Consider the following 57342-nt stretch of genomic DNA (forward strand, 5'->3'; position numbering starts at 1 on the left):
GGTGGGTGTTCGGACGTAAAGCGAAGCAGTCCGAACACCCACCCCGGAGGCCCCGCCACCGGCACCCACCACAAACCCGGGCCCCACCCCAACACACCCCACCCGCCGACAGGCGGAAAAACAGGTCACGGCGGGGCACCCGACAACGTACGGCTAGCACCGAGGGGCGACCGGCAACACCGCCGACACCCGAAAACCGCCGGACTCCGTCGGACCCGCCACGAACACACCGCCGAGCGCCGTTACCCGCTCCCGCATGCCCACCAGGCCGTTGCCACCGCTCGGCAGGCCCGCGTCGGCCGCGCCGCCCTCGCAGGGGCCGTTCTCCACCTGGACCGCGACCTCACCGTCCCGGTGCGCCAGCCGCACCCGCGCGCGTGCCCCCGGCGCATGCTTGTGCACATTCGTGAGCGCCTCCTGCACCACGCGGTAGACGGTCCGCTCCACCCTCGGCGCATACCGCCGCCCGGCAGAAGCAGCCGGCTCCCCCTCGGCCACCCCGTCCACCGTCAGCTCGACGACCATCCCGGCCGCCCGGGACTGGCCCACCAGATCCGACAGCTCCGCCAGGTACGGCCCCTCGGCATCCGCATCCCCGGCAACCGGCGCCGGCACCGAGGCCCCGCCGGCCGGACCAGCGTCCTCCGCGGAATCCTCGGCAGCCCCGCCCACGGGCGGCTCCGCGGACCGCGCCTGCACCGTCGCCTTCGCCCCCGCCCGGGACGCCACCGCCGCCAGCCGCTCCGGCGCACCCGACGCCGCGGCACCCCGCACCGCCGTACCGTCGGCCGTCCGCAACACCCCCAGCATCTCCCGCAGCTCCGTCAGCGCCTGCCGCCCCATGTCACCGACCAGCCCCGCGTTCTTCGACGCCTTCTCCGGGTCCTTCAGCGCCACCGCCTGCAGCGCCGCCGCATGCACCACCATCAGACTCACCCGGTGCGCGACCACATCGTGCATCTCCCGCGCGATCCGCGTCCGCTCCTCATTACGGGCCCACTCCGCCCGCTCCTCGGCCCGGTCCGCCAGCAACGACAGCTCGCGCTCCAGACCGTCCGCCCGCTCCCGCAGACTCTCCACGAGCCGCCGACGGGCCCCCACGTACAGCCCCCACAACACCGGCGGCGCCGTCAGCACCAGCCCCAGCGCGAGCGACATCGCCGGGATGAGCCACATCGGCGGCTGGAAGTCCTCCTGCGCCGTCTCCTGCCGCAGGCTGAGGAACGTCGTCACCAGCGTCCCCAGCACCGTCATCCCCGCCAGCAATCCCGTGATACGGCGCGGCACATCCGACGCGGCGAGCGTGTACAGCCCCACCGTGCTCAGCAGCCCGCCCATCTCCGCCGGGATCACCGCTATCGAGACCAGCACCACCACCACCGGCCAGCGCCGCCGCAACAGCAGCACCGGCCCCGCCAGCAGGCCCAGCAGTACCCCGAGCAGCTCGGGCAGCTGCGCCCCCGCGGCGAAACGTGCGCCCTCGAACACGCACTCCACCGTGGAAGCCGCCGCCAGAAACACATCCAGCACGGCACTCCGCCGCCGGGCCCACCACCACGGCCCAGCCACCGGCGCACCCCGCGCGCCCACACCTTCACTTGCCCCCGTCGCGGTCATACCGACCAGCCTACGGGCGCCCGCCCCGACCCCCCGACCCGTTACCGGCCCCGGGACAGGCCCATTACCGGCCCTTACTGACGGGTATCACCCGAACTATTGAATCGGTCACATTTTCGACACTTCCGCACACCTGCACGCGGCACCCTGTTCCCATGCCGAACCCCCATCGGGAGCACCCCGACTACGAGTCCTTACGCCCCCAGGCCGTCGCCCTGCGCCGGGCCGGCCTCAGCCGCCGCCAGATCCGCGACCGCCTCCACCTCCACAACAACGACATCCTCAACCGCCTCCTCGAAGGCGTCCCCGCCCCCGACTGGACCCGCCGCCCCAACGCCAAGGACGACCTCCGCGCACAGGCCCGCGAGCTCCGCAAACAGGGCCTCACCTACGACCAGATCCAGGTCGAGCTGGGCTGCTCGAAGAGCTCGATCTCGCTGTGGGTGCGGGATCTGCCGAAGCCGCCCGCCCGAACCCGAGAAGAGGCCTCCGCGATCGCCCGACGCGGCTGGGAGGCGACGCTGGAGCGGCGGGACGTGGTGCGGCGCCGGACGAAGCAGGCGGCGACGAGTGAGATCGGCGAGCTCACCGACCGGGAGCTGTTCCTGATCGGCGTCGGCCTCTACTGGTCGGAGGGCAGCAAGAGCAAGCCGTACCGCCGCAGCGAACGGGTCATCTTCATCAACAGCGACCCCGACATGATCCGGGTCTACCTCGCCTGGCTCCGCCTGCTGGGCGTGAGCGCGGAGCGGCTGCGCTTCCACGTGCACATCCACGAGTCCGCCGACGTGGGCGCCGCCGAGCAATTCTGGGCCGATCTGACGGGCGCCGCCCCGTCCGCCTTCGGCAAGACCACGCTCAAGAAGCACAACCCCAAGACCGTCCGCAAAAACGTCGGGGCGGATTACCACGGCTGCCTCATGATCCGCGTCTTGCAATGCGCGGAGCTATACCGTCGCATCGAAGGCTGGTGGTACGGCATAGTGTTGGGTGCCGAGCGGCCGACCTGACAGCTTGTCCGGTTTGCCCCTTCTGCTATCCCCCGTGGTGTAATGGGCAACACTGTCGGTTTTGGTCCGACCATTAGAGGTTCGAGTCCTCTCGGGGGAGCAAGCGAAAAATCCGGGTCCTGACCACCAAGTCAGGACCCGCCCGCGTTTCGGCTGCAATACGCACCGGTATCCTTCGGATGACCACCACCCGAAGTAGCCAAGAAGCCGAAGGGCATCCCCGTGAGCGCCAACCGCCCGGCAGCCGTCGTCGTTCTCGCAGCGGGTGAGGGCACCCGCATGAAGTCGGCCACCCCAAAGGTCCTGCACACTCTCTGCGGCCGCTCCCTCGTCGGCCATGTCGTCGCCGCCTCCCGTGAGCTGGACCCCGAGCATCTCGTCGTGGTCGTCGGCCACGCCCGTGAGCAGGTGCAGGCGCACCTCTCCGAGGTCGATCCCGCCGTGCGCACCGCGGTGCAGCACGAGCAGAACGGCACCGGTCATGCGGTCCGCACGGCCCTGGAGGAGCTGAGCCAGAGCGGTGTGGCCGTCGACGGCACAGTGATCGTCGTCTGTGGTGACACTCCGCTGCTGACCGGTGAGACGCTCCGGCTGCTGGGCGACACGCACGCCGCGGACGGCAATGCCGTCACGGTGCTGTCGGCCGAGGTCCCGGATGCGACGGGCTATGGCCGCATCGTGCGCGACGAGAGCTCGGGCGCGGTGACCGCGATCGTCGAGCACAAGGACGCGAGTGGGGCGCAGCGGGCGATCCGGGAGATCAATTCCGGGGTGTTCGCTTTTGACGGGCGGCTGCTGGTCGATGCGCTCGGCAAGGTGCGTACGGACAACAGTCAGGGCGAGGAGTACCTGACCGATGTGCTGGGGATCGTGCGGGAGGCCGGGCACCGGGTCGGTGCGGCGGTGGCCGGTGATCACCGGGAGATTCTGGGGATCAACAACCGGGTGCAGCTGGCGCAGGCGCGGCGGCTGCTGAACGACCGGCTGCTGGAGCGGGCGATGCTGGCCGGTGTGACGGTGGTGGATCCGGCGTCGACGTGGGTGGATGTGTCGGTGACGTTCGAGCCGGATGCGACGGTTCACCCGGGTACGGAGCTTCTCGGTACCACGCATATCGCGACGGGTGCCGAGGTGGGTCCGCATTCGCGGTTGTCGGACACCTCGGTGGGTGCGGATGCGGTGGTGTCGTTCACGGTGGCCGAGGGTGCGCGAATTGGCGAGGGGGCGAATGTCGGGCCTTACGCGTATCTGCGTCCGGGGACCGATCTTGGTCCGAAGTCGAAGGCCGGTACGTACGTGGAGATGAAGAACGCGTCGATCGGTGAGGGCACGAAGGTGCCGCATCTGTCGTATGTGGGGGATGCGACGATTGGTGAGTTCACCAATATCGGTGCGGCGAGTGTCTTTGTGAACTACGACGGTGAGGCAAAGCACCACACGACGGTCGGGTCGCATTGCAAGACGGGGTCGGACAACATGTTTGTGGCTCCGGTCACGGTCGGGGACGGCGCTTATACGGCGGCCGGCTCGGTCATCACCAAGGATGTGCCCCCGGGTTCGCTGGCGGTCGCGCGTGGCCAGCAGCGGAATATCGAGGGTTGGGTCGCGCGTAAGCGGCCTGGAAGCGCCGCCGCGCAGGCGGCTTCGGCTGCTCGCCAGGAGTCCGAGGGCGAGCGGTGATCGTGCAAGGGGTGCGCCGTGCGGGGCGTACCGTGATGAACGCACGCAAACTGTGATTCGAGGAGATTTGCTGTGACCGGGATCAAGACGACCGGCGAGAAGAAGCTGATGCTCTTCTCCGGCCGCGCCCACCCCGAGCTGGCGGAGGAGGTCGCGCATCAGCTGGGTGTGGGCCTGGTCCCGACGAAGGCTTTCGACTTCGCCAACGGTGAGATCTATGTCCGCTATCAGGAGTCGGCGCGTGGCGCGGATTGCTTTTTGATTCAGAGCCACACGGCTCCGATCAATAAGTGGATCATGGAGCAGCTCATCATGATCGATGCGCTGAAGCGGGCGTCGGCCCGGAGCATCACGGTCGTGGTGCCGTTCTACGGCTATGCGCGTCAGGACAAGAAGCACCGTGGCCGTGAGCCGATTTCGGCGCGGCTGATCGCGGATTTGATGAAGACGGCGGGTGCGGACCGTGTGGTGACGGTTGATCTGCACACCGACCAGATCATGGGCTTCTTCGACGGCCCGGTGGATCATCTTTTTGCGCTGCCGGTTCTTGCGGACTATGTGGGCGCGAAGGTGGACCGGGAGAAGCTGACGGTGGTTTCGCCGGACGCGGGCCGGGTGCGGGTGGCGGACCGTTGGTGTGACCGTCTGGGTGCGCCGCTGGCGATTGTGCACAAGCGGCGTGACAAGGACGTGGCGAACCAGGTCACGGTGCACGAGGTCGTCGGCGATGTGAAGGACCGGGTGTGTGTCCTGGTCGACGACATGATCGACACGGGTGGCACGATTTGTGCGGCGGCGGATGCGCTGTTCGCGAATGGTGCGTCGGATGTGATCGTGACGGCGACGCACGGTGTGCTGTCGGGTCCGGCGGCGGACCGGCTGAAGAATTCGAAGGTGAGCGAGTTCGTGTTCACGAATACGCTGCCGACGCCTTCGGAGCTGGAGCTGGACAAGATCACGGTGCTGTCGATGGCGCCGACGATTGCGCGTGCGCTGCGTGAGGTGTTCGAGGACGGCTCGGTGACGAGCCTCTTCGAGGAGCAGTGAGCTGAAGGCGGCGGGCCGGTCTGTGACGTAGTCCGGCGCTGATCGACTTTGGGGCGGCCTTCCGGCCGGGTAGACTCGTGGAGTTGCTCGGCGAGGGAGGCCGCCTTTTTGGGCGGTTGTCCGTTATCGACGCGCTCTTCGTAGCAGGTCTGTCGTGGGCCGGGTGACGCCCACCAGATGTTTTCTGAGATACGAGGAGTGCAGTCATGGCCGAGGTCAAGCTCACCGCCCAGGTTCGTACCGACTTCGGTAAGGGTGCCGCCCGTCGTGCGCGCCGCGCCGACCTGGTTCCCGCGGTGATTTACGGTCACGGTGCGGAGCCGCAGCACGTGGCGATCAACAACCACGCGCTGATGATGGCCCTGAAGACGCCGAACGCGCTGCTGCGTCTGGAGTTCGACGGCAAGAGCGAGCTGGTCATCCCCAAGGCGGTGCAGCGCGAGGCGATCCGTGGCTTCCTGGTGCACGCGGACTTCCTGGCCGTGAAGAAGGGCGAGAAGGTCAACGTCGAGCTGCCGATCCACACCGAGGGCGAGCTGGCCCCGGGCGGCAACCTGCTTGAGTACGCGCTGAACACCCTGCCGGTCGAGGCCGAGGCCACCCACATCCCGGAGTCGGTCACCGTCTCCATCGCGGGTCTGGACGCCGGTCACTCGGTGCACGCCAAGGACATCGCGCTGCCGGCCGGTGTGTCGCTGGCCGTTGAGGACGACGCCGTGGTGCTGCAGGTCGTCGCGGCGCAGGCGGAGGCGCCGGCCGAGGAGGCCGCCGAGGGCGAGGGCGCTGAGGGCGCCGAGGCCTGAGTCGTTTGTGCTGAGGCGGGCTCTCAGCGCTTTGTCCAGCCGCTGCCGCGCGCCTTTGGGCGCGGGGTGGCGGTTGGGCTGTTTCATGGGCAGTTGCGGTCGGGGCCGGCGGGTGTGGCCGGCGGATGTGGGAGTGACTGAGATGGCGGACGCTGATCCGTGGCTGGTGATGGGGCTGGGTAATCCGGGCCCGGAGTATGCGCGTAATCGCCACAATGTGGGATTCATGGTGGCGGATTTGCTGGCGGAGCGGATGGGGGGCCGTTTCAAGGCGCACAAGGCGCGGGCACAGGTGGTGGAGGGGCGTTGCGGTGCGCCGGGTCCGTCGAGTCGTCGTGTGGTGGTGGCGAAGCCGTTGTCGTTCATGAATCTGTCGGGTGGGCCGACGACGGCGTTGCGGGATTTCTACAAGGTGCCGGTGGGCAACATCGTGGCGATTCACGATGAGCTGGATATTGATTACGGTGCGCTGCGGCTGAAGTTGGGCGGCGGCGACAACGGTCACAACGGTCTGAAGTCGATCACGAAGTCGCTGGGGGCGGAGTATCACCGGGTGCGGTTCGGGATCGGGCGTCCGCCGGGTCGTATGCAGGTAGCGGATTTCGTGTTGAAGGACTTTTCCGCGGCGGAGCGGCGCGAGCTGGACTATTTCGTGGATCGTGCGGCGGATGCGGTGGAGACGCTGATTGTCGATGGGCTGGAACGGGCGCAGACCACGTACAACTCCTGAATGGGACAGCTCGGGTCAGGCTCTGACGAACCGTTGTCCGAGGTTGACGGGTGAGGGGGGATGGCCAAGGATCGCCGCCATGCCCAGAAGCAGTACGCGCACCCGTTCGGTCAGACGTAGTCGTACCCGGCGGGTCGGTGAGAGCGCCTATGGGGCGCTCCTTGTCGCCAGGACCGGGTTGATGGGTCTGCTGGCGTTGCTCCTGCTGGTGGCGGGGGTGTGGACGTCGTGGCACACGGCGCAGTACGCGATGCTCGTCAAGGGGCGGGAGCGCGGAATGATGACGGTGTCGGCGTGTGCGGGTGAGCGGTGCACGGGCCCGTATGTTCCGTCGGCGGGTGCGGGCCGGCGGCTGGCGAAGGTGTCGATCGCGCAGGCGGCGGCGCCGGACAAGGGTGCGCGGGTCGAGGTGACGGTCAAGCCGGGGACGACGCATGCGGTGCGGACCGGGGCGGCCGGGATTCTGCACGCGTGGGTGCCGTTCGCGGGGTCGTTGTTGCTGGCGGCGCTGGTGGTGGCCGGGGGCATGCGGCTGCGGCGTACGGCGTGGGTGATGGGGTTGTTGGGCGCGGTGTTGCTGGGGGCGGCATTCACGGCGCTGTAGGGCTGTTCTGAAGCGCTGATCTGTAGGGCTGTTCTGAAGCGCTGAACTGTTGGGCTGTTCTGTAGGGCTGATGCGGCGGCGGCCCGTCCTCCTTGGTGGGAGGGCGGGCCGCCGCCGTGGTGTGGTGCCGGGTCGGTCAGCCGGTGTTGCGCAGTCCGGCGGCGACGCCGTTGACGGTGAGCAGCAGCGCACGGGCGAGGACCGGGTCGGGCTCCGCACCGCGTTCGGCGGCGCTGCGCTGGCGGTCCAGCAGCGAGACCTGGAGGTAGGAGATCGGGTCGAGGTAGGCGTCGCGGATGTGGAACGTCTGCTTGAGGACGTCGTTGGAGTCGAGGAGTTCCTTCTCCCCGGTGATCCGCAGGACCTCGGCGACGGTCAGCTCGTGCTCGGCCTTGATGACGTCGAAGACGTGCTTGAGCTTGTCGGGCACGAGGGTGTCGACGTAGTGCTGGGCGATCCGCAGGTCGGTCTTGGCCAGCGTCATGGTGACGTTGGACAGGAAGTTGCGGAAGAAGTGCCAGTACTCGTGCATCTCGTCCAGGACGCTGTCGAGTCCGGCTTCGCGGGCGGCCTTGAGGCCGGTGCCGACGCCGTACCAGCCGGGGACGATCTGGCGGGACTGGGTCCAGCCGAAGACCCACGGGATGGCGCGCAGTCCGTCGAGGCCGGCGCCGGAGTCGGGGCGGCGCGACGGGCGCGAGCCGAGGTGGAGTTCGGCGAGCTGGTCGACGGGGGTGGAGGCGAAGAAGTACGCGGGCAGGTCGGGGTCCTCGACCAGGCTCCGGTAGGAGCCGTGGGCCGCCTCGGAGACGGTTTCCATGGCGGCGTCCCAGCGGGACAGGGCTTCGTCGGACTGCCGGGGCTCGGTGTGCAGGGCGGAGGCCTGGAGGGTGGCGGCGACCGTCAGTTCCAGGTTTTCCCGCGCCAGGGACGGCACCAGGTACTTGTCGGAGATGACCTCGCCCTGTTCGGTGACCTTGATCTCGCCTTCGAGGGTCCCGTAGGGCTGGGCGAGGATCGCGTCGTGGGAGGGGCCGCCGCCTCGGCCGACGGTGCCGCCGCGGCCGTGGAAGAGGCGCAGCCGTACGCCGTGCCGGTGGGCGACGTCGCGCAGCAGGCGCTGGGCGCGGTGGATCTCCCACTGGGAGGTGGTGATGCCGCCGAACTTGGAGGAGTCGGAGTAGCCGAGCATGACCTCCTGGACGTCGCCGCGCAGGGCGACCAGGCGCCGGTAGGAGGGGTCGGCGAGCATCTCGTCGAGCAGCTGGTCGGCGATCTTCAGCTCGTCGGTGGTCTCCAGCAGCGGGACGATACCGATCTTGGCCCAGCCGGCGTGCAGATCGATCAGGCCGGCTTCGCGGGCGAGGACGGTGGCGGCGAAGACGTCGTCGGAGCCCTGGCACATCGAGATGATGTAGGACTCGACGACCTCGGGGCCGAAGGTGTCCTTGGCCTTGAGGATGGTGCGGAAGACGCCGAGGGTCTTGGCGCCGGCCTCGTCGAGCGGTGCCGGGGTGGGGGCCAGCGGGCGGCGGGAGCGCAGTTCCTTGGCGAGGAGCTTGCGGCGGTAGTCGCGCGGCATGTCCACGTAGCGCCAGGATTCTTCGCCGAGGCGGTCGAAGAGCTGGCCGAGGGCGTGGTGGTGGGCGTCGGCGTGCTCGCGGATGTCCATGGTGGCGAGCTGCAGGCCGAAGGCGGCGATGGTGCGCAGGGTGCGCTCCAGGCGGCCGTCGGCGACCAGGCCGCCGCGGTGTTCGCGCAGCGAGGTCTGGATCAGCGCGAGGTCGTCGAGGAGTTCCACGGTGCCGAGGTAGTCACGGCCGGGGACGTGGGGGGTGTCGCCGGCGAGGCGTTCGCGGGTGTTGACGAGCTTCTGCCGGATGCAGGTCGCCTTGAGGCGGTAGGGCTCCTCGCTGTTCAGCCGCTTGTAGCGGGGGCTGATCTCGGGGAGGAGGTCGAGGTCGCGCTGGAGGGAGGCCAGCAGCTCGTCGGTGGCGCCGCAGTTGCGGATGGAGTTGGACAGGGCGCCGCGCAGCTCGTCGACGTGCTCCAGGGCGTCGGTGATGCCGTGCTCGTGCTGGAGGAGGAGGACGTCCCAGGTGACCTGGGGGGTGACGTTGGGGTTGCCGTCGCGGTCGCCGCCGATCCAGGTGCCGAAGGTGAGCGGGCGGGTGCCGGCGGGCAGCTCGGTGCCGGCGCGCTCCAGCTCGGCGGCGAGGTCTTCGAGGACGTCGCCGACGGCGCCCCGGCCCAGCTCGTCGAGGTAGTAGATGGCGTTGCGGGCCTCGTCGGTGGGCTCGGGGCGGGCGACGCGCAGCTCGTCCGTCTGCCAGATGAGGTCGATGTTCTCGGCCAGGCGCAGGTCGGCGCGGCGGCGCTCGCCGTCGGGGCTGTCCAGCAGCTCGGCGACCTTGCGGAGCTTGGTGAGGACGGAGCGCCGGGCGGCCTCGGTGGGGTGCGCCGTGAAGACGGGGCGTACGCCGAGGTTGCGGGCGGTCTCGCGGAGGTGCTCGGGGTCGGCGTCCTTGAGCATGTCGGCGGTGCGGGCGAGGATGCTGCCCTCGGCGGCGCGCCGGGCGCCGAGCTCGCGGCCGCGGTGGACCTGCTCGGTGACGTTCGCGAGGTGGAAGTACGTCGAGAAGGCGCGCACCAGCTTGGCGGCGGTGGCCAGGTCGGTGTCGCCGAGGAGCTGGGCCGCGGCTTCGCCGTCGGAGCGGGTCAGGGCGCGTACCCGCTCGACCAGGTCGAGCAGTTCCTGCCCCTCTTGCCGGACGAGGGTCTCACCGAGGAGATCACCGAGGCGGCGGATGTCGGCACGCAGGGCGACGTTGTCGCTCGGGCCGGCTTCGGGGCCTTCGATGGACACGATCTCGGCCGGAGTGTTGTCGGCACTGCTCACTGGTGCGGCTCCTTGCAGCGATCAGGGACGTCGCACCGCGACCCGTGGGAGGGGTCGGGACGGGCGACGGGGTGGGCAGGTCTGATGCGGGCGGGTTGCGGACCGCGCTGTCCGACGTCCCCAGGATAGGTCTGCCCAGCATCCGCAGATCACACCGTCCGCTGGGTGGGCACTGCGTCACAGGGAGGGGGGTGTGGCGCCTGTCACGGCCTTGCCCGCGGCTGCGGCACTGCCATACTTACGAGACCGTAGGTTACGGTCCCGTAGCCGTAGCCGTGCCCCCGAGCCCCCGACGAGGGACACCATGACCGCTGGTCCTGAAGCCGTAGAAGACCCACCGATTCCTGCCGATTCCGCCGTCGGTCCGGCCGCCGGTGCGCCGGCCCCGTCCGCGACGCTGGGCGGTGAGCAGCGCAGGTCGCTCGAACAGATCACGCTCCTGCTGTTCATCACCGTCCCGTTCGTGGCACTGGTGGCGGCGGTGCCACTGGCCTGGGGCTGGGGGGTGAGCTGGCTCGATCTGGGGCTGATGGTGGCGATGTACTACATCGGCTGCCATGGCATCACGATCGGCTTCCACCGTTACTTCACGCATGGTTCGTTCAAGGCGAAGCGTCCGCTGCGGATCGCGCTTGCGATCATGGGGTCGCTGGCCGTGGAGGGGCCGCTGGTGCGCTGGGTGGCGGACCACCGCAAGCACCACAAGTTCTCCGACGCCGAGGGCGACCCGCACTCGCCGTGGCGCTTCGGCGAGACGGTGCCCGCCCTGATGAAGGGCCTGTGGTGGGCGCACATCGGCTGGATGTTCGACGAGGAGCAGACGCCGCAGCAGAAGTACGCACCGGACCTGATCAAGGACAGTGCGATCCGTACGATCTCCCGCCAGTTCGTGGTGTGGACGACGGTGTCGCTGCTGATCCCGCCGCTGGTGGGCGGCCTGGTGACCTGGTCCTGGCAGGGCGCGCTGAGCGCCTTCTTCTGGGGTTCCCTCGTCCGCGTCGCGCTGCTGCATCACGTGACGTGGTCGATCAACTCCATCTGCCACGCGGTCGGCAAGCGCCCCTTCAAGTCCCGTGACCGTTCGGGGAACGTGTGGTGGCTGGCCGTCCTCTCGTGCGGTGAGTCCTGGCACAACCTGCACCACGCGGACCCGACCTCTGCCCGGCACGGGGTGCTGAAGGGGCAGCTGGACTCCAGCGCCCGCTTGATCCGCTGGTTCGAGAAGGCGGGCTGGGCGTATGACGTCCGGTGGCCGGACGCGTCCCGTCTCGATGCCCGACGCGCGGAGAAGGCCGCCGGGGGTGCCGCCCAGCGGTAGCCGGGAAGGCATGATTGACAGGTGGCGATCGACGACAGCAGCACGCGCAGCAACAAAGGCAAGTCTTCCCCGCCCGCGGGCACGCGGCGGGCCCGCAGGGTCCGGATGACCGGTGCGGAGCGCCGGGAGCAGCTGCTGGACATCGGTCGCACGCTCTTTGCCGAGCGGGGCTACGAGGGCACGTCGGTGGAGGAGATCGCGGCGAAGGCCGGGGTGTCCAAGCCGGTGGTCTACGAGCACTTCGGCGGCAAGGAGGGCCTGTACGCGGTGGTCGTGGACCGCGAGATGCGGCAGCTGCTGGACATGGTGACGGGCGCACTGACCGCCGGCCATCCCCGCGAGCTCCTCGAACAGGCCGCTTTCGCCCTACTCGACTACATCGAGACCTTCACCGACGGTTTCCGCATCCTGGTCCGCGATTCCCCTGTGGCCCAGTCGACGGGCACCTTCGCCTCTCTCATCAGCGATATCGCCACCCAGGTCGAGGACATCCTGGGCCTGGAATTCAAGGCCCGCGGCTTCGACCCGAAACTCGCCCCGCTCTATGCGCAGGCCCTGGTCGGCATGGTCGCCCTGACCGGCCAGTGGTGGGTCGACACCCGTAAGCCGAAGAAGGCCGAGGTGGCGGCGCATCTGGTCAATCTCGCCTGGCACGGCCTGGGCAACCTGGAGGCGAAGCCGCGGTTGATAGGGCATCGGAAGAACTGAGGGCGTGAGGGTGACGGGGGTCGGGGGCGGGTCGGGTGCCGGGTGTCTGCCGTGGCGTCTCCATGGCTCCCCACCTGGTGATCATCTTCTGACACACTGGTCGGCCGTCGTCACGTACCCCGCCTTACCAGGAGCCACGAAACGGTCATCCGGTACGCGCGGGTGAGGTCTTTGCCGCACGAGCGAGCCGGAGCAGGAGCAACCAGCCGAATGACCGAGATAACGTTCTGCCTTTCCCGGGAAGAGTTTGCGCAGCAATTCACCGCACTGCCCGAGCATGAGGCGTGGGGGGCTCTGCAAACGGGAAATGGGCGGATCGCCGCGGAATCACCGCTGGCCCGGGTGCATCGCCTCGACGGAAGCGACGACTACGAGCCGGCCTTCACCCTTACGACGGCGACTCTGCCCGCCCGCACCCTGTGCACGGTGATTCCTCAGGCCGGCGCTTCCGACCCGCAGACCGTACACGCGGTGCATGACGGATCCGGCCGGCTCATCGGCCGGATCATCCACGAGCGTTCCCCCCTGGGAATCCGCCAGGCGTGGCGCATCGAGGACACAGTGAAGCAACGCAGCGCGGTCGCCTATAAGGGGAATATCCGTGGCTGGATCGCATATTGGGCATTCTCGCCCTTCTGGGCCATTCTTGCGTTGTTGGATCTCCTCAACGGCGATACGCATCCGAGCTGGTGGCTTTGGGGCAAGCCCCGCCGCGCCCACTGGCGCACACGAGCCGGCGACGGGCCGCGGAAGCCCGCCCTCGACTTCAAGTCCGGCCGCTACCGCGCAGATACCGGACTTCTGGCTGCGAACCTCATCTATGCGCAGGCCGCGCTGTACGGCGCGTAACGCCGGGGCCGGGCGCCGGTCGGGGCGCCGAGCCCGAGCGCCACTCTCCCTTCGTGGAGCGTCGCCATGCCGACATCATGCGGACGTCCGAAGCGGTTGGTGACATTTCCGGCACACCCCATGCCGAGTTTTCCATTTCTTTAACCCTGCTCAACGGCCGGAAGCCCCCTGCAGTGCCCAGCCGGAGCTGCCCCGTGCCGGCCTCGGACCGGCAGTCGCCACGAACGGCGGGCTGGAAGCGGGCGAGGCCGGTGATCACGGCGCGGGTCACCTCGGAGGGGGAGAGTCGGGGCACGGCTGCGGGGGTGGCAGCCGGCGGGGGCAGGACACGTCAGCCGGCCGTCGGTTTCTGGGCGACGGCGAAGATGCGGCGGAACGGGAAGACCGTGCCGTGGCGGCCGGTGGGGTAGGCCTTGCGGAGGGCGTCGCGGTATTCGGCGAGGAAGGCTTCGCGGGCGGCCGGGTCGTGCTCCAGGGCGGTGAGGACCGGGCGCAGGGCGGTGCCCTTGACCCAGTCGAGGACCGGGTCGTCGCCCTCCAGGAGCTGGACGTAGGTGGTTTCCCAGACGTCGGCGGCGCAGCCGAGGTCGATGAGGCGCTCCAGGTATTCGGCCGGTTCGAGGATATGGATGAAGCGGCGGCCGTGGGTGGTGAGCCGCTCGCGCCACTGGGGGGCGTCGCACAGTTCGCCGAGGAGGGCGTGGCTGGGTGAGGTGAAGTTGCCGGGGACCTGGAAGGCGAAGGTGCCGCCGGGGGCGAGGGCCTCGATCCAGCGGGCGAAGGAGTCCGGGTGGTTGGGGACCCACTGCAGGGCCGCGTTGGAGACGATCAGGTCGTAGGTCTCCTCGGGCGACCAGTCGGCGGCGTCGGCGGGGGCGAAGTCGAGGTGGCCGCCGCCCGGGGTGGGGCCGGCGTGGGTCTCGGCCTCTTTGAGCATGTCCGGGGAGTTGTCGAATCCGGTGATGTGCGCGTCGGGCCAGCGGGTGGTGAGCTGGGCAGTGACGTTGCCGGGGCCGCAGCCGAGGTCGGCGATGCGGGCGGTGCGGTCCTGCCGGGGCAGGTCGGGTATCCGGTTGAGCAGGTCGTGGAACGGACGGGTACGGTGCCCGGAGTGGCGGAGGTATTGCTGCGGATCCCAGGTTGGTGCGTCGTGCATGTTCGAAACCCCTTTGCCGATGCAGGGCTGACACAAGGCTGGCACGGTCTGGTTCGGGCCGTCTCGGCTGGAAACCGAGCCCCCGGCGACGATGCCCATAGTCCAGCGAAATATATCTTGACGTCAAGAGACTTCATGTCGACAGACCCTCTACACTGATCGTCATGGAGGACGAGGTCGACCGACTGGTCGCAGCATGGCGCCGCGAGCGCCCGGACCTCGACGTGGAGCCGCTTGAGGTCCTCAGCCGCGTCTCCAGGCTGGCCAGACACCTCGACCGGGCCCGCCGTATCGCCTTTTCCGAGGTGGGCCTGGAGCCGTGGGAGTTCGATGTGCTCACCGCGCTGCGGCGCGCCGGGGCGCCGTACCAGCTCTCCCCCGGGGCGCTGCTGACGCAGACACTGGTCACCTCGGGGACGATGACCAACCGCATCGACCGGCTGGCCAAGAAGAACCTCGTCGAGCGGCTGCCCGACCCCAGCGACCGGCGCGGAGTGCTGGTCAGACTGACCGCGGAGGGCCGCGACAAGGCCGACCGGTCGCTGGCCGGACTGCTGTTCCAGGAGCGCGCCATTCTGGCCGAGCTCTCCCGCCAGCAGCGCGGTGAACTGGCGGGACTGCTGCGGCAGTTGACCGGGCCGTTCGACAACACTCCCGGGTAGCCACCCAGGGGAAGAGCCTGCCCCAGGCGCGTCGCAGCGGAGTTTCTGCACCGGCGTGCGACTGGTTGGCGCACCGCATTTGGTGACGCGAAACAAGACGGCGCGCGCCCCATGAATGCGCGCGCGCCCTGCTCCGTCCATGTCCCCTTGCCCGCCGCTCACCACGTGGGCTTGGATCGCGCCATGAGCCAGCAGCGCGCACCGCATCCGGCGAACGGCCCGTACGGCAAGCGGTTCGAGGGCCGTACGGTCCTGGTGACCGGGGCCGCCGCCGGGATCGGGGCGGCCACCGCCGACCGGCTGGCGGCCGAGGGCGCCGGGGTGCTGCTGCTGGACATCGACGACGCGCGCGGCGAACACACCGCGCGGCGCATCCGGGCGGCCGGCGGCCGGGCCTCGTACGAGCACTGCGATGTGGCGGGCGAGGACGACTGGCGGCGGGCCGTCGAGGCGGCGCGGCAGCGCTACGGCCCGGTGGACGGGCTGGTCAGCAACGCCTTCGTGTCGTGTGTGGCGGCCGCCGACCACACCCCGCTGGCGGACTGGGACCGGCAGCTCGCGGTCAATCTCACCGGTTCCTTCCTGGGCGTACGCGCCGCCGTGGCGGATCTGCGGGCGCGCGGCGGCGCGGTGGTGCTGACCTCGTCCGTGCATGCCCTGGTCGGGCTGCCGGGGCGGCCGGCCTACGCCGCGGCGAAGGCCGGACTGACCGGTCTGGGCCGTCAACTGGCCGTCGAGTACGGACCGGAGGTGCGGGTCAACAGCGTGCTGCCGGGCCCCGTGCTGACGGCGGCCTGGGACGGTATCGGCGAGGAGGAACGGCAGGCCAGCGCCGCGGAGACGGCGGCGCGACGGCTGGGGCGGCCCGAGGAGGTCGCCGCGGCCATCGCCTTTCTGCTCTCCCCCGAGGCGTCCTTCGTCACCGGTGCGAGCCTCGTCGTCGACGGCGGCTGGAGCGTGTACAAGAACTCATCGTGAGCCGGTCCTGCTGACGGCGGGGCCGCGGCGCCCTGCCCGAGCTTCGATCCGTAGGGGGATCCATGGCCATCCGTTTCGGCGGCGACTACAACCCCGAGCAGTGGCCCGAGGAGGTGTGGGCCGAGGATCTGAAGCTGATGAAGGCGGCCCATGTCACCATGGTCACTGCCGGGATCTTCTCCTGGGCCAAGGTCGAACCCCGGCCCGGGACCTGGGACTTCGGCTGGTTCGACCGCGTCATGGACGGGCTGGCGGGCGCCGGAATCACCGTCTGTCTGGCGACCATGACCGCCTCACCGCCACCGTGGCTCTCCCACGCCCACCCCGAGATCCTGCCCGAGGACGCCGACGGCCGGCGGCGCTGGCCCGGCGGCCGGCAGCACTACTGCCCCTCCAGCCCCATCTACCGCACCCACGCCGTACGCCTCGTCGAACAGCTCGCCACCCGCTACGCCGGCCACCCCGCGCTCACCATGTGGCACATCGGCAACGAATACGGCTGCCACACCCGCCACTGCTACTGCGACGTGTCGGCCGACGACTTCCGGCGCTGGCTGCGCGAGCGGTACGGGAGCATCGACGCGCTCAACGCGGCCTGGTCGACGGCCTTCTGGTCGCAGGCGTACGGCGACTTCGACGAGGTGCTGCCGCCCCGCACCGCCCCCACCTTCCCCAACCCCGCGCAGCAGCTGGACTATCTGCGCTTCGGTGACGAGGCGCTGCGCGCCTGCTATCTGGCCGAAAAGGCGGTGCTGGAACGCGTCACCCCAGGCATTCCGGCCACCACCAATCTGATGCCGCAGCACAAGCCGGTCGACGCCTTCGCCTGGTCGGCCCACATGGACGCGATGGCGCTGGACTTCTACCAGGATCCCCATGTGCCCGACGACCACATCCGGGCCGGCTATGTCTTCGATCTGATGCGCTCGGCGCGTTCCGGGCAGCCCTGGATGCTGCTGGAACAGGCGCCGGGCGCGGTCAACTGGCGGCCCCGCAACGGCCCCAAGCCGCCCGGTGCGATGCGGCTGTGGAGCTGGCAGGCCGTCGCCCAGGGCGCGGACGCGGTGCTGTACTTCCAGTGGCGGCAGTCGCTGGGCGGCGCGGAGAAGTTCCACTCGGCGATGCTGCCGCACGGCGGCACCGACACCCGCATCTTCCGCGAAGTGTCGGAGCTGGGGCGGGAGTTGGCGTCACTGCCGGGCATCGAGGGAACCCGGTCGCGGGCCGGGGTGGCGCTGCTGGCGGACTGGCACAGCTGGTGGGCGCTGGAGCTGGACTCCAAACCGTCGACCGCACTGGACCACTCCCGTATCGCGCTGGATCACTACCGGCCGCTGTTCGAGGCGGGCGTGGCCTGCGATGTGGTGCCGCCGCGGCGCGACCTGTCCGGCTACCGGCTGGTCGTGGCGCCCAACCTGTATCTGCTCACCGCGCCGGATGCCGAGCGGCTGGCCGCCTATGTACGCGACGGCGGGCAGCTGCTGGTGTCGTTCTTCTCCGGGATCGTCGACGAGCACGACCGGGTGCACCCCGGCGGCTGTCCGGCGCCGCTGCGGGCGCTGCTGGGGCTGCGGGTGGCGGAGTTCTGGCCGCTGGCCGCGGACCGCTCGGTGACCGTCGACGGCGCCTACACGGGGCGGGCGGACCTGTGGTCGGAGGCCCTCGACCTCGAAGGGGCCGAGGCGCTCGCCCACTTCACGGACGGGGAACTCGCCGGCGGCCCCGCGGTGACGCGGCACTCCTACGGGCGGGGCACGGTCTGGTACGCCGGCACCCGGCTCGACCCGGCGCTGATGCGGGCGCTGCTGGACGATGTCCGCGCGGCGGCCGGCGTGGGGCCCGTACTCCCGGGACTGCCCTCGGGCGTCCAGGCCACCGTCCGTGAGGGCACCGGCGGACGCTATGTCTTCCTGCTCAACCACGGGCCGGAGGCCGTCGAGGTCGGACTGCCGACGCCGATGCGGGATGCGCTCGCGGTGCGCGGGGCGGACGGGGCGGACGGGGCTGACGGGGCTGACGGGACGGACGGGATCGGGGCCGGGGCTGGGGCCGGGGCCGGGGCCGTCGACCGGATCACGCTGAAGGCGCGGGGCGTGGCCGTGCTGACGGAGCCGTAGAGCGTGCCAGGGGCCTCCCCCTCCCCCGATCCGCCGGACCGGCATCAGGAGCCCGCGGCGGCACCAGGAGCATACGGCCGCCTCAGGCCCCCACCCGTCGCACGGCCCCCGGCCCCCGGCCCCCTCACGGCACCGGTACCGAGGCCGCCGCGGCCGCCGTCTCCAGTTCGACGGGGCCGACCCCGGCCCGGCGGGCCAGTGCCACCGCCGCGAGGGTGGAGTGCACCCCGAGCTTGCCTAGCACGTTCTGCATATGGGTGCGGACCGTGTGCGGGGAGAGGAACAGCCGCTCGGCGACCGCCTTGCGGCCCAGGCCCGCCACCATGCAGCGCAGTACCTCACGCTCGCGCGGGGTCAGCGACTCCACCAGCCGCTCGCTCTCCGAACGGTGTTTGCGGGCGGCCGTCAACTCCCGCAGCACACCGGTCAGCAGCGCGGGCGGCAGATGCGTTTCGTCGCGGAGCACGCCGCGGATGACGGCGAGCAGCCGGGAGAGCGAGCAGTCCTTGGCGACCCAGCCGGAGGCGCCGGCCTGCAGGGCGGCGGCCGCGCGGCGCGGGTCGTCGCGGTCGGCGAGGACGACGGTGCGCAGATACGGATGGCTGGTGCGCAGGCCGGAGACCAGCGCGATGCCGTCCCGCGGGACGGCGCGCGGCACGGTGTCGCGGGACGCTCCCTGCGCGGGCACCGCGAGCAGCGGCGCGGCGAGGTCGGCGTCAGCGAGCAGCACGTCGAAGCGGTGGCCGTCGGTGGCCGCCCGGTCCAGATTGCGCAGGGCAGCGGGAGCGCTGCCCGCGGCTGCGACGTCCACGTCCTGTTCCGCGGCGAGCGCGGCCGCCAGGGATTCGGCGAAGATGCGGTGGTCGTCGACCACCAGAACCCGGATGCGTTGCACAGAGACCCCCTGTCTCGGTGAACGGACCATAGCGGGCACGGCGCCCGGATTGAAGATCGCCTCAGCCGCACGGCCGCCGCCGTGCCGACATTGCCACCCCACCCCGGGCGCCGTACCCGAACGGTCTCGCCCCCTGATCGGCACCGGCCCCCACCGGTGCAGGCTCCCAGCGTACGGACGGGGTGCGGCGAGGGAAGGTGATTGACGAAACTGCTTCCCCCGCCGGGCCATTCGGCGCCTCTCGGGTGGTTTCACGCCGCCCGGCGCGCCCTACGCGACGCGGTGCGCCCCCGCGCTCGCGACGGCCTCGAAGATCCGCGGGGCGGCCTGGCCGGCCGCCGCGAAGGCCTCGGTGACCGCCGCGCCGACGGCCGGGGCGTCCGCCTCCTCGACGAGCACGATCGCCGAGCCGCCGAAGCCGCCGCCGGTCATCCGGGCCCCGAGGGCGCCCGCCGCCAGCGCGGTGTCGACGGCGAGGTCGAGCTCGCGGCAGGAGACCTTGAAGTCGTCGCGGAGCGAGGCGTGACCGGCCGTCAGCAGCGGGCCGATGGCGCGGGTGCGGCCCGCGTCGAGGTGGGTGATGACCTCTTCGACGCGGTGGTTCTCGGTGACAACGTGCCGGACGAGGGCCTGGACGACGGGATCTCCGGCCAGCCCGGCCAGTGCCTCGGGCAGTTGCGCGTAGGGCACCTCGCGCAGGGCACGCACCCCGAGCGCCCGAGCGCCACGCTCGCAGCCGGCGCGCCGCTCCGCGTATGCGCCGTCCCCCAGCTCGTGCTTCACCCGGGTGTCGACCACGAGGAGCTGCAGCCCCTCCCCGGCCAGGTCGAACGGGATCTGGCGCCGGGTGAGGTCGCGGGTGTCCAGGAACAGGGCGTGCCCGTCGGTGCAGCAGGCCGCGGCGGTCTGGTCCATGATTCCGACGGGCACCCCGACAAAGGCGTTCTCGGCCCGCTGGGCGAGCTGCGCCAGCCGCTGCGGCTCCTGGCCGAGCGCGTACAGGTCGTTGAGGGCGAGCGCGGTGACGACCTCCAGGGCGGCGGAGGAGGAGAGTCCGGCGCCGGTGGGCACCGTGCTCTCGTAATGGAGATCCGCGCCGCCGACGGGCAGGCCGGCCTCCCGCATCGCCCAGACGACGCCGGCCGGGTAGGCGGCCCAGCCTCCCTGGGGGGCGGGCCGCAGCTCGTCGAGGCGCAGTTCGACGATGCCGCCGTCGGCGCCGCCGGAGTGCAGCCGCAGCACCCCGTCGGCGCGGGCCGAGGCGGCGGCGAGGGCGGTGTGCGGGAGGGCGAGCGGCATCACGAAACCGTCGTTGTAATCGGTGTGTTCACCGATCAGGTTGACCCGGCCGGGCGCCGCCCAGGTGCCCGTGGGGGCGGCGCCGTACACCGCGGCGAACTGCTCGGCGGTGTGCTGGGCGCGGTGCGGGCGCCCGGTGGCCGGGGCGGCGGCTCCGTGTGCGGTCATCAGGAATCCTTTGTCCGGTCGAGGTGCTGTGCGAACTCCCAGGCGTCGGCGACGATGCCGGCGAGGTCGGCGCGGCCGGGCCGCCAGCCGAGGCGGTCGATGGCGGTCTGCGCGGAGGCCACCAGCACGGCGGGGTCGCCGCCGCGGCGCGGGGCGGCCACCTCCGGGACGGGGTGCCCGGTGACCTTGCGGACGGTCTCGATGACCTCGCGGACGGAGAAGCCGTTGCCGTTGCCGAGGTTGCAGATCAGATGCTCACCCGCGGTGGCCGCGTCGAGGGCGAGGAGGTGGGCCTCTGCGAGGTCGGCGACGTGGATGTAGTCGCGGACGCAGGTGCCGTCGGGGGTGGGGTAGTCCTCGCCGTAGACGGAGATCGCCGCGCGCTTGCCCTGGGCGACCTGGAGGACGAGCGGGATCAGGTGCGACTCGGGGTCGTGGCGCTCGCCGCAGCTGCCGTAGGCGCCGGCGACGTTGAAGTAGCGCAGCGAGACGGCGGCCAGGCCGTGGGCGGCGGCCTCGCCGCTGATCATGTGGTCGACGGCGAGCTTGCTGGCGCCGTACGGGCTGGTGGGCGCGGTCTCGGCGGACTCGGTGATCGGGGTGGACCGCGGCTCGCCGTAGGTGGCGGCGGTGGAGGAGAAGACGAGGGTGCCCACGCCGGCGTCGCGCATCGCGGCGAGCAGGTCCATGGTGCCGCCGACGTTGTTGCGCCAGTACTTCTCGGGGTGCATGACGGACTCGCCCACCTGGGAGAAGGCGGCGAAGTGCAGCACGGCGTCGTAGGAGGGGTTGAGCCACTTCGCCGCGTCCTGGATGCGGCCCTCGATGAAGTGGGCTCCGGCGGGGATGCCCTCACGGTGGCCGGTGGACAGATCGTCCAGCACGGTCACCTCGTGGCCGGCCTGCAGCAGATGGGCCGCAACGACGCTGCCGACATATCCCGCACCACCGGTGACCAGGTACTTCTTGCTCACTCGCTCGCTACCTCTCGCAGTCGCTCGGCCGCGGTCTCCGGCGGCACATCATTGATGAACACGTTCATGCCGGATTCGGAACCCGCGAGAAACTTCAGCTTGCCGGAAGTTCGGCGGATGGTGAAAAGCTCAAGGTGGAGTGCGAATTCTCCGCGGTGCCCGGCGTGCAGCGGCGCCTGGTGCCAGGCGGCGATGTACGGCGTACGGGCGGCGCCGGCCGCACGGGCTCCCCGGCTCGTCCCGTCCCCTTCCGTCCCGCCGTCCCCTTCCGTCCCGCCGTCCGGCCCGTCGAAGATCCGGTCGAAGCGCCGCAAGACTTCCAGATAGATCTGTGGGAATTCTGTGCGCGCGGCGTCGTCGAGGGCGAGCAGGTCGGGGACCCGGCGCTTGGGGTAGAGGTGCACCTCGTAGGGCCAGTGGGCGGCGTACGGGACGAAGGCCACCCAGTGCTCGCCCTCCAGGACGATCCGGCGGCCGTCGGCCAGCTCGTCGGCGACCGTGTCGTCGAAGAGGTTGCCGCCGGTGGCCTCGCGGTGTGCGGCGAGCGAGGTGAGCATGCGCTCGGTGCGCGGGGTGATGAAGGGGTACGCGTAGATCTGGCCGTGCGGGTGGCCGAGGGTGACGCCGATCTCCGCGCCGCGGTTCTCGAAGCAGAAGACCTGTGCCACGCCCGGAAGCTGGGACAGTTCCGCGGTGCGGTCGGTCCACGCCTCCAGGACCAGGGCGGCCTGCTCCTCGGTGAGGTCGGCGAAGGAGGCGTCGTGGTCGGGGGTGAAGCAGACGACCTCGCAGCGGCCGTGGTCTCCGGCGAGGGAGGGGAAGCGGTTCTCGAAGACGGCGACGTCGTAGTCGGGGGCGGGGATCTCGGAGAGCCGGCCGTCACGGGAGGGGCACAGGGGGCAGGCGTCGGCCGGGGGGTGGTAGGTGCGGGCCTGGCGGTGTGAGGCGATGGCGACCGAGTCGCCGAGGAGCCGGTCGTGGCGGATCTCGGAGGCGGTGGCGACGGGGTCGAGGGGGCGGTGGTCGCGCTCGTCGCGTACGGCGTCGTCGCGCAGGTCGTAGTAGATGAGCTCCCGGCCGTCCGCCAGCCGGGTCGTCGTCTTCTTCACGGAGCTCCTCACGCGCCGACCAAACACAAACAAACACAATGAAGCACAACTAAACAGCGGCGTCAACGCTGAAGACGCTGAGGATCATTCCCGACATATCGCTAGGCACGGTCACAGATCAACAACTGCATAAAACTGAATCAAACAAAAGTATTCAGTTTCTGAGGGTCCGGGCGTAGCTTTCTGTGCGTTCTGGTCGCGCAAAGAAGCGAGTTCCCACCATGATCACCCTGGCCGAGGGGCTACGGCTCCCTACCAACGGGCTCGACTACACGATCCTGGCCCTCTACTTCATCGTCGTCCTCGGCATCGGATTCGCGGCCAAACGCAGCGTGAAGACGAGCCTGGACTTCTTCCTCTCCGGGCGGTCACTGCCCGCCTGGGTCACCGGTCTCGCGTTCGTCGCCGCCAACCTCGGCGCCACCGAGATCCTCGGTATGGCCGCCAACGGCGCGCAGTACGGGGCCTACACCGTCCACTGGTACTGGATCGGCGCCATCCCGGCGATGGTCTTCCTCGGCCTGGTGATGATGCCGTTCTACTACGGCTCCAAGGTCCGCTCGGTGCCGGAGTTCCTGCTGCACCGCTTCGGCCCCTCCTCGCACCTGCTGTCCTCGGTCATCTTCGCCGTCTCGTCCGTACTGATCGCGGGCGTGAACCTGTACGCGATGGCGATCGTCCTGCAGGCGCTCCTCGGCTGGCCGCAGTGGGTGGCGATCGTCATCGCCGGCTTCTTCGTCCTCGCGTACATCACCATCGGCGGTCTGTCCTCGGCGATCTACAACGAGGTGCTGCAGTTCTTCGTCATCCTGGCCGCGCTGATCCCGCTGACCATCGTCGGCCTCAAGCGCGTCGGGGGCTGGGACGGGCTGACCGACTCGCTCAACTCCTCGCACGGCGACGCCTTCCTGACCGCCTGGAAGGGCACCGGCATCGGCGAGGCCAACCCGCTCGGCGCGAACTGGCTCACCATCGTCCTCGGTCTCGGCTTCGTGATGAGCTTCGGCTACTGGACCACCAACTTCGCCGAGGTGCAGCGCGCCCTGTCCGCGAAGAACCTCTCCGCCGCCAAGCGGACCCCGCTGATCGCCGCCTTCCCCAAGATCTTCATCCCGCTGGTGGTGGTCGTCCCCGGTCTGATCGCGCTGGTCATGGAGCCGACGCTGGGCAAGTCCAAGGACGGGCTGCAGTACAACGACGCGATCCCGGTGCTGATGCGGGACCTGCTGCCCAACGGCGTACTGGGCATCGCGGTGACCGGTCTGCTGGCGGCGTTCATGGCGGGCATGGCCGCCAACGTCTCGTCCTTCAACACGGTCTTCACCAACGACATATGGGCGGCGTACCTCAAGAAGGGCCGGGAGGACGCCTACTACCTGAAGACGGGCCGGGTGGTCACGGCGGTCGGCGTGCTGATCGGCATGGGCACGGCGTTCATCGCCGCCAGCTTCAGCAACATCATGAACTACCTCCAGACACTCTTCTCCTTCTTCAACGTCCCCCTGTTCGTCGTCTTCATCATCGGCATGTTCTGGAAGCGGACCAGCGCCGCGGCCGGCTTCTGGGGTCTGCTCTCCGGCACCGTGGCCGCGATGGTCAACTACTTCTGGCTCTACAAGCAGGGCATCATCGCGATCCCCTCCGACCAGGGCGCCAACTTCGTCTCCTCGATCGTCGCCTTCGTCGTCGGCGCGCTCGTGATGTTCGTCGTCACACTGGTCACCCGGCCCAAGTCCGCCGAATCCCTGGCCGGCCTGGTCTACGGCACCCGCTCCCCCGGCATGACGGAGCTGCCCGCCGAGGGCGACGACGCCTGGTACCGCAAGCCGGCCCTGCTGGGCTGGGGCGCGATCATCCTCGCCGCCGTCTGCTACATCCCGTTCTCCTTCTGAACCTGCCTGAACCAGCGGAGTTGACGCACCATGAGTGACTACCAGCACGAGGTCGCGGAGCTGGAGCGCGAATCGGCGACCGCCGCGCGGCTCTTCGACGTACGGCGCATCATCGGCGGCCTGTTCGTCGTCTACGGCGTGATCGTCACCATCGCCGGCGTGATGGCGACCGACGCGGACCTCAAGAAGGCCCAGAACATCAACATCAACCTGTGGACGGGCCTGGGCATGCTCGCCCTCGGGCTGTTCTTCCTCATCTGGCAGCAGCTGCGGCCGGCGGTTCCGCCTACGGCGGCGGAGCTGGCGGACGAGGGGGAGGGCGGCCCTGGGGAGGGGTGAGCGCGGGTGTCGCGGGGGCGGGGGGGGGGACGGCTCGTCCGGTTCTGTCGCAGTGCAGGGCTGGGCGCGGGTGTCGCGGGGGCGGGGGCCGGAGCATCCGGTCCCGCGCAGGGCCGAGCGCGACTAACGCGGCGGGGGCACCGACTCGTCCGGTCCCGCCGCCGCACCGCGCACGCCACGACCGCCCGCCCGGTCCAGCAGCCCCGTACGCGCCGCCAGCGCGGCGGCCTCCAGCCGGGAGCCCACCTCCAGCTTCATCAGCACCCGCTGCACATGCGTACGCGCCGTACTCGGCGCGATATCCATCCCCGCCGCGATCAGCCGGGTGTCCTCGCCGTCCGCGACCCGCATCAGCACCTCGACCTCCCGCGGGGTCAGCAGCTCCAGCAGCCGTGCACCCTCGTCGTCCGGCTGTGCCGCGGGGTTCAGCAGCTCCTCGAATGCCTGCTGCAGCAGCTGCGGCGACACCGCCGACTCCCCCGCCCGCGCCTTCATCATGGCGCGCTCGACACCCTCGATCCGCTCGTCGTTACGGACATAACCCGAAGCCCCGGCGGCAAAGGCGGCGGCGATCCCCCGCGGACTGGGCACCGGCCCCAACACCACCACCGCGACCTGCGGCCGCTCCTTCTTGATCCGCACGACCGGGTCGAAGGCCCCCGGCCGGGCGGGCGCGGCAGTACCCAGCAGACACACCTCGGGCGCCCGGCTCACCACCAGCTCCGCGGCCCCCGCACTCGGCGCGGCCGCCGCCAACACCCGGTGCCCGCGCAGTTTCAGCGCCGAGGCGAGCGCCTCCGCGAGCAGACGATGATCGTCGACCACCATGAGCCGCACGCCCATCGAGCAACCTCCCCCGCTCCGGCGGGCCCCGGCGCAGCCCCCGGCCGGGCCGCTTGTCCCCGGGAAGCTACACGCTCGGCTGCGATACCGCGCCCTCTACCGGGAAGAAGCCCCCCGGAATGCTGGAATCCCGGCCATTCGGGGCCGATTGGCGTGCTTTCGCGGGGGTGGGGCGGGGGCTCGCGCGGACCGGGCTCTGCCGACGCACGGGGCGCAGAGGGTGTAACGGCGTAACCCAGCGTCTCTCGCGCAGAGTTGAGACGGTCTGCCCTGAGGCGCCATCCATGGCAAGCAGCCTCGGTCGCCACATCGAGCGCGTCACCCGCCATTGCCGTTCTTCGAACTCCGCCGCACTCCAAGTTGGTTGAACTCAAAAGAAACTAGTGGCCGGTTTTCCGGCGGAGCGCCATTGCCTGCATTGTCAGTGCCGTATGCGAAAGTGGGTTCGACAGTTGAGCTGAAGTCGGGGAGGGAGCCGGCCGTCATGCCATTGGCCGACGAAGTAGCGGCAGCACACGCAGGGGATCCGAATCCGACCGCACTGGTGGGTGAGTTCCGCCGGACACCGGTATTGATACCGCTCATCAACGACTCCCTCATGTCGGCCGAATTGTCCGGTATCCGCTGGTTGTACGCCTTCTCCGACGAACAGGAACTGGCTCGCTTCGCCATGTCCCGGGGCGCCGCCCCCGAGACCGAGCTGCCCTATGTCCGCGCGGTCGGCGCGCGCCTCCTGGATGTCGTGATCCCCGCGATCGAGGGGCCGGCGGGTGTGGTGCTCGATGCGGGCAGCGAGCAGGGGATGGTCTTTCCGCCGGTCAGCGGCATCGTCCCGGACTCCGTGGCGGTCGATCTCATCGAGCCGGGCCCATCCGACAGCGGACCTGGCGCACCCGCGGCCGGGGGTGCGGCATGACGTCCGCCGAAGGGTACGAGCTCGATCCTGCTGCCCTGAAGCAGGTCACCAAGGGCATCCACGACGCGATCGCGGAACTGAAGGAGCTGGGCTTCGACACCAATGCCCAGCTCGGCCAGGGATTCGACAAGCTGGCCCTCTCCGGCATGGAGAGCGGGCACGCCGGTATGAGTTCCGTATTCGACTCGTTCTGTGAACGCTGGGGCTGGGGCGTTCGCCTGCTCATCCATGAAGCCAACGAATTCGCGCGCCGTCTCGACTTGACGGCCGGGCTTTATCACGAGCAGGAGCAATATGTTTCGACCACACTCAAGGTCGGGGCGAATGCGCTGCTGATGGGCGACCCGACGATGACGGAGGACCAGCTCAAGCACCGGACGTGGAAGCAAGTCCGCGACGACAACGCCATCACCCAGTTCGACGACGCGGACTGGGACCCCAACTCCGCCAGATCCCGCAAGGCCTTTCAGGAAGTCGATCAGGCGGCACAGCAGACTGGCGAGGACTTCTCGACGTCCAAATGGGCGGGCGACGCGGACCACAACTGGGCCCTGCGGCCACTGAATCTGACCCGTGATGCCCACCCGCAGAGCAACGACCACGACGGGTCCTGAGTCGCCGTCGCACAGCCACGACTGCACATCCACTGCTGCACAGCACCACTGGGGGTTAATAACTGATGGGCCTCGGCGACCTCATCAATTCCGCGGCCGAGAAGGCCGGCAACGCCGTTGATGGCGTCAAGGAGGCGGCCGGCGAGGCCGTCGACTCCGCCACGGACGTGACCGCCGATGCACTCGACTACCTCGGTGCGGACGGCGCGGCCAAGGCCGTCCGCTCGGCCGGTGACGACGTCGCCGACGCACTGGGCGCGCAGGTCGACGAGCAGCAGCTGGGCGAAAGCGACGACCCCAAGGAGCTGATCCACGGCGATGTCGCGAAGATCAATGAATCCGCGGCGCACCTGAAGGACTTCTACGCTGCCTTCGAACGCGTCGGCCAGGGCATCCGCAAACTGGACGCCGGATCGTGGAAGGGAAAGGCCGCCGACAGCTTCCACGAGAAATTCGACGTACACCCCAAACAGTGGATGCGCACCGCGGACGCCTGTGAGGCGGCGTGGAAGGCCCTCGACTCCTACGCGGATACGGTCTCCTGGGCGCAGAAGAAGGCTCAGGCGGCCATCGACGCATGGCACGCGGCCGAGAAGAAGACCATGAAGGCGTTCACGGCGCACAGCCACGCGGTCGACGCGTACAACGCCAAGGCAGACGCATATAACGCCGCACGGGACAAGGGATCCGACCCGGGACCCAAGCCCGACAAGCCCGGTGACTTCGACGACCCCGCTGACCAGGATCGCAAGGCGGCGCAGGACATCCTCAAGAACGCCCGCAGCCAGCGCAACGAGGCCGCGGAGAAAGCACAGCACGCCCTCAAGGGCGCACTTGAACACGCCCCGCAGGCGCCCAAGTTCACCACTGAGACGGCTCTCGACGCCGCTGACGGCATCGCAGCCGGCGGCATGAACCTGATGCACGTCGTCGGCGGTGTGGGCAAGGCCCTGGTCGAAACGGTCAACCTGGGCCGCATGGTGAACCCGCTGGAGCCGTACAACCTCGCCCACCCCCATCAGTACATGGCCAACGTCTCCAAGATCGCACTCGGCCTGGCCAGTACGGCCGCCCACCCCGGGCGCCTGGCCAAGGGGATGCTCGGCGACGGCTGGGGCAGCGACCCCGGGGATGCGCTTGGGGGCGTCATCGGCAATCTCATCGGCGCCAAGGGCGTCGGTGCCGTCGGCAAGGGCGTGATGAAGGCGGGGGCGAAGGATGCGGCCAAGGGTGCCGCACGAGAAGCCGTCAAGGACGGCGGGAAGACCACTATCAAGGACCGTTTCCGCAAGCTCTGGTCCAGGGAATGCGAAGGCGACCCCATCGACATGGCCACCGGCCGGATGGTCCTTCCACAGACCGACATCGCCCTCCCCGGCAGCCTCCCCCTCTCCTTCACCCGCACCTTCGAGTCGTCCTACCGCCAAGGCCGCTGGTTCGGCCCGACGTGGATGAGCACCGTCGACCAGCGTCTGGAAATCGACGCCGAGGGCGTCATCCTCATCGGCGACGAGGGCGATTTCCGCCTCTACCCGCACCCGGCCGTCGGTGTGCCCACCCTCCCCGCCGAGGGCGACGGCCACCCCCTGGAGCGCACACCGGACGGCGACTACCTCCTCACCGACCCGGTCACCGGCACCCGCCGCTACTTCACCACCTACACCGAAGACCTCGCCGTCCTCGACGAGATATCCGACCGCCGCGGCAACCACCACACCTTCGACTACACCGAAGACGGCACCCCCACCGCCATCACCCACAGCGCCGGCTACCGCCTCCTGCTCACCACCGAAGAGGGCCGCATCACGGCCCTCCACCTTGCAGGCGCGGCCCCCGACGGCTCCGACCAGCTGCTGATGACGTACGGCTACGACACCGCCGGCAACCTCATCACCACCACCAACTCCTCCGGCCTCCCGCTCCGCTTCACCTACGACGACCACGGCCGGATCACGTCCTGGACGGACACCAACAACAGCAGCTACACCTACGTCTACGACGACGATGACCGCTGCATCTCGCAGGGCGGCATAGCGGGCCACCTCCGCGCCCAGTACACCTGGGGCACCCCGGATCCCGTAACGGGCGTGCGCACCAACCTTTTCCACAACTCCCATAACCAGGTCACCCGCTTCGAGGTCAATGACCGCCACCAGATCGTCGCGGAGACCGACCCCACCGGCGCCACCACCCGCACGGTCCGTGACGCCAAACACCGCGTCCTGTCGACGACCGACCCTCTGGGCCGCAGCACCCACATCGACTACGACGACGAGGGCCGCCCGGTGAGCGTCGTCCTCCCCGACGGCAGCCGCTCCACCACCGCCTACAACAACCTCGGCCTGCCCCTGAGCACCACTGGCCCGGACGGCACCACCTGGACCCACGCCTACGACGCCGACGGCAACCGGACGGCCACCACCGACCCCACCGGGGCCACCACCACCTACACCCACGACGAACGCGGCCATATCGCCGCCGTCACCGACGCCTTGGGCAACACCACCCGCCTCTACTGCGACAAGGCGGGCCTGCCGATCTCGGTCACCGACCCCCTCGGCGCGGTGACCCACTACCGCCGCGATGCCTTCGGTCGCACCACGTCCGTCACCGACCCACTCGGCGAAACCACCCACACGGTGTGGACGGTTGAGGGGAAGCCGGCTGCCCGCATTGACGCCACCGGCGCCACCGAGGAGTGGACCTATGACGGCGAGGGCAACCGCCTCACCCACACCGACGCCATCGGCCAGACCACCCACTACGAATACAGCCACTTCGACCTTCTGGTGGCCCGCACCGACCCCGACGGCGTCCGCCACGAGTTCACTCACGACACCGAACTCCGCCTCACCCAGGTCACCAACCCTCAGGGCCTGACCTGGAACTACGCCTACGACGGCGCCGGGCGCCTGATATCGGAGACCGACTTCGACGACCGGGTCCTGGCCTACACCCACGACGCCGCCGGCCAACTGGCCACCCGCACCAACACCCTCGGCGAAGTCACCACCTACAGCCGCGACCCCCTCGGCCGCATCACCGAGAAGAACGCCGCGGGACTGGTCACCACCTACGAGCACGACTCGGGCGGAAGCCTTCGGCAGGCAGCCAACCCTGACGCCACCGTCACCTACACCCGCGACACCCTCGGCCGCGTCACCACCGAAACCGTCAACGGCCGCACCATGACGTTCACCTACGACGTCCTGGGCCGCCGCACGTCACGCACCACCCCAACCGGCCACACCACCACTTACACCTACGACGCGGCGGGCAACCGCACGGCCATGGACATCGCCGGCCATGTCCTCACCTTCGATCACGACGCAGCAGGCCAAGAACTCACCCGCACCATCGGCGACCACCTCCAGCTCGCCCACACCTGGGACCCCACCGGCCGCCTCACCGGCCAGTCACTCACCACAGCGGCGACCGGCACCCTCCAGTCCCCCACCGGCACGGACAGCCCACAGAACCCTGCCGCTGCCGAAGCACGACGAGTCCTCCACCGCGGCTACACCTACCGCCCCGACGGCCACCTCACCGCGATCGACGACTCCCACACCGGCCGCCGCACCTTCGACCTCGACCGCGCCGGCCGCGTCACCGCGGTCCACGCCACCGACTGGACCGAGACCTACGCCTACGACGAGGCCGGCAACCAAACCCACGCCACCTGGCCGGACCGTCACGCCAGCGCCTCAGCCCGGGGCGACCGCACCTACACCGGCACCAACATCACCCACGCCGGCCGCATCCGCTACGAACACGACGGACTCGGGCGCGTAACCCTCCGCCAAAAGGCCCGACTTTCCCGCAAACCGGATACCTGGCACTACACCTGGAATTCCGAGGACCGCCTCACTTCCGTGGTCACACCGGACGGCACAACGTGGCGCTACCTCTATGACCCGTTCGACCGGCGTATATCCAAACAGCGTCTCGCGGATGACACATCAACGGTGGTGGAGCAAACTGACTTCACTTGGGACGGTTCTACCCTCACCGAACAAGCCACGCATGCCCCGGGTGGCCTCGCAGCCATTGCCCTCACTTGGGATCACAGGGGCCTGACAGCACTTAGCCAAACTGAGCGCAAGATAGAGCTCGCCGCTGCTGCCACCACACCCCGGAGCGAAATCGATGAGCGCTACTTCGCAATTGTTACCGATCTCGTTGGCACGCCTACGCAACTGGTTTCAGAAACTGGCGATATCACTTGGAACGCACGGGCCACACTTTGGGGTACCACTACCTGGAAAAGTAACGCCCAAGCGTACACGCCATTGCGGTTCCCCGGCCAGTACTTCGACTCGGAGACCCAACTTCATTACAACTACTTTCGAACTTTCGACCCACATATTGCCCGATACCTCGCCCCCGACCCCCTTGGCCTCAGCCCATCTCCAAATCCGGCGACTTACGTCTCCAACCCTCTCGCATGGCTAGATCCCCTCGGGCTTACACCCTGCGAAGTGGCCCTGGGGTACAAACATGGAAAAGTCGAAGAGTTCGCTAACGAACGAGGCCTTAAACATTTCATGAACGTCCATCCTGAACTTTGGCGCTCTCATGTACTGGACGCCATCAAAGACAATTCCGTAAAAATTCACGTAAACATGAAGGGATTCTCTGGAGGATTCGAGGGCATGGCCAAGAGGGGGCTAGGTCATGAAAAAGGAATCGCCCCGCATGCAACGGAAGAGGAGATGGGCTGGATAGCCAGGGCAGTGAAGCATGGCCATCGAGACTGGGGTACCATCAAGTTCTATGACAGCGGTGGAAACATTGTCGCCGTCCCTGAGCCCGATTGGAACTCTTTCGGACGGGTGATCCCTTTCTTCGACTGAATTCCCCGCTCCAGGTAGATTGCATTACCTGCACCAATCACCTTGAATGAATTCAACCGCTTACCTCCCAAAAGGATTCTAGATGACGGCTGAAAATGAAGGTCCAGGCCGGGGGGACGCAGGTGCCCTGAACGCCGACCTATACCCCGACCTGGTCAAACTTGGCGGCCTTGCGTCTGCACTGATTCACACCTCCCAAGATAACGGAATTGAATTGGGTCGCGTGCGACCAGGTTCCGGCTCCAAAGAAGCTGAATTCGTCTCCGCCGCATCAGACTCCGACAGGGGGTCCGCATTGATCAATCTTGGGGTGGATAGGCGATGGTTCTCGATCAGCATTGAAAATGACGTGCACTCCTGGGCGAGTGGCGGAACTGATGACATTGTTTCGACAGTCAAGATGTTGGACGCATGGCGAAGGGGTGTAACGCTTCAGGAATTGAATACCCTCTTCCCTTATATGCACTTTGATGAAATGGCACAGGCCTACGAAACAGGTGATCCCGTCGCAACGCAGTGGAATCAACTTCTCACCGACGGAGATCCATTTTTCTCCCAGGCCCTACTTCAAAAGATCCACTCGAATGATCGCCTACGCACACTTTTCCCGTTTTTGAGCCATGGCACCCTCCGCCTCGCCAGGGACCACACCGACAGGACAGCAGGAGAAATTTGGATCACCCCACTCCGAGCCGGGGGGCACCGAGTTGAATCCACAACTCCCGGCGAACAGGAGAAGATTATTGAACCGTTCGATCAATTGATCGAGGCGGCAGTTGAGTTCTTGGATCGCCCTTGAGTGATTCCTCGGATGCGTCTGCGGGACGTCGACACCGGTTGCGCATCTAGCCGCAGGCGCGTGCTGGCGTGCACGCTGATTCCTCGGCCGGCGAGTGAACGCTGGCGCACCTGATGCTGCCTCCAACTTTCGCATATCTATGTCGACATTATTGACGAACCCATCCGAACCATCCCCACAGAACTTATGACGGACGCGCCCATTCACTCATCGCCACTGAATGGAAGCGACACATTCAGAGGCCTTGGTTCTTGCCGCGCCTCCGAAAAGGAAAAAGTAAATGACTACACCGCAACAGCCGCCAAGTGGTTTCGGGCAGGTGCCGGGTTACGGTGCGCCGCAAGGGGCGCCGCAGATGCCGCAGCCCGGACAGCCTGCTGGGTATCCGCCGGGGGTCGCTCCTGGCGGGCCGGGACCCTATGGACAGCAGGCTCACCCCGGCCTCGGCGGGCCAGGGCCCTATGGACAGCCGCCCCACCCCGCCGGACCGGCGCCGTACGGCCAACAGCCAGGCCCCTATGGGATGCCGCAGCAGGCGCCCCCCTTCGGGTACGGCGGGCCAGGCATGCCGCCGCCCATACCGCCCAAGCGGAAGGCCGGGAAAGCGTGGGGGATTCTTGGGGCTGTGGCCGGGGTGCTGGTGTTGGGGACGGTGGCGTCGAATGCGGGGATCCGTGGTGGAGGGGGGTCGTCGGGCGGGGCCAGTGGGCCGAAGTACCGGATCACGGTGCCGAAGACTCTGGCCAGCGGGGAGTACAAGCTCGCCAAGGACATATCCCAGCAGGCCAGCGATGCGGTGCCGCAAGACGGGGCCGGCGCTCACGGCGTCAAGGCAGTGGGCGGGCAGTACTCGTCCGGGACCAAGTCGCTGGTGATGCTGGGGCTCTACGGGGTCATTGACGATCCCGAGACGGCCGTCGACCACACCATCCGTGGGATGACGCGCGACGGTAGGACGGAAGCCGTCGTGATGGATAAGGAGTTCACGCCCAGCGGGGGCGGAGATCCGCTCACCTGTGGTGTGAATGTGAAGACGGATATGGGGCAGAAGGTGACGGTGCCGTTCTGCGTCTGGGCCGATTCCAGTACGAGCGGGAATGTCGTCGAAACCGATGGCTCGGCGCTGTCGAAGGATCCGCGTTCCATCGACCTTCAGGAATTCGCCGATAAGGCGGGCAAGATTCGCGGTGAGGTCAGGAAGCCGCTGTAATCACGCCTCTCCGCTGCTCGCGGAGCAACTCCTGGAGCGGCGCTGAGCGCCGTACGGCCGCCATGTCGTTTTGCCGCGGTGACCGTACGGTGCTTCGCGTCGCTACAGGGATCAGTAGCGTCCCGCCCGTCATCGAGCGCCCGTCTCCGAGCGCCCGCCCCGACTCGCCCTACGCCTCCTCAGCCAACTCCAACCACCGCATCTCCAACTCATCCTTCTCCGCGCTCAGTTCGCGGAGCTGGGCGTCGAGTCCGGCGACCTTCTCGAAGTCCGTCGCGTTCTCGGCGATCTGGGTGTGGAGAGTGGCCTCCTTGGTGCCGAGCTTGTCCAGTTGGCGCTCGATCTTTTGGAGTTCCTTCTGGGCGGCGCGGTTGACCGCGGCGGCCTTCTTGGGGGCCGTGGTCTGTGGGGCGGGGGCCGGGGTGGCGGCGTCGATGACCTGTTGGCGGCGGTCCAGGTATTCGTCCAGGCCGCGCGGCAGCATCCGTAGCGTGGCGTCGCCGAGGAGGGCGTGGACGCGGTCGGTGGTGCGCTCGATGAAGTAGCGGTCGTGGCTGATGACGATGAGGGAGCCGGGCCAGCCGTCGAGGAGGTCTTCCAGCTGGGTCAGGGTTTCGATGTCGAGGTCGTTGGTGGGCTCGTCGAGGAAGAGGACGTTGGGCTCGTCCATGAGGAGGCGGAGGATCTGGAGGCGGCGGCGTTCACCGCCGGAGAGGTCGCCGACCGGGGTCCACTGCTTCTCCTTGGTGAAGCCGAACTTCTCGCAGAGCTGGCCGGCGGTCATCTCCCGGCCCTTGCCCAGGTCGACCCGCTCGCGCACCTGCTGGACGGCCTCCAGCACCCGTAGCGTCGGGGGGAGTTCGCCGACCTCCTGGGAGAGGTACGCCAGCTTGACGGTCTTGCCGACGGTGATCCGGCCGGCCACCGGCTGCGTCTCGCCCTGCGTGCGGGCCGCCTCGGACAGCGCCCTCAGCAGCGAGGTCTTGCCGGCGCCGTTGACGCCCACCAGGCCGATCCGGTCGCCGGGGCCCAGCTGCCAGGTCAGGTGCTTGAGGAGGACCTTCGGCCCGGCTTGGACGCTGACGTCCTCCAGCTCGAAGACCGTCTTGCCCAGCCGCGAGCTGGCGAACTTCATCAGCTCGGCATTGTCGCGGGGCGGCGGGACGTCCGCGATCAGTTCGTTGGCGGCCTCGATGCGGAAGCGTGGCTTGCTGGTACGGGCCGGGGCGCCGCGCCGCAGCCAGGCCAGCTCCTTGCGCATCAGGTTCTGCCGCTTGACCTCTTCGGTGGCGGCGATCCGCTCCCGCTCGGCCCGCGCGAAGACGTAGTCGCTGTAGCCGCCCTCGTACTCATGGACATCGCCGCGCTGGACGTCCCACATGCGCGTGCAGACCTGGTCGAGGAACCAGCGGTCGTGGGTGACGACCACGAGGGCGGAGCGGCGGGCCCGCAGGTGCCCGGCCAGCCAGGAGATGCCCTCGACGTCGAGGTGGTTGGTGGGCTCGTCGAGGACGATCAGGTCCTGCTCGGCGATGAGGAGTTTGGCAAGGGCGATGCGGCGGCGCTCACCGCCGGACAGCGGGCCGATGACGGTGTCCAGGCCCTGGGTGAAGCCCGGCATGTGCAGATCGCCGAAGAGGCCGGTCAGGACGTCGCGGATCTTGGCGTTGCCGGCCCACTCGTGGTCGGCGAGATCGCCGATGACCTCGTGCCGGATGGTGGCGGCCGGGTCGAGGGAGTCGTGCTGGGTGAGGACGCCGAGGCGCAGGCCGCCGTTGTGGGTGACCCGGCCGTTGTCCGTGTCCTCCAGCTTGGCGAGGATCCGGATCAGGGTGGTCTTGCCGTCCCCGTTGCGCCCGACGACGCCGATCCGGTCCCCCTCGTTGACGCCGAGCGAGACACCGTCGAGCAGGGCACGGGTTCCGTACACCTTGCCGACGGCTTCCAGATTGACGAGGTTGACGGCCATCTCACTCCTGCACTTCAGACCTGCGCTTCCGACCTGCACTTCAGATCGATCGACCTCCCCAGCCTAGTCGGCGTGCGGACGAGGACCGCGGGGAGATAAATACCTGTGGATAAGTGCGGGGAGATGAGCGCCGGGAGATGAGTAGCCGTACTGATGGCAGGGGCTGTCGGCGGACCTAGCGTGGCCCGCATGATCAACGACCAGGCGCCTGCCGCCGCTCCCGTGCACGACGATGCACCGCCGGAGACGGGCTCCGCCGTGGGCCGCTTCTTCGTCGGCCTGCTCCTGTTGGCGTTCGCCGGGGTGACCGGGCTGTTCGCGCCGCTGCTGGTGATGGCGAGCGACGGTTGCTACGAGGGTGACGCCCGCATGATGTGCTCCACGGGCGGCCAGCAGATCGTCGGGGGCCTGCCGATGGCCGCCGCATTCGTGGCCGCCCTCCTGACGGTGGCAGGGATGGCAGGCATGGGCAGCAAGAGCGGTGCCGCCTGGCGCTGCCTCCTGGCGGCCCCGTGTCTGCTGGTCCTGTCCTGGGTGGTGTCGCTCGCCATCGTGGGCGCCTGAGGCGTCGCGTCCCGTTGTAACGTGCCGCCATGGCACCGGACATGGGCATGGGCATGGCAGTGGAGACGGAACGCGGGCTGGTCTATGGCCCGAGCGGCAAGCAGCTGGACGTCTACCGTCCGGCGGGCGCCCCCCGGCCAGCGCCGACCGTACTGCTCTGGCACGGTATCGGCCCCGACGAGCGGGACGTCCTGGAGCCCCTGGCCCGGACGGCGGCGGCGCGCGGGCTGCTGGTGCTCGTACCGGACTGGCGCGCGGACGCCGCGGACGCCGGCCGGGCGCACCTGCTGGAGTCCCTGGCCTTCGTCCGCGAGGAAGCGGGCGGGCTGGGCGGCGACGGGGAGTCGTTCGTGCTGGCCGGGTGGTCGGCGGGGGCCGGGGCCGCGCTCGGGGTCGCGCTGCGGCCCGAGATCGTGGAGGGGTGGCGGCCGCGAGCTGTGGTGGGTGTGGCGGGCCGCTACGACGTGCCGGCGCGTACCACCGGGACGGCGCCGCTGGCCGATCTCGCCGCGGGCCGGGACCCCGGCGTACCGGTCCGTCTGGTGCACGGCACCCGCGACACCGCCGTGGACGCCCGCTACTCCCGCGACCTCACGGAAGCGCTACGGGCGCCGGGCCGGCCGGTGACCCTCCAGGAGCCGGAGACCGACCACGCGGGCGTGATCATGACCGCGTACGACCCGGCGGCGGACCGCTGCGTCCCGACGACCGCCGAGCACGCGGTACGGGCGGGGCGGGTGGTGGCTGGGGTGCTGGCCGAGGCGGCCGGTACCGCTACCGGTGCCGGGGGCTCGGCGTAGCGGGGGCGGGCGCGTAGCGGGAAGGTGCCGGTGCCGGGAGCGCGGCGTAGCAGAGGCGCGCCGTTGCGGGTGCGTCTGGCCCCGCCGTTGGCCCCTCAGTGGCGCCCGCCCCCACCGGACGACCAGGTGTTGAGTCTCCGTACGGCCTCCTCCAGCTCCCGGCGCCGGGCGTCCTGAGCCGCACGCTGCCGGGCCTCCGCGGCAGCGACGTACGGCCGGACGAGCCCGCTGTCCGCACCGCAGAGCGGCAGCAGGCCGGGCGGTACCTGGCGGACATGTACGAGGCGCCGCCGCGCCGGAGCCGCCGGTGACCAGGCCGCGGCGGCGAGCACACCGGTACTGGTGCTCGCCCGATGGCCACCCCGCCCCGGAAGGAACCAACTCAGCAGCCGCCCGAGGATCGTTCGGACGAGGCGCAGCACTCCATTCAACGGGCGGCCGCCTTGCGAAGAACCTCGGCGAGCCGGCGGGCGGTGGCCGCGTTGCAGTTACCGAAGGCGACGAGCGAGACGCCGTAGACACCCGCGAAGCCGGGCAGATCGACGCCGAGCGACGGCAGCGTGATGCCGTTGTCCTTCAGCGCGGCGCGCAGCTCTTCGGCGCTTTCGTGCACGTCGTCGGGGCGGGAGTGGTCGAGGGGCATGGAGCCGGCCTTTCTGTACGCATAGCGACGAACCGCTTACACAGTGACGTGACGCGGCGTAGCGTGAAAGAGGGTTGGGCTCCCGGCCGTGGTCCGGGGATTGCGTGGAGCGAAGTGGTGGAAATACGGGGAACCGCCGGAGTCCGTCCGCAACGACTGTGAACCAGCGACACGTACGGCGGTGAACCGTGGCACGACGCAAGGACATTGACGGCTCGGCGGGAGTCCCCACCTTTTACGGCAAGGAACTGCGCTACCAGCGGGAGTTGGCCGGACTCACGCTCTCGCAACTGGTCGAGGGCAGCTTCTACGGCCCGAGCCACCTCAGCGAGATCGAACGCGGCGAACGGCGGATGCCGGCGGAGCTGGCCGAGCACGTGGACAAGGTGCTCAAGACGAATGGCTTCTTCCAACGGCGCTGCGAGGACGTGCGGAAGGCGAAGCGGACGGGCCATGCCGAGTACTTCGAGCGCGTATTGGAGGCGGAGAAGTACGCGGAAACCATCGAGGAGTGGTGTCCCACCCTCATCCCGGGGTTGTTGCAGACCGAGCCGTACACACGGGCGGTGGTACGGACGACTCATCCGCTGGCACCCGACGAGGAGGTGGAGGAGAAGGTCAGCGCCCGCACTGCGAGGGCCCGCCTCTTCGAAAATGAGCGCAAGACCCCTGAATACTGGGTGATCCTGCCCGAGTACGTGTGGCGCTGCCCGGTCCTCCCTGCGGCCGCGATGGCTGATCAGCTCGACCGCATCGCGGAGCTGGCGAGGAAGCGCCGGATCGTTCCACAGGTCCTTCCGTGGAACTGCGGACCGCACCCCCTCATGACGGTGGGCTTGTTGCAGCTGACGACCTTTCCGGATGCTCCGCCCCTGGCCTACCTTGAATCGCAGTACAGCGGCGACACGATCGACGATCCGGCCCTCGTGAAGAAATACCGCAAGGCATACGATCGGCTCAGGGCCGCCGCACTCGCTCCTGAGGCGTCCCTGACCATGATCGAGGCGGCCGCAGAGGACTACCGAAGTGACAAGCAACCGGATTGACTTGAGCACCGCCGTCTGGCGCAAGAGCAGCTACACCAACGGCGACGGCGGGAACTGCGTCGAGGTCGCCGACGACCTCCCTGGCATCGTCCCCGTCCGCGACTCGAAGGACCCGCACGGCCCGGCGCTCATCTTCCCGGCCGCCGCATGGTCGTCCTTCGTCACCGCCGTCAAGGACACCGACCTCCCGGGCGTCTGATGTTCTCCCGGGCGCCCGAAGGCTCCGGGACACAGGGCGTCCGCGAGAACGCCGCCCGACAACGCTGCGTTGTGGCCCCGCGGGGCGGGCAGGCTTCCGTTGCGGGGGTCGAAGCAACGGCAGGGGATGACCGAAATGGCCAACAGCCATGTTGACTTGAGCACCGCCGTCTGGCGCAAGAGCAGCTACACCAACGGCGATGGCGGGGACTGCGTCGAGGTCGTCTACGACCTCCCCGGCATCGTCCCCGTCCGCGACTCCAAGGACCCGCACGGCCCGGCGATCGTCTTCCCGGCCGCCGCCTGGTCGTCCTTCGTTACCATCGTCAAGGACACCGACCTCCCGGGCGTCTGATCTCTCCCAAGCGCCTGAACGCTTCCAGCCAGCTGGCCACCAAGAGACGCCTCTATGTGGTCAGCTCAGCGCCTTCTCGATGGCCTCGAAGATGTCGGCGTCCGTCTCCTGCTGCCAGGCCGGAAGGTCGGGCCAGTCCGCAACGTAGCCCGGCTTCGGGTCGTCGAAGTGCTTGAACATCTGGGCCGTCCAGCAGGTCGCGACGAACCGGCCTTTCTGCTCCCGGGACAGCCTGGACGTGTGCCCGTCGCTGATCTCGATGAACCGGCGCACCTGCTCGTAGACCGAACCGGCGGCCTCGCGCTCCCACTGCGGGGTGTCGCCCCACGGAGTGACGTATCCGGCCTTCGGCTCCCCGGGGAAGTGCTGGTGCACTCCCGCAATCCAGCTTTCCCGGAACAGGCGTGCACCCTCGATCTGCACCATGGCGTCCCCTCTCGTCGCAGCACCTAGCAGTTGAACTAGCCTGGAGGGTACGGGACTTGACCCCACGGCGACATCGCCGCCACGCCCGTTTCGAGCACCGTCCCCGCCCTGCAGAACCATCCCGCCCTGCAGAACCGGCCCCGCCCTAGAGAACCCTCGCCCCCACCGCCGGAGAATCCGCCACCCGTACCTGGCGGCACGTCCCCGAAGCCAGCAGGGCCGACGCCACCTCCCCTGCCGCCTCCGCGTCCTTGACCAGGAAGGCGGTGGTCGGGCCGGAGCCGGAGACGAGCGCGGCCAGGGATCCAGCGGCGGTACCGGCCTCCAGGGTTGCGGTCAGCGACGGCCGCAGCGAGAGCGTCGCGGGCTGCAAGTCGTTGGCCAGGGCCGCGGCCAGGGCCGCGGCGTCGCCGGATTCCAGGGCGGCCAGCAGCTCGGGGGCGGCCTCCGGCTCCGGGACGTCCGTCCCCGTCGTCAGCCGGTCGAACTCGCCGTAGACGGCCGGGGTGGAGAGGCCACCGTCGGCCACCGCGAAGACCCAGTGGAAGGTGCCGCCGACGGCCAACGGCGTCAGCAGCTCGCCGCGCCCCCGCCCCAGGGCCGCCCCGCCGACCAGGCTGAACGGCACATCGCTGCCCAACTCGGCGCAGATGTCGAGGAGTTCCTCGCGCGAGGCGCCGGTCGACCAGAGCGCGTCGCAGGCCAGCAGGGCGCCCGCGGCGTCCGCGCTGCCGCCGGCCATGCCGCCCGCGACGGGGATGTCCTTGGTGATGTGGAGGTGGACGTGCGGTTCGATGCCGTGGCGGGCGGCGAGGAGTTCGGCGGCGCGGGCCGCCAGGTTGGTGCGGTCCAGGGGGATCTGGTCGACGTCGTGGCCGTCGGCGGTGATCCGGAGGGTGTCGGCGGGGGTGGCGGTGACCTCGTCGTAGAGGCCGACGGCGAGGAAGACGTTCGCCAGGTCGTGGAAGCCGTCCGGGCGGGCGGCGCCCACGGCCAGCTGGACGTTGACCTTGGCCGGCACCCGGACGGTGACCGAGGCGGCGGTCGTTGCGGGCGTGGCGGTCGGGTCAGTCGTACCCGCCGGATCAGTCGTACCCGCCGGGCCAGTCGTACCCGCCGGATCAGTCGTACCCGCCGGGCCAGTCGTGCCCGCCGGGCCAGTCGTGCCCGTCGGGCCAGTCGTGCCCGTCGGATCAGTCGTGCCGGTCATGCGGTGGCTCCCCCTGTCTGACGGATGCCGGGCGCCCCGCCCGGTCCCTTGTGCTCGGCGATCCTGGCGAACTCCTCGACGGTCAGTGCCTCGCCGCGGGCCTGCGGTGAGACGCCCGCGGCGACCAGGGCGGCCTCCGCAGCGGCGGCCGATCCGGCCCATCCCGAGAGCGCGGCCCGCAGGGTCTTGCGGCGCTGGGCGAAGGCCGCGTCGACGACGGCGAAGACCTCGTCGCGGCTCGCCGTGGTCTCGATCGGCCGGTCGCGGCGGACGAGGGAGACCAGGCCGGAGTCGACGTTGGGGGCGGGCCAGAAGACGTTGCGGCCGATGGCGCCGGCCCGCTTGACCTCGGCGTACCAGTTGGCCTTCACGGACGGCACGCCGTAGACCTTGTTGCCGGGGCGGGCGGCGAGCCGGTCGGCGACCTCGGACTGCACCATGACCAGGGTGCGGTCGATGGTGGGGAAGGCCGCGAGCATGTGCAGCAGCACCGGCACGGCGACGTTGTAGGGGAGGTTGGCGACCAGCGCGGTGGGCGCGGGGCCGGGCAGTTCGGTGACGTGCATGGCGTCGCTGTGCACGAGCGCGAAGCGGTCGGCGCGGTCGGGCATCCGGGCCGCGACGGTGGACGGCAGTGCGGCTGCCAGCACCTCGTCGATCTCCACGGCGATGACCCGGTCGGCGGCCTCCAGCAGGCCCAGGGTCAGCGAGCCGAGACCCGGGCCGATCTCGACCACGACATCGTCGGGCCGGACCTCGGCGGTGCGGACGATCCGGCGGACGGTGTTCGCGTCGATGACGAAGTTCTGGCCGCGCTGCTTGGTGGGGCGGACGCCCAGCGCGGCCGCCAGCTCGCGGATGTCGGCGGCGCCCAGCAGGGGACCGGAATCGTCGGTGGTGCTCTTGCTCATGCCACAGCCTCGTTGCGCTCGTTCACCCGTGAAGCTTACGGCCGCAGACCGGCCACGGGCTCGCCCCCCGGCTGATGTAGAGCTTCTTGGCCCGGTAGGTCTGCTCGCCGGCCGGTGCGTCCTGCGGCCGGCCGCGGCCGCCGAGGGCCCGCCAGGTGGCGACATCGAACTGGTAGAGCCCGCCGTAGTTGCCCGAGCGGTCGACGGCGTTCGGCCGGCCGCCCGCCTCGCACTGCGCCAGCGCATGCCAGGCGAGGTGGTCGGCGCCGCGCACGGAGGTGGGCAGCTCCCTGATGCCGAGGTGCACGATCTGCGGGCGCGGGGCGCGCACGACCTCGCTGTGCAGCCGCTTCGGCTTCTGCTTGACGCCGTTGACGGTGCGCACCCGGTAGGTGACCCGTCGCACACCGGGCCGCCCCTGCTGGACGACCGCCACGGTGCCGCGGGCCAGGCGGGGGTCGGTCCGGTGGAGCGTACGGAAGGGGATGGGTTTCTCACGGACCTCCTTGGAGCCGGTGATCCGCAGCACCGAGATGGTCTGGCCGTCGCGCGGGAAGCTGTCCTGCGGCACCGAGGTGGTGTCCTGGTCGCGCAGGGCGAGCCCGGCCTCCGCCAGGGCCTCGCGGACGGTGGCCGCGTTGGTGCGGACCCGGTGTTCGCGGCCGTCGGCGACGATCACCACCGAGCGTTCGGTACGGACCGCCAGCGCCATGCCGCGCTGCTCGATGCGCCGGGAGCGGGAGGCCGACAGGTAGGCGCCGTCGGCGCGGACGCCGAGCTGGTCGAGTGCGCCGGCGACGGTGTCCGCGGTGGTCCACACCGTGCGGCGCTGTCCGTCGATGGTCAGCACCACCGGGCGGCCGTGCCGGACGACGACCTCGTCGCCGCTGCGGAGGGCGGTGCCGGGGGCGGGCGCGACGATGTCATGGGCGCCGATGCCGAGCCGCTCGTCGGCCAGCAGGTCGTCGACGTCGGAGGCGAAGGTGTGCAGGGTGCGCGGGGCGCCGTCGACGGTGAGCCGGATCGCCTTGTCGTGCGCGATGAAGGCGGTGGTGCCGCCGGCGAGGAAGGCCACGACCAGGGCCCGGGGCAGCAGTCCGCGCAGTGCCTCGGGGCCTTCGGCACGGCGTTTGCGACGGCCGCGCGCGGCGCGGTGGCTGCTCTGCGAATGACTCACGGCGCGCTCCACATGCCCCGGCTGCGGTTGACGGCCGGAATGTAGCGGAGTCGCCGCCACTCTCCAAAGTCGGTCCGATACGGAAAGTGACCGGATCGGGGGATGTGGGAGGTCTTTCCGGCGGGGCGCGCGGCCCCTTCGGTGGCCGTCGGAAGTCTGCCGCGAACCGTCAGTAACCGAAGGCCCGCGCCGTGTTCGCCGCGATGGCGGTGGCCAGTGCGTCCTCCGTCACCGCCGTGACCTCGGCCATCGCCCGCAGCGTGACCGGAATGAGGTACGGGGCGTTGGCCCGTCCGCGGTACGGGGCGGGCGTGAGGAAGGGGGCGTCGGTCTCGACGAGGACCAGCTCCGGCGGGGCGACAGCGAGGGCGTCGCGCAGGTGCTGGGCGTTTTTGAAGGTGACGTTGCCGGCGAAGGACATGAAGTAGCCGGCCGCGGCGCAGATCTGGGCCATCTCGGCGTCGCCGGAGTAGCAGTGGAAGACAACCCGCTCGGGCGCGCCCTCCTCGCGCAGGATCCGCAGCACATCGTCGTGTGCCTCGCGGTCGTGGATGACCAGGGCCTTGTCGTGCCGTTTGGCGATCTCGATGTGCGCCCGGAAGGACGCCTCCTGGGCGGCCATGCCCTCGGGGCCGGTGCGGAAGTAGTCCAGGCCGGTTTCGCCGACGCCGCGGACCTGCGGCAGGGCGGCCAGCTTGTCGATCTCGGCGAGGGCGGCGTCCAGGGCACTGTCACCGCCGGGCTCCCGCGCCCCTTGCCGTGACCAGCCGTCCGGGTCGCCGAGGACGATCCGGGGCGCCTCGTTGGGGTGCAGCGCGACGGTGGCGTGCACGCTGTCGTGGGCCGCCGCCGTCTCGGCGGCCCACCGTGAACCGGCCAGGTCGCAGCCCACCTGGACCACGGTGGTCACGCCGACGGAGGCGGCCTTGGCGAGCGCCTCGTCGACGGTGCCTTCCTGCATGTCCAGGTGGGTGTGCGAATCCGCGACCGCCACCCGAAGCGGTTCGGGCAGCGGCGGCGGGGTGTTCTTGTCCTGCGGTGCCATGGCCGCGATCCTACGAGGGACGCGGCACGGCACTCACCGGCGGTGGTGCTGGAAGGGGTGCAGCAGGTCGGAGAGGTGCCAGTGGTGGCGGCCGGATTCCTCGTCCTCGGCGGTGCAGCCGGTGCGGTCCGGGTCCGCCGCGGGGGATTCCTTCTTCCGCTCCCCGGCGGGGCGGCGCTGATGCATGTTCGCCATCGCCTCGGAGACCATGGAGACCTGGCCGGAGCGCATGATGCGCACGACGTCGGAGCCGCAGTTCAGGCAGGTGGGGCAGGTCAGCGGGGACGGGACGCGGGCGCCGTCCGCGTAGTAGACGACATGCAGCTCCCCCTTGCCGTCGACCTGATGGACTATCTCGTAGGCCTGCTCCCAGCCGTGGCCGCACCGCATACAGGCGAAGGAGTACGCCTCGTGCGCGGCGGCGTCGGGCCGGGGGGCGGGGTGTTCTCCGCCGGTGGTCGTCGTGGAAACTCCGGGGGTCCTGGCGAAATCGCTCATGTGCTGCGCTCCTCTTGTCCGCTGGACAAGGTCTTCGGGAACCGTTCGTCCCACGTCCAGTGGACGCCTTTCCCGGTCACAAAGCAGCTGATCGACGACCGTATTGGCCCAGATTTGGCCGGGGGCAGGGAAAACTCCCCGCCATCCCGGTCTGCGCTTTACCTTTCAGGCCAGTCATTTACCTTCTGATGAGTCGGTTTTCGCCGCGCGCCCCGCCGGGCCCTTCTCCGCGTCCTGCTAGGCGCCCTTCGCCGGGCCCTTCGCCGGGCCCTTCTCCGCGTTCTTCGCCGCGACCACCGCGTCGAAGACCTCCCGCTTGGGCAGCCCGGCGTCGGCGGCGACCGCGGCGATGGCCTCCTTGCGGCGCTCGCCGGCCTCCTCGCGGACCCGCACCCGGCGTACCAGTTCCTCGGCGCCCAGGTCCTGCGCGGTGTCCGGGGCGCCCTCGACGACGATGGTGATCTCGCCGCGTACACCCTCGGCCGCCCAGGGCACGAGCTCCTCCAGCCGCCCGCGCTTGACCTCCTCGTACGTCTTGGTCAGCTCCCGGCAGACCGCGGCGCGCCGGTCAGCGCCGAAGATCTCGGCCATCGCGGCGAGGGTGTCGTCGAGCCGGTGCGGCGCCTCGAAGTAGACGAGGGTGCGCCGCTCGTCGGCGACCTCGCGCAGCCGGGTGCGCCGCTCACCGCCCTTGCGGGGCAGGAACCCCTCGAAGCAGAAGCGGTCCACCGGCAGCCCGGAGACGGCCAGGGCGGTGAGCACCGCACTGGGGCCCGGTACGGCGGTGACCTTGATGCCGCGTTCGACGGCCGCGGCGACCAGCCGGTAGCCGGGGTCGGAGACCGAGGGCATCCCCGCGTCGGTGACCAGCAGCACCCGCGACCCGCCGGCCAGCGCCTCGGCCAGCTCGGGTGTCCGGGCCGCTTCATTGCCCTCGAAGTACGACACGATCCGCCCGGACGGCTGGACCTCCAGCGCCTGGGTCAGCCGGCGCAGCCGCCGGGTGTCCTCGGCGGCGATCACATCGGCGGCGGCCAGCTCGGTGGCGAGCCGCGGCGGTGCGTCCGCGATCTCCCCGATGGGCGTCCCTGCAAGTACCAGCGTTCCAGTCACCATCCCATCCTCCCAGGGAGCCGCCGTGCCCCGGCCGGTCGGTGTCCCCCGGTGTGCTCCACACCGGCCCACAGGCCGCTTCCCTACGATGGGCCGGGTGACGAGTGACACCACCGCGACCGACGCCGCCGCGCAGCACGCCCCGGAGCCGCCCGGAGCGCCCCCCGTGTGGCAGCGGCGACTGCGCCGCTTCGGGTTTCCCGTCCGCCCGCAGACCGATGTCCGCGCGCGGCTGGTGCCCGCCTTCCCCGAGCCGAGCGGCCGTCTGTGGGCCGTGTTCGGCGCGGGCCCGGACGCCGCGGCCCGGCTGACACGCTGGTCGGCCTGGGGCGGACCGCTGCTGGTGGCGCTGTTCGCCGGGGTGCTGCGGTTCTGGAACCTGGGCAGCCCGCGGAAGGTGATATTCGACGAGACGTACTACCCCAAGGACGCCTGGTCGCTGCTGCAGTACGGCTACGAGGGCACCTGGGCCAAGAACGCCAATGACGCGCTGGTCGGGCATCCGCCGGAGCTGCTGCTCTCGCCCCAGCACTCGTATGTCGTCCACCCGCCGATGGGCAAGTGGCTGATCGCGCTGGGCGAGGGCGTGTTCGGGATGAACCCCTTCGGCTGGCGGTTCATGGTGGCGCTGCTCGGCACCCTCTCGGTGCTGCTGATCTGCCGTATCGGCCGCCGGCTGCTGCGCTCGACGGCGCTGGGCTGTCTGGCGGGCACCCTGCTGGCGGTGGACGGTCTGCACTTCGTGATGAGCCGGACCGCCCTGCTCGATCTGATCGTGATGTTCTGGGTGGTGGCCGCGTTCGGCTGTCTGCTGGTGGACCGGGACCGCACCCGGGCCCGGCTGGCGGCGGCGCTGCCCTCCGGTCCGGACGGTGTGGCCCGCCCGGACGAGGAGGTCGGCGACCGGCTGCGGCTGGGCTGGCGCCGCTGGCGGATCGCGGCCGGAATGTGTCTGGGCCTGGCCGCCGCGACGAAGTGGAACGGCCTGTACTACCTCGCGGCCTTCGCCCTGATGTCGGTGTTGTGGGATGTCGCGGCCCGCCGTACGGCCGGCGCCCGGCACCCCTTCCGCGCAGCCCTGCGCCGCGACGTCCTGCCCGCCTTCGGGGCCACCGTCGTCGTCGCCCTCGCCACCTATCTCGCGTCGTGGTCGGGCTGGATCGCCACCAAGGGCGGCTACTACCGCGACTGGGCGACCACACCGGAGGGCCGTACGGGCGCCTGGGTCTGGGTGCCGGACTGGCTGCGCAGCCTGTGGCACTACCAGACCGAGGTCTACTCCTTCCACACCGGACTGACCACCCCGCACACCTACCAGTCGAACCCGTGGAGCTGGCTGGTCCTGGGCCGCCCGGTCTCGTATTTCTACGAGGACCCCAAGGCCGGCCAGGACGGCTGCACGGCGGCCGAGGGCTGCGCCCGGGAGGTGCTGGCGCTGGGCACCCCCCTGTTGTGGTGGGCGGCCTGCTTTGCGCTCCTCTACGTCCTCTACCGCTGGCTGTTCAAGCGGGACTGGCGGGCCGGGGCGATCGTCTGCGGCGTCGCGGCCGGTTATCTGCCGTGGTTCCTCTACCAGGAGCGGACCATCTTCCTCTTCTATGCGGTGGTGTTCGTCCCGTTCCTGTGTCTGGCGCTGGCGATGATGATCGGCGCGCTGGTCGGACCACCGGGCTCGACGGAGCGCCGCCGCACGATCGGCGCGGTCGGCGCCGGTGTCCTGGTTCTCCTGATCGCATGGAATTTCATCTACTTCTACCCCCTCTATACGGGGATGCCGATCCCCAAGTCGGCCTGGCACCACCGGATGTGGTTCGACACCTGGGTGTAGCGACGCCAAATTCGACAGTTCCGTAACAGCCGTACAACAGCGCGTCACCGGACCGTGCCCGTATCGAGACTCAGGGCCTCCCCGTGTCCCTTAGAGTGCGAGGCACGTTCTTGTGTGCGTATTCAAGGACGAGGCTCTGGGAGGGAATCGGTGGCATGCGCCGTGAGGTGAAGTACGGGCTGATCGGCGGATCGGTGGCCCTGGTGGCAGGCGTCGTGGGCGGCCTCACGCTCTTCGGCGGCTCGGACGAGTCGCCCCAGGAGGTCAGGTCGGCGGATGGCAAGTCGGGCGACAACGGGACCAAGGTCGCCACCGGCCCGCTGTCGGCCAAGGAAGTGCAGACGACGTCGCGGGAGTTCCTGACCGCGTGGCAGTCCGGTGACGCGGCCAAGGCGGCCGGGCTGACGGACGACCCGGAGAAGTGCAAGAGCGCACTGGAGTCCCTCGGCAAGCAGGCACGGTTCTCGAAGGTGACGCTCACGCCGGGCGCGCCGGCGGGCGGCAAGGTGCCGTACACCGTCGCCGCGCAGATCGACTACCAGGGCACCAAGGCCGCCTACTCCTACCGCACCTCCGCGACCGTGGAGCGCGACAAGGCCACCGGAAAGCCGCAGATCGCCTGGCAGCCGACGATGCTTCACCCGGGCCTCGCCAAGGGCGATCAGCTGCGGACGGGCGAGGCCGAGGCGCCGCCGATCAAGGCCGTGGACCGCAAGGGCGCCGCGCTGACCCCCGAGGCGCATCCGGCGCTGGCCGGGGTGCTGGACAGCCTGCGCGACAAGTACGGCGACAAGACCGACGGCAAGCCCGGCATGGAGCTGTTCATCCACCGGGCCAAGAGCGCCAAGCCCGCCGACCAGCTGCCCGACAAGACCCTGAAGGTGCTCTCCAAGGGGACGCCGGGCACGCTCAAGACCACCCTGGACGCCGGAATGCAGTCGGCGGCCGAGCGGGCGGTCAAGGGCAAGAAGTCCGCCTCCGCGGCGGCGGTCAAGCCCAGCACCGGTGAGATCCTGGCGCTCGCCAACTCCCCGGAGAAGGGCTTCAACCTGGCCACCCAGGGGTCGCTCGCGCCCGGCTCGACGATGAAGGTCGTCACCGCGGCGATGCTGATGGACAAGGGCATGACCTCGCCGGGCAAGTCCCACCCGTGCCCCAAGTACGTGACGGTCGGCGGCTGGAAGTTCCAGAACCTCAACAAGTCCGAGATCAAGAACGGCACCTTCGCGCAGAGCTTCGCCGCGTCCTGCAACAACGCCTTCATCTCGCAGGCCAAGGACCTCAGCGACGACGATCTGACCAAGGAGGCCCGGGACGTCTTCGGCATCGGCCTGAACTGGCAGACCGGCATCCCCACCTTCGACGGCGCGGTGCCGGTGCAGAGCGACGCGCAGATGGCGGCCTCGCTGATCGGCCAGGGCGGGGTGCGGATGAACCCGCTCACGGTCGCCACGCTCTCGGCGACGGTCCGGGCCGGCTCCTTCCACCAGCCGTACATCGTCTCGCCGTCGCTGGACCACCGGACGCTCGCCAAGGCCCCGCGCACGATGAAGCCGTCCACCCTCAGCGGTCTGAGGTCGCTGATGAAGCTGACCGCGACGTCCGGTACGGCCGCCGAGGCGATGTCCGGGGTCAGCGGTGACGTCGGCGCCAAGACCGGCTCCGCCGAGGTCGACGGCCAGAAGAAGCCCAACGCCTGGTTCACCGCCTACCGCGACGATGTCGCCGCGGCGGCCGTCGTCCCGGCGAGCGGACACGGCGGCTCCAACGCGGGCCCGGTGGTCCGCGCCCTCCTCACCGCCGGCTGATGGGTGCGGGGCGCCTGCGGGGCGCCCCGTCTCAGCGACCGGAAGTGATTCGCATGGCCCGTACAGCTTTCGCTAGCGTGCGGGCCATGAGCGATTCCGCGTCCGGCACCGCCCCGGGACCCCAGACCGTCCTGTCGCCCACCGCGCGCGAGCGCACCTCGTGACCCCGCTCGTCGTCGCCGCGGTCCTGCTGGCCGCCGTCACCCACGCCAGCTGGAACGCCATCGCCCACGGCATCCGCGACCAGCTCCTGGCCTTCACCCTGGTCGGTGGCGGGGGCGCGGTCTGCGGCATCGCCCTGGCCGCCGTCTCCCCGCTCCCCGCCGCCGGCGCCTGGCCCTACCTCCTGGTCTCCGCCGTGCTGCACATCGTCTACCAGGCCCTGCTGATGCAGTCGTTCCGCCTGGGCGACTTCGGGCAGATGTACCCCATCGCCCGCGGCACCGCGCCCCTGGTCGTCACCGTCCTGGCCGCCGTCTTCGTGCACGAGATTCCCGACGGCTGGGCCCTGGCCGGTGTCGCCCTGGCCTCCGCGGGCCTGGTCGGGGTCGCCCTCTGGGGCTTCCGGGGCACCGGGACCAGGCCGCACTGGCCGGCCCTCGCCGCCGCCCTCGCCACCGGCCTCGCCATCGCCTCCTACACGACCGTCGACGGCCTGGGCGTACGCGCCGCCGGCAGCTCCCTGGGCTATATCGCCTGGCTGATGTTCCTCGAAGGCATCGTGATCCCCGCCTACGCGCTCGCCACCCGCCGCCGCCGGCTCCTCACCGAACTCCGCCCCTTCGCGCTGCGCGGGCTGGCCGGCGGGGTGCTCTCCGTCTTCGCCTACGGCCTGGTCCTGTGGGCCCAGACCCGCGCCCCGCTCGCACCGATCGCCGCCCTGCGCGAGTCCTCGATCATCGTGGGCGCCGCCATCGGTGCCCTCTTCTTCAAGGAGCGCTTCGGCGCCCCCCGGATCGCCGCGGCGGGCCTGATGGTCATCGGCATCGGCCTGATGCTGCACACCGGCTGAGGGGCGCCGCGCGGACGGCTCAGCCGGCGGCCCGTGCGCCGCGGGCGCGCCGCACCAGGTCCTCCGCGGCCTTCGGCCAGGTGTCGTACTCGAAGGCGAAACCCGCTTCGCGCAGCCGGCCGGGCACCACCCGGCGGCTCTTGAGCAGGAGTTCGGTGTCGGAACGCAGCGCGAGCGCGCCCAGCTCGGCCATCCGCTTCGTGGCCGGCAGGCCCACCGGGACGCCCCAGGCGGCCCGCAGCGCGCGCATGAAGTCACGCTGCGGCAGCGGACCGGGGGCGGCGAGATTCACCGGCCCGGTGAGGTCGCTCCGGTCGACCAGGAACTCGACCGCGCGGACGAAGTCGCGGTCATGGATCCAGGACACGTACTGTGCGCCGCCCGCGACCGGGCCGCCGAGCCCCAGCCGCGCCAGCCGCAGCAGCACATCGAACACCCCGCCGCGATCGGGGCTCATCACCATGGCGGAGCGCAGGGCGACCTTGCGGGTGTCCGGGGTGGCGGCCTGTTCCTGTGCCCGCTCCCAGGCCTTGGCGATCCCGACGCTGAACGCCCAGTAGTCCGGGACGCCGGGCTCCGAGCCGCCGAGCTCACCGGTCGCCTCGTCGTGGGGCGCGTCGAAGCGGTGGGCGTAGATGGTGGCGGTGCTCATCTGCAGCCAGATACGGGGCGGCCGGGCGGCCGCCGCGATCGCCTCGCCCACGACCCGGGCGGAGTCCACCCGGGAGTCCATCATCTCCTGGAGGTTGGCCTGGGTGTAGCGGCAACTGACGCTGCGTCCGGCCAGGTTGATCACGACGTCACTGCCGTCGACCGCCGCCGCCCAGGGGCCCGGCGTCGCACCGTCCCAGGCCACTTCCCCCGCCCGCGACGGACGTCTGGTCAGGACCACGACCTCGTGGCCCGCGGCGGTCAGGGCACGGTTCAGAATTCCGCCCACCTGACCGGTCCCGCCGGGTATCACTATCTTCATGCGCGCTCCCTCATACCGCACCGGACCGCGTCCACGGGCCGCTTCCCCTTGGTGCCGGGTGTGGCAGCGCCACACCCGGCACCCAGCAGATGCCACCGCCCGCGGTCCCGTCAACGCTGCGGGAACACCGTGCCGTCGGACGGCGTCTTCAGCGTACGGAGATAGGTGTCGACCGCCCGTGCCGGGAGCGGCGACTGGCACTTGCGGTAGAGCCAGTGGTCCACGGAGTCGAGGACGGCGAGCCGCCCCTGCGGGAACTCCTGCTTCATGCGCCGGGCACCCGGCAGCGGGGTCGCCAGGTCGTGCTTGGCGTTCACGATGAGCACCGGCGGCAGCGGGCCCTTGGCCTGGGCCGGCTCCGGCTCGGGCGCGGCCGGCCAGCCCTGGCAGCCGGCGATCATGTCCAGGGCCTGGGAGTTGTAGCGGGCAGTCGGCGCGTCGGACCGGGCCCGCTGCTGCAGCTCGCGGTACTGGTCCCAGCCGCGGAGCCGGAAGTCGTAGTCCCGGCACATCACGGTGCGCCAGGCGATCTCCGGGGTGCTGTCGGTCCAGGTGACCTTGCCCCGGCCGCTGTTCAGGAGACTCAGCTGCTCAGCGGTGGGCTGCGGATTCCACTTCCTCAGGTTGGAGGTGAGGAAGTCGGACAGCTTGTCGGCGGTGACCTTCTTCTTCGTGGGGCCGTGCGGCCCCGGCTCGAACAGCCGGCCCGCGTCCGCCCACGCGAAGAGCCCGCGGACGACGGCCTTCACGTCCCGGCCCTTCAGGGCGCAGGAGGTGTTCTTCGCGCACCAGTCAGCGAGCTGCTGCACACCGTCCTCGACGGCCGCGGAACCGTCCCGGAGGAAGCGCTCGGCGTCCGGCCGGGACGGGTCCATCGCGCTGTCGAGGGCCAGCGCCCGGAGCTTCTCCGGGAAGAGGCGGGCGTATTGGCGGCCGATGAGCGTGCCGTACGAGTGCCCCAGGAAGTTGATCTTCTTCTCGCCGAGGGCGGCGCGGATCGCCTCCATGTCGCGGGCGACGCTGACACTGTCCATGTGGTCGACGACCGCGCCGCTGCGTGCCCGGCAGCTCTCGGCGAGCTGCTGGTTGAGCGTGCGCATCCGCTGGAACTCGGCCGCGTTCTTGGGTCGGTTGGGGATCTTCGCGGCGAGCTTGTCGTCGCACCGGAACTGTCCGCTGCGGCCGATACCGCGCGGGTCGAAACCGATGATGTCGAAGCGGCTCCTGATGCCGTCCGGGTAGCCCTCGTGCGGGTCCTCGGCGTAGTAGGCATCGTCCACGCCGGGGGTGCCGGGCCCGCCCGGGTTCGAGAGCAGGACCCCGATGCGCTTCTTCGGGTCGGTGGCCTTCTGGCGGGCCACCGCGATCTTCATTGTCGGCCCGTCCGGCTTCGCCCAGTCGACCGGCACCTCCAGCGTCCCGCACTGGGTCCGCTTGCTCGGGGCAGGAATGGACGGCTCGGCCTTGGGACAGTCGGACCACTGGATCGACCGCACCGGGGCCTCTCCCGCCCCCGGACTGGCCCCCGGACTCGCCCCCGCGCTCGACGGCACAAGCAGCGACCCGGTAAGCGCCACCACCCCCGCCGAAGCCGTGAGTCCCACACCTCTACGTGACCAGCGCCACCGGACTTTCGAGCTCTCGACCGACCCGTCCCCGGGTCGGGAGAAGGAATCTGAAGCGTTCATGCCGCACACCTTCACGCCCCCGCATGACGGCCCTTCCATGACCGCATGATGGCGACGTAACAGAGCTCCAGCGGCCCACAACTCCCCACCGGCACCCACCACATACCCCCTCCCCCCTCCTGGCTCTGTCCATGAGAAGGGGAGAAGGGACAGCACTTCTACAGCAGTACGGGAGGCACACGGGCGCTGCGGCGGGATCGGATTGTTCACGAGTTCCGACAGCACGGGCCCGCGGGAGAGGCCCCCGGCGAGCGCCCCTGAAGGCGTGGCCCGTATCCGTCTCTGTGCCTCCTGCGGGGCCCGGCTCAAAAGCCCTTAAGATCAGACGGGCGGCATCAGATCGCTCTCGCTGATGGTGTATGTCAGCAGAGGGTAGGTGAAGTCCGTTTCATTGTTCTCACGGCGCCGCAGTCGGTAAAACTCGCTCTTCTGCTCATCGTTGGCCGACATGAGGCGCGCACCCTGCGAGAGGTATGCATGTCCGTCGTGAAACCGAACGAAGGTCTTTGACGTTCGAAAGGTTACACCCAACCATTGGTTGTCCGCCGTCGGGACGGGTGCGTCCAGTGCGATCTTGTGCCTGAGTCGCCGATTCGAGTCGACAGAAAACGCGACGATACTGTTGTGGGCGAGGGGGATCTCGAACTTCTCGCCACCGGGCCCCTTTGATTCGAAGATCAGCTTCCTTGGCGGGCTCGCTTCGGGATGTTGGTAGCAGGAGAAGACAGCGATAAGCGACTCGTCGGCCAGGTCGAGGGCTTGGTCGGAATGGCTACCCATGTTCTTGTAAGCGTTCGTGTAGTTCTCGATGAGAGCGTTGTTGAAGTCGACCGAAAGCGCCGCACGTTCTTGAATCTGTTGCGCCAGCCGTTCGTGCACTGCCCGGAAACGCTGCGTCGGGCTGTTGTATCGAGTGGTAGTGCGTACGAGAGGCACACCACCCGCCTCGTCAATCTTGGTAATCACGGCGCCTCGCCGACCTTTTCCTACGTCTTCCAAACGAGCCGATGCGGACAGCTCCGCAAAGAGATTCTCCTCGGTCGGCAAAGTACACGAGATGATCTCATCCGAGATCCTATACTCGGGGGGCAAAGTAGTCTCCCGTGTTCATACTGAAGAGAAATTCGTCGCCGTAATCAATGAAGGACGAGGTCCTGTTTTCCTCGGCGTACAGTCTGCGCAGTTCGTTCATGCCCGCCGGTGTGGGTGGCCCCAGCTTCACCAAATCCTCGGCAAGTTTGAGGAACGTATGGCCGTTCTTGTGAACGGCTTCGGCGCTCGAACAGCGCACCACGTACCCCAGGCGGGTCGGGAGCAACTCGGCGTCCAACGTCGAGGGCCGGATTTCGTGCGTATACAGGCGGTTGGTGGACAGCGGCATGAAGAACACGGAGCCGGGGTGGAGGGTCAGGGTGAACTGCGGCGGGAGCGCAGCTCCGTTGCGTTTTTCGCTCCGGTCCTTGAGGCGAAAGTGGAGTTTGGTCAGCCCGCTGGCACCCTTCGCGCCGTAGTCGAAGGCGTCTTCGGCCAGGGGCTGCAGCTTGTCGAGCCCGTCATAGAAGGTGCAGAAGGCCATGATGCCATTGACGGGCATGTCCTTGGTCTTGTCGGCATGGGCCGAGATCTTGGCCTTGGACTGCTTGCGCTCGGTCGTGGCGCGGGTGTTGTGGTAGATCTGAGCGAGGACGTGATTCAGTGGTGCCTGATTCCGGAAGACGGCGGCGGCCTCGCGGTTCAGAGCCCCGACGATGCGCGTGTCGGTCGGGCGAAAGTTCTCGGTCGGCCCCGAGAGATTCGTGGAGCACCGGAGCAGGCGGAAATGCAGTTCGTCACCGTTTCGCGTGACGGGCGTCAGATAGATTCCGCTGCGATGGGCTGTTCCAGGCTTGGTGGACTCCGTCAGGGACTGGAACGCGTGCTCCGTACGGATCCGTCCGAAGTGATCGTCGTCGAGCCCAAAAAGTTGACGGTAGTAAACGCCAACGCCGTGTACGCGGAGGGGGACTCGCCCGAGGCCGACGAGAGTCCAAGGTTTGTCGACGTCCTCGTGGTAACCGTGTGACAGCTCCCGAACAACGAATACCCGGGCCGCCGCCTGCAGTTGGCGGCGGCTGATCCCGGATATATCGCCACACAGGTAGACGGTCTTCTGCGCGAGGTCGGGCGCACCAGAAGCAAGGTCCTCCGGCGTGATTGTGGACCCGAAGAAGTCCCTGATCAAGCCCTCATCTTGCACCATCGAAGGCGCAACCAAGATGTTGCCTGCATCCTCGATGCGGGCTTCTGTCGGCTCTGTTGTGTACATCAAACGGTACCTGTCATTCGCAGATCTTGGCAGATGACTCAAAACCGTGGACATGGCAACGGCCCGCACTCTGCCCGTCGCTGAATATCTGCTGTCCCAACTCGTGCACAAAGCCACCCATCCGGGGTGGTGTTGAGGACGTCAAGCGAAGCAGTCCACAACACCACCCCGGAGGCCCCGCACCCGGCACCCACCACCAGCAGGGGGGCCACCCCACCCCCTTCCCCGCTCCCGCCGAAGGCGGGTCAACCCCACAGAAGAAAGACGGCGGGTCACCCGGCAACGTGGGAAGCAGCAACCGCCCGCACCAGCGCCTGCGCCCGCGGATCCGCCGTCACCCCGCGCTGCATCCCGTTGGTGACATAGCCGAACGCCAGCCCGCTCTCGGGATCGGCGCAGGCGAGTGCGCCCCCGCGCCCCGGGTGGCCGAACGAACCGGGCGCCAGGAGCGGGGAGGCCGGCCCGTGGAGCATGAAGCCCAGGCCGAACCGCGAAGGGACCAGGAGGGTGCGGTCGGGCCCCGCGGACTCCTCGGTCCGGGCGAGGGTGAGCGTCGCGGGCGCGAAGAGCCGCGGATGCTCGTCGACGGCCCCGATGAGCGCGGCGTAACAGCGGGCCAGGGAGCGGGCGGTGGCGACGCCCGCCGAGGCGGGCAGCTCGGCGGCCCGGTACTCCGGTGCGTTCTCGTCGGGGGCCGGGGAAATCGCGGCGAAGGCGCGGCTGGTGAACGAGTCCGGATCGGCGTACGCGTCGGCGACGGACCGCTTCGGGCGGACGCGGAGCCCCGTCGCGGCGGGCGGTTCCGGGGTCTGGACGGTGGCGATCCGCCCGACGCGGGACTGCGCCTCCTCGGGGAGGCCGATCCACAGGTCGAGGCCGAGCGGCCCGGATATCTCGTCGGCGATCCAGGTGCCGATGGTGCGGCCGGTGACCCGCAGCACCAGCTCGCCGAGCAGCCAGCTGTAGGTCTGCGCGTGGTAGCCGTGGTCCGTGCCCGGTTCCCAGGCGGGTGCCTGGGCGGCGAGGGCGGCGGGACCACTGACGCCGTCGATGGCCTGGTCGGGGGTGAGCGGGGTGTCCAGGACGGGCAGTCCGGCGCGGTGCGAGAGCAGATGGCGGACGAGTACGCGTTCCTTGCCGGCGGCCTTGAACTCGGGCCAGTACGTGCCGACCGGCGCATCGAGGTCGAGCTGTCCGCGCTGGTGCAGCAGCAGCGGGACGAGGGCGGCGATGCCCTTGGTCGCGGAGCGGATCACCTGGGCCGTGCCGGCCTCCCAGGGCGCCGCGTCCGCCGCGTGCTTGCCGGCGTCCCCGTCCCTGGTGCCGCCCCACAGGTCCACGACCTTGCGCCCGTGCCGGTAGACGGCGACCGCCGCGCCCCGCTCACCGCGCCGCGCGAAGTTGGCCATGAAGGCGTCCCGGACCGGCTCGAAGCCGTCCTCGACCGTGCCCTGGACGTCCACCACTGATTCCCGCTTCCCATTCATCCGTCGCCACCGTGACCCATCCATGGTGCAACGTGCGGATCAGTGCTGATGACCAGGACCGCGGCCCGTGGCGTTCGTCACATGCGCACACCGCGGCCGGGGCCCCGCGGGGAGGAGAGCCTCAGTGGTGGGTCACAGCGGGACGTCGACCGATCGCGGATCGAAGCCGAAGGGCAGCTCCAGCCGGTGGGTGCGCA

The 57342-nt window shown here is 69.6% G+C and carries 50 protein-coding genes, 1 tRNA gene and 1 pseudogene (1 of these 52 only partly in view); 28 read left to right on the top strand and 24 right to left on the bottom strand.

Features of this window, described 5'->3' with window-relative positions:
- Window positions 1–153 precede the first annotated feature (153 nt).
- A complete protein-coding gene (locus tag AB0C46_RS10895; protein WP_362827462.1) occupies window positions 154–1617 on the bottom strand; it encodes a histidine kinase in 1464 nt (487 codons plus the stop codon).
- 155 nt (window positions 1618–1772) lie between these two features.
- Here AB0C46_RS10895 and AB0C46_RS10900 point away from each other — a divergent pair, with 155 nt between their 5' ends.
- The 7 genes from AB0C46_RS10900 (at window position 1773) to AB0C46_RS10930 (ending at window position 7491) form a co-directional block, all read left to right on the top strand.
- Window positions 1773–2627 carry a hypothetical protein gene (locus AB0C46_RS10900; protein WP_362827463.1) on the top strand — a complete coding sequence of 285 codons (855 nt, stop codon included), beginning with the start codon at window positions 1773–1775 and terminating at the stop codon, window positions 2625–2627.
- Window positions 2628–2655: 28 nt separating this feature from the next.
- A tRNA-Gln gene (locus AB0C46_RS10905) sits at window positions 2656–2727 on the top strand.
- Between the two features lie 122 nt (window positions 2728–2849).
- The gene (glmU, locus tag AB0C46_RS10910; RefSeq protein WP_362827464.1) at window positions 2850–4307 is read left to right on the top strand and encodes a bifunctional UDP-N-acetylglucosamine diphosphorylase/glucosamine-1-phosphate N-acetyltransferase GlmU; all 1458 of its coding nucleotides are present in this window, start codon (window positions 2850–2852) and stop codon (window positions 4305–4307) included.
- Between the two features lie 72 nt (window positions 4308–4379).
- Window positions 4380–5354 carry a ribose-phosphate diphosphokinase gene (locus AB0C46_RS10915; RefSeq protein WP_018091057.1) on the top strand — a complete coding sequence of 325 codons (975 nt, stop codon included), beginning with the start codon at window positions 4380–4382 and terminating at the stop codon, window positions 5352–5354.
- A 206-nt stretch (window positions 5355–5560) separates the two neighbouring features.
- Window positions 5561–6157: a 50S ribosomal protein L25/general stress protein Ctc gene (locus AB0C46_RS10920; RefSeq protein ID WP_362827466.1), complete on the top strand. Its 597-nt coding sequence runs from the start codon at window positions 5561–5563 to the stop codon at window positions 6155–6157.
- A 142-nt stretch (window positions 6158–6299) separates the two neighbouring features.
- Window positions 6300–6887, top strand: coding sequence for an aminoacyl-tRNA hydrolase (pth, locus tag AB0C46_RS10925; protein ID WP_362827467.1), 588 nt, complete (start codon window positions 6300–6302; stop codon window positions 6885–6887).
- A gap of 79 nt (window positions 6888–6966) precedes the next feature.
- Window positions 6967–7491 (top strand): hypothetical protein, encoded by a 525-nt coding sequence (locus tag AB0C46_RS10930; protein WP_362827468.1) that lies wholly within the window; start codon window positions 6967–6969, stop codon window positions 7489–7491.
- Between the two features lie 136 nt (window positions 7492–7627).
- Here the strand turns inward: AB0C46_RS10930 and ppc are convergent, their stop codons facing one another.
- Window positions 7628–10351: a phosphoenolpyruvate carboxylase gene (gene ppc / locus AB0C46_RS10935; RefSeq protein ID WP_362827684.1), complete on the bottom strand. Its 2724-nt coding sequence runs from the start codon at window positions 10349–10351 to the stop codon at window positions 7628–7630.
- A gap of 343 nt (window positions 10352–10694) precedes the next feature.
- Here ppc and AB0C46_RS10940 point away from each other — a divergent pair, with 343 nt between their 5' ends.
- The 3 genes from AB0C46_RS10940 to AB0C46_RS10950 all read left to right on the top strand — a co-directional run bounded on the left by AB0C46_RS10940 (window position 10695) and on the right by AB0C46_RS10950 (window position 13265).
- Complete coding sequence (locus AB0C46_RS10940; RefSeq protein ID WP_362827469.1) at window positions 10695–11708, top strand: fatty acid desaturase; 1014 nt, start codon at window positions 10695–10697, stop codon at window positions 11706–11708.
- A gap of 21 nt (window positions 11709–11729) precedes the next feature.
- On the top strand, window positions 11730–12416 hold the full coding sequence (locus tag AB0C46_RS10945; RefSeq protein ID WP_362827471.1) for a TetR/AcrR family transcriptional regulator: 687 nt from the start codon (window positions 11730–11732) through the stop codon (window positions 12414–12416).
- A 210-nt stretch (window positions 12417–12626) separates the two neighbouring features.
- A complete protein-coding gene (locus tag AB0C46_RS10950) occupies window positions 12627–13265 on the top strand; it encodes a hypothetical protein (protein ID WP_362827472.1) in 639 nt (212 codons plus the stop codon).
- A 331-nt stretch (window positions 13266–13596) separates the two neighbouring features.
- Here the strand turns inward: AB0C46_RS10950 and AB0C46_RS10955 are convergent, their stop codons facing one another.
- Complete coding sequence (locus AB0C46_RS10955; RefSeq protein ID WP_362827473.1) at window positions 13597–14421, bottom strand: trans-aconitate 2-methyltransferase; 825 nt, start codon at window positions 14419–14421, stop codon at window positions 13597–13599.
- A gap of 164 nt (window positions 14422–14585) precedes the next feature.
- Between AB0C46_RS10955 and AB0C46_RS10960 the strand changes: the two genes are divergently transcribed.
- From AB0C46_RS10960 to AB0C46_RS10970, 3 genes are all read left to right on the top strand, one after another.
- Entirely contained in the window at window positions 14586–15083 is a 498-nt protein-coding gene (locus tag AB0C46_RS10960; RefSeq protein WP_362827474.1) for a MarR family transcriptional regulator, read from the top strand.
- A 183-nt stretch (window positions 15084–15266) separates the two neighbouring features.
- A complete protein-coding gene (locus AB0C46_RS10965) occupies window positions 15267–16061 on the top strand; it encodes an SDR family NAD(P)-dependent oxidoreductase (RefSeq protein ID WP_362827476.1) in 795 nt (264 codons plus the stop codon).
- 62 nt (window positions 16062–16123) lie between these two features.
- Complete coding sequence (locus tag AB0C46_RS10970) at window positions 16124–18178, top strand: beta-galactosidase (RefSeq protein ID WP_362827477.1); 2055 nt, start codon at window positions 16124–16126, stop codon at window positions 18176–18178.
- 124 nt (window positions 18179–18302) lie between these two features.
- On the opposite strand, the gene AB0C46_RS10975 is transcribed toward AB0C46_RS10970, so the two are convergent.
- From AB0C46_RS10975 to galT, 4 genes are all read right to left on the bottom strand, one after another.
- The gene (locus AB0C46_RS10975) at window positions 18303–19073 is read right to left on the bottom strand and encodes a response regulator transcription factor (RefSeq protein WP_362827478.1); all 771 of its coding nucleotides are present in this window, start codon (window positions 19071–19073) and stop codon (window positions 18303–18305) included.
- A 270-nt stretch (window positions 19074–19343) separates the two neighbouring features.
- Window positions 19344–20540 carry a galactokinase gene (galK, locus tag AB0C46_RS10980; RefSeq protein WP_362827480.1) on the bottom strand — a complete coding sequence of 399 codons (1197 nt, stop codon included), beginning with the start codon at window positions 20538–20540 and terminating at the stop codon, window positions 19344–19346.
- Window positions 20540–21514: a UDP-glucose 4-epimerase GalE gene (galE, locus tag AB0C46_RS10985; RefSeq protein WP_362827481.1), complete on the bottom strand. Its 975-nt coding sequence runs from the start codon at window positions 21512–21514 to the stop codon at window positions 20540–20542. The genes galK and galE overlap by 1 nt, the downstream gene beginning before the upstream one ends.
- Complete coding sequence (galT, locus tag AB0C46_RS10990; protein ID WP_362827483.1) at window positions 21511–22623, bottom strand: galactose-1-phosphate uridylyltransferase; 1113 nt, start codon at window positions 22621–22623, stop codon at window positions 21511–21513. Before galT ends, galE begins: the two co-directional genes overlap by 4 nt.
- 221 nt (window positions 22624–22844) lie before the next feature.
- On the opposite strand from galT, the gene AB0C46_RS10995 reads away from it, so the two are divergent.
- Together AB0C46_RS10995 and AB0C46_RS11000 are read left to right on the top strand one after the other, a co-directional pair.
- The gene (locus AB0C46_RS10995) at window positions 22845–24515 is read left to right on the top strand and encodes a sodium:solute symporter family protein (RefSeq protein ID WP_362827485.1); all 1671 of its coding nucleotides are present in this window, start codon (window positions 22845–22847) and stop codon (window positions 24513–24515) included.
- Between the two features lie 30 nt (window positions 24516–24545).
- Complete coding sequence (locus AB0C46_RS11000) at window positions 24546–24854, top strand: hypothetical protein (RefSeq protein ID WP_362827486.1); 309 nt, start codon at window positions 24546–24548, stop codon at window positions 24852–24854.
- Between the two features lie 123 nt (window positions 24855–24977).
- Here AB0C46_RS11000 and AB0C46_RS11005 read toward each other — a convergent pair whose 3' ends face one another.
- Window positions 24978–25697, bottom strand: a complete 720-nt coding sequence (locus tag AB0C46_RS11005) for a LuxR C-terminal-related transcriptional regulator (protein WP_362827487.1) — start codon at window positions 25695–25697, stop codon at window positions 24978–24980.
- Window positions 25698–26181: 484 nt separating this feature from the next.
- On the opposite strand from AB0C46_RS11005, the gene AB0C46_RS11010 reads away from it, so the two are divergent.
- From AB0C46_RS11010 to AB0C46_RS11030, 5 genes are all read left to right on the top strand, one after another.
- Window positions 26182–26613, top strand: a complete 432-nt coding sequence (locus AB0C46_RS11010; protein WP_362827489.1) for an SseB family protein — start codon at window positions 26182–26184, stop codon at window positions 26611–26613.
- Entirely contained in the window at window positions 26610–27227 is a 618-nt protein-coding gene (locus tag AB0C46_RS11015; RefSeq protein WP_362827490.1) for a hypothetical protein, read from the top strand. Before AB0C46_RS11010 ends, AB0C46_RS11015 begins: the two co-directional genes overlap by 4 nt.
- A 65-nt stretch (window positions 27228–27292) precedes the next feature.
- Window positions 27293–32080 carry a putative T7SS-secreted protein gene (locus AB0C46_RS11020; RefSeq protein ID WP_362827491.1) on the top strand — a complete coding sequence of 1596 codons (4788 nt, stop codon included), beginning with the start codon at window positions 27293–27295 and terminating at the stop codon, window positions 32078–32080.
- A gap of 82 nt (window positions 32081–32162) precedes the next feature.
- The gene (locus tag AB0C46_RS11025; RefSeq protein WP_362827493.1) at window positions 32163–32879 is read left to right on the top strand and encodes a DUF6193 family natural product biosynthesis protein; all 717 of its coding nucleotides are present in this window, start codon (window positions 32163–32165) and stop codon (window positions 32877–32879) included.
- A 625-nt stretch (window positions 32880–33504) separates the two neighbouring features.
- On the top strand, window positions 33505–34089 hold the full coding sequence (locus tag AB0C46_RS11030) for a hypothetical protein (RefSeq protein WP_362827494.1): 585 nt from the start codon (window positions 33505–33507) through the stop codon (window positions 34087–34089).
- Between the two features lie 169 nt (window positions 34090–34258).
- Here AB0C46_RS11030 and AB0C46_RS11035 read toward each other — a convergent pair whose 3' ends face one another.
- Window positions 34259–36058: an ABC-F family ATP-binding cassette domain-containing protein gene (locus tag AB0C46_RS11035; protein ID WP_362827496.1), complete on the bottom strand. Its 1800-nt coding sequence runs from the start codon at window positions 36056–36058 to the stop codon at window positions 34259–34261.
- A gap of 189 nt (window positions 36059–36247) precedes the next feature.
- On the opposite strand from AB0C46_RS11035, the gene AB0C46_RS11040 reads away from it, so the two are divergent.
- Window positions 36248–36622, top strand: a complete 375-nt coding sequence (locus AB0C46_RS11040) for a hypothetical protein (protein WP_362827497.1) — start codon at window positions 36248–36250, stop codon at window positions 36620–36622.
- 29 nt (window positions 36623–36651) lie between these two features.
- Window positions 36652–37422: an alpha/beta hydrolase gene (locus AB0C46_RS11045; protein WP_362827499.1), complete on the top strand. Its 771-nt coding sequence runs from the start codon at window positions 36652–36654 to the stop codon at window positions 37420–37422.
- Between the two features lie 95 nt (window positions 37423–37517).
- On the opposite strand, the gene AB0C46_RS11050 is transcribed toward AB0C46_RS11045, so the two are convergent.
- Both AB0C46_RS11050 and AB0C46_RS11055 read right to left on the bottom strand, forming a co-directional pair.
- Window positions 37518–37844, bottom strand: coding sequence for a hypothetical protein (locus AB0C46_RS11050; protein WP_362827685.1), 327 nt, complete (start codon window positions 37842–37844; stop codon window positions 37518–37520).
- A 5-nt stretch (window positions 37845–37849) separates the two neighbouring features.
- Entirely contained in the window at window positions 37850–38065 is a 216-nt protein-coding gene (locus AB0C46_RS11055) for a hypothetical protein (RefSeq protein ID WP_362827501.1), read from the bottom strand.
- A 188-nt stretch (window positions 38066–38253) separates the two neighbouring features.
- Between AB0C46_RS11055 and AB0C46_RS11060 the strand changes: the two genes are divergently transcribed.
- From AB0C46_RS11060 to AB0C46_RS11070, 3 genes are all read left to right on the top strand, one after another.
- Window positions 38254–39111, top strand: a complete 858-nt coding sequence (locus tag AB0C46_RS11060; RefSeq protein ID WP_362827503.1) for a helix-turn-helix transcriptional regulator — start codon at window positions 38254–38256, stop codon at window positions 39109–39111.
- A 1-nt stretch (window position 39112) separates the two neighbouring features.
- On the top strand, window positions 39113–39310 hold the full coding sequence (locus AB0C46_RS11065; protein ID WP_362827505.1) for a DUF397 domain-containing protein: 198 nt from the start codon (window positions 39113–39115) through the stop codon (window positions 39308–39310).
- A gap of 156 nt (window positions 39311–39466) precedes the next feature.
- A complete protein-coding gene (locus tag AB0C46_RS11070; protein WP_362827507.1) occupies window positions 39467–39664 on the top strand; it encodes a DUF397 domain-containing protein in 198 nt (65 codons plus the stop codon).
- 60 nt (window positions 39665–39724) lie between these two features.
- Here AB0C46_RS11070 and AB0C46_RS11075 read toward each other — a convergent pair whose 3' ends face one another.
- The 7 genes and pseudogenes from AB0C46_RS11075 to rsmI form a co-directional block, all read right to left on the bottom strand.
- Window positions 39725–40090 (bottom strand): hypothetical protein, encoded by a 366-nt coding sequence (locus AB0C46_RS11075; RefSeq protein WP_362827509.1) that lies wholly within the window; start codon window positions 40088–40090, stop codon window positions 39725–39727.
- Window positions 40091–40235: 145 nt separating this feature from the next.
- A pseudogene (locus tag AB0C46_RS11080) lies at window positions 40236–41129 on the bottom strand (4-(cytidine 5'-diphospho)-2-C-methyl-D-erythritol kinase); the annotation flags it as partial.
- Between the two features lie 167 nt (window positions 41130–41296).
- A complete protein-coding gene (rsmA, locus tag AB0C46_RS11085; protein ID WP_362827510.1) occupies window positions 41297–42211 on the bottom strand; it encodes a 16S rRNA (adenine(1518)-N(6)/adenine(1519)-N(6))-dimethyltransferase RsmA in 915 nt (304 codons plus the stop codon).
- A gap of 22 nt (window positions 42212–42233) precedes the next feature.
- Complete coding sequence (locus tag AB0C46_RS11090; RefSeq protein WP_362827511.1) at window positions 42234–43388, bottom strand: ubiquitin-like domain-containing protein; 1155 nt, start codon at window positions 43386–43388, stop codon at window positions 42234–42236.
- Window positions 43389–43557: 169 nt separating this feature from the next.
- Window positions 43558–44433, bottom strand: a complete 876-nt coding sequence (locus AB0C46_RS11095; RefSeq protein WP_362827512.1) for a TatD family hydrolase — start codon at window positions 44431–44433, stop codon at window positions 43558–43560.
- Window positions 44434–44466: 33 nt separating this feature from the next.
- Window positions 44467–44931, bottom strand: coding sequence for a hypothetical protein (locus AB0C46_RS11100; RefSeq protein WP_362827513.1), 465 nt, complete (start codon window positions 44929–44931; stop codon window positions 44467–44469).
- Window positions 44932–45168: 237 nt separating this feature from the next.
- Complete coding sequence (gene rsmI, locus AB0C46_RS11105) at window positions 45169–46044, bottom strand: 16S rRNA (cytidine(1402)-2'-O)-methyltransferase (protein ID WP_362827686.1); 876 nt, start codon at window positions 46042–46044, stop codon at window positions 45169–45171.
- An 88-nt stretch (window positions 46045–46132) separates the two neighbouring features.
- On the opposite strand from rsmI, the gene AB0C46_RS11110 reads away from it, so the two are divergent.
- The 3 genes from AB0C46_RS11110 to AB0C46_RS11120 all read left to right on the top strand — a co-directional run bounded on the left by AB0C46_RS11110 (window position 46133) and on the right by AB0C46_RS11120 (window position 50692).
- Complete coding sequence (locus AB0C46_RS11110) at window positions 46133–47872, top strand: phospholipid carrier-dependent glycosyltransferase (RefSeq protein WP_362827514.1); 1740 nt, start codon at window positions 46133–46135, stop codon at window positions 47870–47872.
- 155 nt (window positions 47873–48027) lie between these two features.
- Entirely contained in the window at window positions 48028–49680 is a 1653-nt protein-coding gene (locus AB0C46_RS11115; protein WP_362827515.1) for a penicillin-binding transpeptidase domain-containing protein, read from the top strand.
- 160 nt (window positions 49681–49840) lie between these two features.
- A complete protein-coding gene (locus tag AB0C46_RS11120; RefSeq protein WP_362827516.1) occupies window positions 49841–50692 on the top strand; it encodes a DMT family transporter in 852 nt (283 codons plus the stop codon).
- A 19-nt stretch (window positions 50693–50711) separates the two neighbouring features.
- On the opposite strand, the gene AB0C46_RS11125 is transcribed toward AB0C46_RS11120, so the two are convergent.
- The 6 genes from AB0C46_RS11125 to AB0C46_RS11150 form a co-directional block, all read right to left on the bottom strand.
- Window positions 50712–51665: a TIGR01777 family oxidoreductase gene (locus AB0C46_RS11125; protein ID WP_362827517.1), complete on the bottom strand. Its 954-nt coding sequence runs from the start codon at window positions 51663–51665 to the stop codon at window positions 50712–50714.
- Window positions 51666–51775: 110 nt separating this feature from the next.
- Complete coding sequence (locus AB0C46_RS11130) at window positions 51776–53161, bottom strand: alpha/beta fold hydrolase (protein ID WP_362827518.1); 1386 nt, start codon at window positions 53159–53161, stop codon at window positions 51776–51778.
- A 513-nt stretch (window positions 53162–53674) separates the two neighbouring features.
- Complete coding sequence (locus tag AB0C46_RS11135; RefSeq protein WP_362827519.1) at window positions 53675–54445, bottom strand: hypothetical protein; 771 nt, start codon at window positions 54443–54445, stop codon at window positions 53675–53677.
- A complete protein-coding gene (locus tag AB0C46_RS11140; RefSeq protein ID WP_362827520.1) occupies window positions 54429–55658 on the bottom strand; it encodes a hypothetical protein in 1230 nt (409 codons plus the stop codon). The genes AB0C46_RS11135 and AB0C46_RS11140 overlap by 17 nt, the downstream gene beginning before the upstream one ends.
- Before the next feature lie 272 nt (window positions 55659–55930).
- Window positions 55931–57124 (bottom strand): serine hydrolase domain-containing protein, encoded by a 1194-nt coding sequence (locus AB0C46_RS11145; protein WP_362827687.1) that lies wholly within the window; start codon window positions 57122–57124, stop codon window positions 55931–55933.
- 153 nt (window positions 57125–57277) lie between these two features.
- On the bottom strand, window positions 57278–57342 hold the 3' portion of the coding sequence (locus AB0C46_RS11150; protein ID WP_362827521.1) for an ABC transporter ATP-binding protein. 700 nt of this gene lie beyond the right edge of the window; the window shows 65 of its 765 coding nt (coding positions 701–765); the start codon falls outside the window, past its right edge — the gene reads right to left on this strand; it ends in the stop codon at window positions 57278–57280.

Source organism: Streptomyces sp. NPDC048637 (assembly GCF_040650675.1).
In the GTDB taxonomy this organism is placed as follows: domain Bacteria; phylum Actinomycetota; class Actinomycetes; order Streptomycetales; family Streptomycetaceae; genus Streptomyces.

Coding starts and splice junctions, on each gene's coding strand:
- AB0C46_RS11035 (WP_362827496.1), bottom strand. CDS start 36,058: ATGGCCGTCAACCTCGTCAATCTGGAAGCCGTCGGCAAGGTGTACGGA.
- AB0C46_RS11045 (WP_362827499.1), top strand. CDS start 36,652: ATGGCACCGGACATGGGCATGGGCATGGCAGTGGAGACGGAACGCGGG.
- AB0C46_RS11040 (WP_362827497.1), top strand. CDS start 36,248: ATGATCAACGACCAGGCGCCTGCCGCCGCTCCCGTGCACGACGATGCA.
- AB0C46_RS10920 (WP_362827466.1), top strand. CDS start 5,561: ATGGCCGAGGTCAAGCTCACCGCCCAGGTTCGTACCGACTTCGGTAAG.
- AB0C46_RS10930 (WP_362827468.1), top strand. CDS start 6,967: ATGCCCAGAAGCAGTACGCGCACCCGTTCGGTCAGACGTAGTCGTACC.
- AB0C46_RS11010 (WP_362827489.1), top strand. CDS start 26,182: ATGCCATTGGCCGACGAAGTAGCGGCAGCACACGCAGGGGATCCGAAT.
- galK (WP_362827480.1), bottom strand. CDS start 20,540: ATGACCGCACACGGAGCCGCCGCCCCGGCCACCGGGCGCCCGCACCGC.
- AB0C46_RS10955 (WP_362827473.1), bottom strand. CDS start 14,421: ATGCACGACGCACCAACCTGGGATCCGCAGCAATACCTCCGCCACTCC.
- AB0C46_RS11140 (WP_362827520.1), bottom strand. CDS start 55,658: ATGTACACAACAGAGCCGACAGAAGCCCGCATCGAGGATGCAGGCAAC.
- AB0C46_RS11000 (WP_362827486.1), top strand. CDS start 24,546: ATGAGTGACTACCAGCACGAGGTCGCGGAGCTGGAGCGCGAATCGGCG.
- AB0C46_RS10965 (WP_362827476.1), top strand. CDS start 15,267: ATGAGCCAGCAGCGCGCACCGCATCCGGCGAACGGCCCGTACGGCAAG.
- AB0C46_RS11110 (WP_362827514.1), top strand. CDS start 46,133: ATGGGCCGGGTGACGAGTGACACCACCGCGACCGACGCCGCCGCGCAG.
- AB0C46_RS11015 (WP_362827490.1), top strand. CDS start 26,610: ATGACGTCCGCCGAAGGGTACGAGCTCGATCCTGCTGCCCTGAAGCAG.
- AB0C46_RS10940 (WP_362827469.1), top strand. CDS start 10,695: ATGACCGCTGGTCCTGAAGCCGTAGAAGACCCACCGATTCCTGCCGAT.
- AB0C46_RS11100 (WP_362827513.1), bottom strand. CDS start 44,931: ATGAGCGATTTCGCCAGGACCCCCGGAGTTTCCACGACGACCACCGGC.
- AB0C46_RS10950 (WP_362827472.1), top strand. CDS start 12,627: ATGACCGAGATAACGTTCTGCCTTTCCCGGGAAGAGTTTGCGCAGCAA.
- AB0C46_RS10970 (WP_362827477.1), top strand. CDS start 16,124: ATGGCCATCCGTTTCGGCGGCGACTACAACCCCGAGCAGTGGCCCGAG.
- AB0C46_RS10995 (WP_362827485.1), top strand. CDS start 22,845: ATGATCACCCTGGCCGAGGGGCTACGGCTCCCTACCAACGGGCTCGAC.
- pth (WP_362827467.1), top strand. CDS start 6,300: ATGGCGGACGCTGATCCGTGGCTGGTGATGGGGCTGGGTAATCCGGGC.
- AB0C46_RS11095 (WP_362827512.1), bottom strand. CDS start 44,433: ATGGCACCGCAGGACAAGAACACCCCGCCGCCGCTGCCCGAACCGCTT.
- AB0C46_RS10960 (WP_362827474.1), top strand. CDS start 14,586: ATGGAGGACGAGGTCGACCGACTGGTCGCAGCATGGCGCCGCGAGCGC.
- AB0C46_RS11025 (WP_362827493.1), top strand. CDS start 32,163: ATGACGGCTGAAAATGAAGGTCCAGGCCGGGGGGACGCAGGTGCCCTG.
- AB0C46_RS11020 (WP_362827491.1), top strand. CDS start 27,293: ATGGGCCTCGGCGACCTCATCAATTCCGCGGCCGAGAAGGCCGGCAAC.
- rsmA (WP_362827510.1), bottom strand. CDS start 42,211: ATGAGCAAGAGCACCACCGACGATTCCGGTCCCCTGCTGGGCGCCGCC.
- AB0C46_RS10895 (WP_362827462.1), bottom strand. CDS start 1,617: ATGACCGCGACGGGGGCAAGTGAAGGTGTGGGCGCGCGGGGTGCGCCG.
- AB0C46_RS11115 (WP_362827515.1), top strand. CDS start 48,028: ATGCGCCGTGAGGTGAAGTACGGGCTGATCGGCGGATCGGTGGCCCTG.
- AB0C46_RS11055 (WP_362827501.1), bottom strand. CDS start 38,065: ATGCCCCTCGACCACTCCCGCCCCGACGACGTGCACGAAAGCGCCGAA.
- AB0C46_RS11125 (WP_362827517.1), bottom strand. CDS start 51,665: ATGAAGATAGTGATACCCGGCGGGACCGGTCAGGTGGGCGGAATTCTG.
- AB0C46_RS11075 (WP_362827509.1), bottom strand. CDS start 40,090: ATGGTGCAGATCGAGGGTGCACGCCTGTTCCGGGAAAGCTGGATTGCG.
- AB0C46_RS10900 (WP_362827463.1), top strand. CDS start 1,773: ATGCCGAACCCCCATCGGGAGCACCCCGACTACGAGTCCTTACGCCCC.
- AB0C46_RS11005 (WP_362827487.1), bottom strand. CDS start 25,697: ATGGGCGTGCGGCTCATGGTGGTCGACGATCATCGTCTGCTCGCGGAG.